Annotated in this window: 51 protein-coding genes and 1 tRNA gene (1 of these 52 running past the window's edge); 33 read left to right on the top strand and 19 right to left on the bottom strand. The window is 43.1% G+C overall.

Annotated features, from left to right (window positions below):
- Positions 1 to 675, bottom strand: partial view of a hypothetical protein gene (locus CYQ88_RS07765; protein ID WP_101840791.1) — the 5' portion only. Its footprint begins 372 nt before the window's first position; the window shows 675 of its 1047 coding nt (coding positions 1-675); its start codon is at positions 673 to 675; its stop codon lies beyond the left edge, outside the window.
- Between the two features lie 231 nt (positions 676 to 906).
- On the opposite strand from CYQ88_RS07765, the gene CYQ88_RS07760 reads away from it, so the two are divergent.
- From CYQ88_RS07760 to CYQ88_RS07735, 6 genes are read left to right on the top strand one after another with little or no spacing between them, the layout of a single operon-like run.
- Positions 907 to 1404: an SH3 domain-containing protein gene (locus CYQ88_RS07760; RefSeq protein WP_101840790.1), complete on the top strand. Its 498-nt coding sequence runs from the start codon at positions 907 to 909 to the stop codon at positions 1402 to 1404.
- Entirely contained in the window at positions 1404 to 2264 is an 861-nt protein-coding gene (locus CYQ88_RS07755) for a M48 family metalloprotease (protein WP_101840789.1), read from the top strand. Before CYQ88_RS07760 ends, CYQ88_RS07755 begins: the two co-directional genes overlap by 1 nt.
- Positions 2251 to 3612, top strand: coding sequence for an OmpP1/FadL family transporter (locus CYQ88_RS07750; protein ID WP_158236028.1), 1362 nt, complete (start codon positions 2251 to 2253; stop codon positions 3610 to 3612). The genes CYQ88_RS07755 and CYQ88_RS07750 overlap by 14 nt, the downstream gene beginning before the upstream one ends.
- A gap of 16 nt (positions 3613 to 3628) precedes the next feature.
- Positions 3629 to 4132, top strand: a complete 504-nt coding sequence (locus tag CYQ88_RS07745) for a hypothetical protein (RefSeq protein ID WP_101840787.1) — start codon at positions 3629 to 3631, stop codon at positions 4130 to 4132.
- A gap of 23 nt (positions 4133 to 4155) precedes the next feature.
- Entirely contained in the window at positions 4156 to 5550 is a 1395-nt protein-coding gene (gene traF / locus CYQ88_RS07740) for a conjugal transfer protein TraF (RefSeq protein WP_158236027.1), read from the top strand.
- A gap of 21 nt (positions 5551 to 5571) precedes the next feature.
- Entirely contained in the window at positions 5572 to 7143 is a 1572-nt protein-coding gene (locus CYQ88_RS07735; RefSeq protein WP_101840785.1) for a hypothetical protein, read from the top strand.
- 144 nt (positions 7144 to 7287) lie between these two features.
- Here the strand turns inward: CYQ88_RS07735 and CYQ88_RS07730 are convergent, their stop codons facing one another.
- From CYQ88_RS07730 to CYQ88_RS07720, 3 genes are read right to left on the bottom strand one after another with little or no spacing between them, the layout of a single operon-like run.
- Positions 7288 to 8454: a hydroxymethylglutaryl-CoA synthase gene (locus tag CYQ88_RS07730; RefSeq protein ID WP_101840784.1), complete on the bottom strand. Its 1167-nt coding sequence runs from the start codon at positions 8452 to 8454 to the stop codon at positions 7288 to 7290.
- 19 nt (positions 8455 to 8473) lie between these two features.
- Complete coding sequence (fni, locus tag CYQ88_RS07725) at positions 8474 to 9505, bottom strand: type 2 isopentenyl-diphosphate Delta-isomerase (protein WP_101840783.1); 1032 nt, start codon at positions 9503 to 9505, stop codon at positions 8474 to 8476.
- Between the two features lie 3 nt (positions 9506 to 9508).
- Positions 9509 to 10579 carry a hydroxymethylglutaryl-CoA reductase gene (locus tag CYQ88_RS07720; RefSeq protein ID WP_101840782.1) on the bottom strand — a complete coding sequence of 357 codons (1071 nt, stop codon included), beginning with the start codon at positions 10577 to 10579 and terminating at the stop codon, positions 9509 to 9511.
- Between the two features lie 84 nt (positions 10580 to 10663).
- On the opposite strand from CYQ88_RS07720, the gene CYQ88_RS07715 reads away from it, so the two are divergent.
- From CYQ88_RS07715 to CYQ88_RS07685, 7 genes are all read left to right on the top strand, one after another.
- Positions 10664 to 10945, top strand: a complete 282-nt coding sequence (locus CYQ88_RS07715; RefSeq protein ID WP_101840781.1) for a peptidylprolyl isomerase — start codon at positions 10664 to 10666, stop codon at positions 10943 to 10945.
- A gap of 84 nt (positions 10946 to 11029) precedes the next feature.
- Positions 11030 to 12727, top strand: a complete 1698-nt coding sequence (gene ggt, locus CYQ88_RS07710) for a gamma-glutamyltransferase (protein WP_101840780.1) — start codon at positions 11030 to 11032, stop codon at positions 12725 to 12727.
- A 137-nt stretch (positions 12728 to 12864) separates the two neighbouring features.
- Entirely contained in the window at positions 12865 to 13152 is a 288-nt protein-coding gene (gene gatC / locus CYQ88_RS07705) for an Asp-tRNA(Asn)/Glu-tRNA(Gln) amidotransferase subunit GatC (protein WP_101840779.1), read from the top strand.
- A gap of 19 nt (positions 13153 to 13171) precedes the next feature.
- On the top strand, positions 13172 to 14626 hold the full coding sequence (gene gatA / locus CYQ88_RS07700) for an Asp-tRNA(Asn)/Glu-tRNA(Gln) amidotransferase subunit GatA (protein ID WP_101840778.1): 1455 nt from the start codon (positions 13172 to 13174) through the stop codon (positions 14624 to 14626).
- 16 nt (positions 14627 to 14642) lie between these two features.
- Positions 14643 to 16070: an Asp-tRNA(Asn)/Glu-tRNA(Gln) amidotransferase subunit GatB gene (gatB, locus tag CYQ88_RS07695; protein WP_101840777.1), complete on the top strand. Its 1428-nt coding sequence runs from the start codon at positions 14643 to 14645 to the stop codon at positions 16068 to 16070.
- 171 nt (positions 16071 to 16241) lie between these two features.
- The gene (htpX, locus tag CYQ88_RS07690) at positions 16242 to 17138 is read left to right on the top strand and encodes a protease HtpX (RefSeq protein WP_101840776.1); all 897 of its coding nucleotides are present in this window, start codon (positions 16242 to 16244) and stop codon (positions 17136 to 17138) included.
- Positions 17139 to 17323: 185 nt separating this feature from the next.
- A complete protein-coding gene (locus CYQ88_RS07685) occupies positions 17324 to 18373 on the top strand; it encodes an immunoglobulin-like domain-containing protein (RefSeq protein WP_101840775.1) in 1050 nt (349 codons plus the stop codon).
- A 32-nt stretch (positions 18374 to 18405) separates the two neighbouring features.
- On the opposite strand, the gene CYQ88_RS07680 is transcribed toward CYQ88_RS07685, so the two are convergent.
- The 4 genes from CYQ88_RS07680 to exbB form a co-directional block, all read right to left on the bottom strand.
- Positions 18406 to 18840: a SufE family protein gene (locus CYQ88_RS07680; RefSeq protein ID WP_101840774.1), complete on the bottom strand. Its 435-nt coding sequence runs from the start codon at positions 18838 to 18840 to the stop codon at positions 18406 to 18408.
- 82 nt (positions 18841 to 18922) lie between these two features.
- Positions 18923 to 19444, bottom strand: a complete 522-nt coding sequence (locus tag CYQ88_RS07675; RefSeq protein WP_101840773.1) for an energy transducer TonB — start codon at positions 19442 to 19444, stop codon at positions 18923 to 18925.
- On the bottom strand, positions 19437 to 19823 hold the full coding sequence (locus tag CYQ88_RS07670) for a biopolymer transporter ExbD (protein ID WP_101840772.1): 387 nt from the start codon (positions 19821 to 19823) through the stop codon (positions 19437 to 19439). Before CYQ88_RS07670 ends, CYQ88_RS07675 begins: the two co-directional genes overlap by 8 nt.
- Positions 19824 to 19837: 14 nt before the next feature.
- Positions 19838 to 20272: a TonB-system energizer ExbB gene (gene exbB, locus CYQ88_RS07665; RefSeq protein WP_101840771.1), complete on the bottom strand. Its 435-nt coding sequence runs from the start codon at positions 20270 to 20272 to the stop codon at positions 19838 to 19840.
- A 183-nt stretch (positions 20273 to 20455) separates the two neighbouring features.
- On the opposite strand from exbB, the gene CYQ88_RS07660 reads away from it, so the two are divergent.
- Positions 20456 to 21460 carry an MBL fold metallo-hydrolase gene (locus tag CYQ88_RS07660; protein ID WP_101840770.1) on the top strand — a complete coding sequence of 335 codons (1005 nt, stop codon included), beginning with the start codon at positions 20456 to 20458 and terminating at the stop codon, positions 21458 to 21460.
- Between the two features lie 41 nt (positions 21461 to 21501).
- Here CYQ88_RS07660 and serB read toward each other — a convergent pair whose 3' ends face one another.
- Positions 21502 to 22335 (bottom strand): phosphoserine phosphatase SerB, encoded by an 834-nt coding sequence (serB, locus tag CYQ88_RS07655; protein WP_101840769.1) that lies wholly within the window; start codon positions 22333 to 22335, stop codon positions 21502 to 21504.
- A gap of 16 nt (positions 22336 to 22351) precedes the next feature.
- Entirely contained in the window at positions 22352 to 22744 is a 393-nt protein-coding gene (locus CYQ88_RS07650) for an RDD family protein (RefSeq protein WP_101840768.1), read from the bottom strand.
- 149 nt (positions 22745 to 22893) lie between these two features.
- On the opposite strand from CYQ88_RS07650, the gene CYQ88_RS07645 reads away from it, so the two are divergent.
- Positions 22894 to 23559: an energy-coupling factor ABC transporter permease gene (locus CYQ88_RS07645; protein WP_101840767.1), complete on the top strand. Its 666-nt coding sequence runs from the start codon at positions 22894 to 22896 to the stop codon at positions 23557 to 23559.
- 60 nt (positions 23560 to 23619) lie between these two features.
- On the opposite strand, the gene CYQ88_RS07640 is transcribed toward CYQ88_RS07645, so the two are convergent.
- Positions 23620 to 23952: a hypothetical protein gene (locus CYQ88_RS07640; protein ID WP_101840766.1), complete on the bottom strand. Its 333-nt coding sequence runs from the start codon at positions 23950 to 23952 to the stop codon at positions 23620 to 23622.
- A 339-nt stretch (positions 23953 to 24291) separates the two neighbouring features.
- On the opposite strand from CYQ88_RS07640, the gene guaB reads away from it, so the two are divergent.
- From guaB to htpG, 8 genes are all read left to right on the top strand, one after another.
- Complete coding sequence (gene guaB / locus CYQ88_RS07635; RefSeq protein WP_101840765.1) at positions 24292 to 25752, top strand: IMP dehydrogenase; 1461 nt, start codon at positions 24292 to 24294, stop codon at positions 25750 to 25752.
- A gap of 106 nt (positions 25753 to 25858) precedes the next feature.
- Positions 25859 to 27439 carry a glutamine-hydrolyzing GMP synthase gene (gene guaA / locus CYQ88_RS07630; RefSeq protein ID WP_101840764.1) on the top strand — a complete coding sequence of 527 codons (1581 nt, stop codon included), beginning with the start codon at positions 25859 to 25861 and terminating at the stop codon, positions 27437 to 27439.
- Positions 27440 to 27469: 30 nt separating this feature from the next.
- Entirely contained in the window at positions 27470 to 27976 is a 507-nt protein-coding gene (tadA, locus tag CYQ88_RS07625; RefSeq protein WP_233188841.1) for a tRNA adenosine(34) deaminase TadA, read from the top strand.
- Between the two features lie 156 nt (positions 27977 to 28132).
- Positions 28133 to 28708 (top strand): chemoreceptor glutamine deamidase CheD, encoded by a 576-nt coding sequence (gene cheD, locus CYQ88_RS07620; protein ID WP_101840763.1) that lies wholly within the window; start codon positions 28133 to 28135, stop codon positions 28706 to 28708.
- An 11-nt stretch (positions 28709 to 28719) separates the two neighbouring features.
- The gene (locus CYQ88_RS07615) at positions 28720 to 30795 is read left to right on the top strand and encodes a chemotaxis protein CheA (RefSeq protein WP_101840762.1); all 2076 of its coding nucleotides are present in this window, start codon (positions 28720 to 28722) and stop codon (positions 30793 to 30795) included.
- Between the two features lie 46 nt (positions 30796 to 30841).
- Positions 30842 to 31408: a hypothetical protein gene (locus tag CYQ88_RS07610; RefSeq protein WP_101840761.1), complete on the top strand. Its 567-nt coding sequence runs from the start codon at positions 30842 to 30844 to the stop codon at positions 31406 to 31408.
- A gap of 183 nt (positions 31409 to 31591) precedes the next feature.
- Complete coding sequence (locus CYQ88_RS07605; protein ID WP_101840810.1) at positions 31592 to 32476, top strand: hypothetical protein; 885 nt, start codon at positions 31592 to 31594, stop codon at positions 32474 to 32476.
- A 222-nt stretch (positions 32477 to 32698) separates the two neighbouring features.
- Positions 32699 to 34591: a molecular chaperone HtpG gene (gene htpG / locus CYQ88_RS07600; protein WP_101840760.1), complete on the top strand. Its 1893-nt coding sequence runs from the start codon at positions 32699 to 32701 to the stop codon at positions 34589 to 34591.
- Positions 34592 to 34675: 84 nt separating this feature from the next.
- On the opposite strand, the gene CYQ88_RS07595 is transcribed toward htpG, so the two are convergent.
- Positions 34676 to 35671, bottom strand: coding sequence for a 2-hydroxyacid dehydrogenase (locus tag CYQ88_RS07595; RefSeq protein ID WP_101840759.1), 996 nt, complete (start codon positions 35669 to 35671; stop codon positions 34676 to 34678).
- A gap of 157 nt (positions 35672 to 35828) precedes the next feature.
- On the opposite strand from CYQ88_RS07595, the gene CYQ88_RS07590 reads away from it, so the two are divergent.
- Positions 35829 to 37421: an ABC-F family ATPase gene (locus tag CYQ88_RS07590; protein ID WP_101840758.1), complete on the top strand. Its 1593-nt coding sequence runs from the start codon at positions 35829 to 35831 to the stop codon at positions 37419 to 37421.
- 29 nt (positions 37422 to 37450) lie between these two features.
- On the opposite strand, the gene CYQ88_RS07585 is transcribed toward CYQ88_RS07590, so the two are convergent.
- The 7 genes from CYQ88_RS07585 to mutS all read right to left on the bottom strand — a co-directional run bounded on the left by CYQ88_RS07585 (position 37451) and on the right by mutS (position 46377).
- Positions 37451 to 38035, bottom strand: a complete 585-nt coding sequence (locus CYQ88_RS07585; protein ID WP_101840757.1) for a DUF4136 domain-containing protein — start codon at positions 38033 to 38035, stop codon at positions 37451 to 37453.
- Positions 38035 to 38925 carry a DMT family transporter gene (locus tag CYQ88_RS07580; protein ID WP_101840756.1) on the bottom strand — a complete coding sequence of 297 codons (891 nt, stop codon included), beginning with the start codon at positions 38923 to 38925 and terminating at the stop codon, positions 38035 to 38037. The genes CYQ88_RS07585 and CYQ88_RS07580 overlap by 1 nt, the downstream gene beginning before the upstream one ends.
- 13 nt (positions 38926 to 38938) lie before the next feature.
- On the bottom strand, positions 38939 to 41143 hold the full coding sequence (locus tag CYQ88_RS07575; RefSeq protein WP_101840755.1) for a CHASE2 domain-containing protein: 2205 nt from the start codon (positions 41141 to 41143) through the stop codon (positions 38939 to 38941).
- 47 nt (positions 41144 to 41190) lie between these two features.
- A complete protein-coding gene (gene gshB, locus CYQ88_RS07570; protein WP_101840754.1) occupies positions 41191 to 42246 on the bottom strand; it encodes a glutathione synthase in 1056 nt (351 codons plus the stop codon).
- Between the two features lie 71 nt (positions 42247 to 42317).
- On the bottom strand, positions 42318 to 43181 hold the full coding sequence (locus CYQ88_RS07565; protein ID WP_101840753.1) for a DUF5718 family protein: 864 nt from the start codon (positions 43179 to 43181) through the stop codon (positions 42318 to 42320).
- A gap of 47 nt (positions 43182 to 43228) precedes the next feature.
- Entirely contained in the window at positions 43229 to 43774 is a 546-nt protein-coding gene (locus CYQ88_RS07560) for a tetratricopeptide repeat protein (protein ID WP_101840752.1), read from the bottom strand.
- The gene (mutS, locus tag CYQ88_RS07555; protein WP_101840751.1) at positions 43774 to 46377 is read right to left on the bottom strand and encodes a DNA mismatch repair protein MutS; all 2604 of its coding nucleotides are present in this window, start codon (positions 46375 to 46377) and stop codon (positions 43774 to 43776) included. The genes CYQ88_RS07560 and mutS overlap by 1 nt, the downstream gene beginning before the upstream one ends.
- A 472-nt stretch (positions 46378 to 46849) precedes the next feature.
- On the opposite strand from mutS, the gene CYQ88_RS07550 reads away from it, so the two are divergent.
- The 9 genes from CYQ88_RS07550 (at position 46850) to murJ (ending at position 57539) form a co-directional block, all read left to right on the top strand.
- The gene (locus CYQ88_RS07550; RefSeq protein WP_101840750.1) at positions 46850 to 47347 is read left to right on the top strand and encodes a CinA family protein; all 498 of its coding nucleotides are present in this window, start codon (positions 46850 to 46852) and stop codon (positions 47345 to 47347) included.
- Positions 47348 to 47527: 180 nt separating this feature from the next.
- Positions 47528 to 48562 (top strand): recombinase RecA, encoded by a 1035-nt coding sequence (recA, locus tag CYQ88_RS07545; protein ID WP_101840749.1) that lies wholly within the window; start codon positions 47528 to 47530, stop codon positions 48560 to 48562.
- 14 nt (positions 48563 to 48576) lie between these two features.
- Complete coding sequence (locus CYQ88_RS07540; RefSeq protein WP_233188840.1) at positions 48577 to 49053, top strand: regulatory protein RecX; 477 nt, start codon at positions 48577 to 48579, stop codon at positions 49051 to 49053.
- Between the two features lie 89 nt (positions 49054 to 49142).
- The gene (gene alaS / locus CYQ88_RS07535; RefSeq protein ID WP_101840747.1) at positions 49143 to 51737 is read left to right on the top strand and encodes an alanine--tRNA ligase; all 2595 of its coding nucleotides are present in this window, start codon (positions 49143 to 49145) and stop codon (positions 51735 to 51737) included.
- A 127-nt stretch (positions 51738 to 51864) separates the two neighbouring features.
- Positions 51865 to 53091 (top strand): aspartate kinase, encoded by a 1227-nt coding sequence (locus CYQ88_RS07530; protein WP_101840746.1) that lies wholly within the window; start codon positions 51865 to 51867, stop codon positions 53089 to 53091.
- 101 nt (positions 53092 to 53192) lie between these two features.
- Positions 53193 to 53284, top strand: a tRNA-Ser gene (locus CYQ88_RS07525).
- A 242-nt stretch (positions 53285 to 53526) separates the two neighbouring features.
- Positions 53527 to 55419 carry an alkaline phosphatase PhoX gene (locus CYQ88_RS07520; protein ID WP_101840745.1) on the top strand — a complete coding sequence of 631 codons (1893 nt, stop codon included), beginning with the start codon at positions 53527 to 53529 and terminating at the stop codon, positions 55417 to 55419.
- Positions 55420 to 55571: 152 nt separating this feature from the next.
- Positions 55572 to 55835: a 30S ribosomal protein S20 gene (gene rpsT / locus CYQ88_RS07515; protein WP_101840744.1), complete on the top strand. Its 264-nt coding sequence runs from the start codon at positions 55572 to 55574 to the stop codon at positions 55833 to 55835.
- Positions 55836 to 55991: 156 nt separating this feature from the next.
- Positions 55992 to 57539, top strand: coding sequence for a murein biosynthesis integral membrane protein MurJ (gene murJ, locus CYQ88_RS07510; protein ID WP_101840743.1), 1548 nt, complete (start codon positions 55992 to 55994; stop codon positions 57537 to 57539).
- Positions 57540 to 57671: the final 132 nt, after the last annotated feature.

Genomic DNA, 57671 nt, shown 5'->3' with positions numbered 1-57671 from the left:
CCCTCTCGCGTGTCCCGTTTCGCTGTCTACGCCACCCGCGCCATTGTGGTCGACTGAACGGTTTGTGCTAGCGGTTGATGGTAACCATGCTTCCCCACCTTTTGCCCAGCCTTTTTCAGTACCGTCGACCCCAATTAGGGTAATATCACCTTGATGGTGGCCTAAGTTCCCTTCTTGGCTGAAGTCGTCATCACTTAAATAGACTCGGATAACTTGAGACTGCGCCGGGATGTTTATAGGCATGGTGATTTGGTAGTAGTAAATTTCAGCAGAAATGCTTTCGTAGTCGCCGTTGGGAATGTCATCGCTATTAATGACATAGCTATCGGTACTTAAATCGATGACTTGGCTGTTTGCAAGTGTTCCCGTATCGGGTATGAGCGAATAGGTGGTTCCATTTTTGTTATTCAGGGTAATGCTCTTAAATGCCACTTTAAAGCTAGAGGGGGTAATCGCTCTCCAAACCCCTCCATCTCCGTCTGCATCTTGTCCAAGGGTGGTTTCGGCACGCGTTGACTTGGTGCTGGTTGTATCGTATTTTGCGCTTAGGATAATTTTTGCCGATTTTTGAAGCGAGGTGTTTGTGTTATCTGTAGAGTTGCTATCGCCACCACAGGCAGAAAGGAAGCTGATAAAAAGTGTGATGATCATAATGGTCGAAAATGAGACTTGCATAATGCTTCTCCTACCAGAGCGAAATAATGAATTCAAATTTATTATTTTATTTAAGGTTTGATTAAGCTGAACAGGATTATGATTAAACCTAAGTCAGAATATAGCAGAATCTTCAAGAACATGCTATTTCAACTTGAAACCAGACTCAGTGCTTTATAAACGTAATTGAATAAGCGGCCCTTTGGGGGTAATATTAAGCCTAAGTTGTTTCTTAATAATAGGGATGTAGTTATGAAAAACCGTCCAGTAAAGTATTTTCTTTCTTTATTGCTCAGTAGTATGGTGTTGATTCCGTTTGCAGCGCAGGCTGAGCCACAGTATATCTCCAGCAACAAAGCTAAAATTTTAAAAGAGCCTGATTTTCAGGCTGAGATGGTAGCAGAGCTGGTTAAGGGCGATCAAGTTAAGGTGCTTGATCAAAAAGGTGTTTGGTTAAATGTATCATTTGCCCAAAAGAAAGGTTGGGTCTCAAAATTTTTGGTGAAAGAGACGCCACCAAATGATCGCATAACCGTTTTGCCCGGCGACACTGAGACTGAGCTCAAAGACGTTAGGCGTCGTGCCTCTGCTATTACTACGGCGGCGGCGGCAAGAGGCTTAGCGGCAACTGCTCGGGCAGAAGCAGGGGATGTTGTGGTTAATATGGAAGGGGTGCGCTATATGGAATCATTTAGTGTAACCAGTCAGGAGCTAGAGCAATTTAGTCAACCCCTTGAAGGAGGTTTGTGATGAATTCAACATGGCGAGTGAGTGACTCAAAGCTGCTAAAAGCAGGCCTGGTTGTTTTAGGCATGACGGTGATGTCAAGTGGTATGTCACAACCAGAAGGTAACTTCCATAAGCGATTGTTTGCAACGATTCCTGATGCGCCTTATACCGAAGACGATATTGCGACGGAAATATTGTTTGGTCGTGAATTGGCGAGTAAGGTCTTAGGGAAATACCCTCCCGTTAAAAATGATCAGTTAAATGCATACGTGAATAAGGTTGGGCAAGTTGTTGCACAAATGAGTGAGCGTTCAGAGTTGAAATATCGTTTTATTGTTTTGGATACCGATATTATCAATGCCTTTGCAGCTCCTGGGGGGTATATTTTTATCACAAAAGGCGCTTTAAATAATATTGAAGATGAGTCCGAATTGGCAGCCATTTTGGCACATGAGATTGGGCACGTTGAGTTGCGTCATTATGTTAAGAAGGTTAAGTTAAGGAGCGCTAAGGGGAATGCTGAAGATAGCTTAGGTGCAGTCCTATCTGGTGGTGGGCGCGCTGCAACTCAAGCTTTTAATGAGGCTTTGGATGAGACAATGGAAATCCTCTTTAATAAAGGGTTGCAGTCTAAAAAGGACGAGTTTGAGGCAGATCGAACAAGTGTTTTTCTTCTCGCAAATGCTGGCTATGACCCAACTGCGTTGATGCGTTACTTTAATCGGATTGAAAAAAATCAGTCAGAACAGGTGCAGATTTTATCTGAGACCCATCCGCCTTTGACTGAGCGCATTAATGAAATGGACACTTTAATTGAACAAAATGGCTTATCAAATATCAACCTGGCCAAGTTACAGGAGCGTTTCAATGAATATCACTAATTCAAAATTAAAAAAATCAATTTTTATTGCCATTTCTGGCGCGGTGATCTCGACTGCTTCATTTGCCGATGAATATCATTATAAGGATATTCTAGTGGGAGATCGTTCTGCAGGGATGGGAGGTGCCTATACCGCGATCGCGGATGATGCGTCGGGTTTGTACTACAACCCCGCCGGTGTGGTTTATGCAAGCAGTCCTAAAATTTCTGGTTCGGTGAATGCTTATAACTACAAAACAACCGAGTACAGTAATATTAATAGCAGTAATCACAAATGGACACGAAGTTCTTCGGGGATGGTGGCCAATTACTTTGGTGCGACACAGCCTTTGGGTGATGATAGTACGGTTGGGTTTTCAATTGCCATACCAAACTATGACTTAGAAGATCAAAGTGATCAATTTACCAACTTTACGCCTAGCACTAAAGCACAAAGTTTGGGAATGACAACAATCGATAATCAACAAATTGATTTTAACAACCAGGATACAACGACTTTAGCAGGGGTTTCTTATGCAACTGCCGTCAATAAGGACGTTTCAATCGGATTGACGCTTTATGGCTATATGCGTAAAAAAGAACTGACCAATTGGCAGTATGTTAAAGCAACGGGTGTCATTCCTGCTGGCCAGACGAATGCTGGGCAGAATGCATTACTTGACGGAACCTATTACCAAAAAATTCAGACCGAAGAATTTGGTTTTCAACCACGTTTAGGGGTTATGTGGGCTCCGGCACCGAAAGTTTCTGTGGGGTTAATGGCTCAGACCACTTTTATGGTTAGTCAGAATCCAGAAAGTCGTGAAAATTCAACTTATAACTTATGTACAGAGAGTGCAACCGTTGCCGGTGATTATAGTAATTGTTCAACCTATAACAATCAGCTGGACCCACTGGATTTAGGACAGGCAACATCTTCAGCATTACAAAAAAACCCTGACAATCAGTTGCCTGTTGAACTGAATTTAGGGGTGGCCTATTTTGCAACGGATGCGTTGCTTTATTCCGCTGACTTTGGATATGCTTCTAAAACCGATGTCTATGAAGCTACTTGGAATCTAGCAGGGGGCGTCGAGTATTTCTTGAATCCGACTTGGGCGCTTAGAGGCGGGGTTTATACCAATAATGCGAATACTAACAGTGATGTCGCAACCTATAAGCAAGACCACGTCAATTTAATTGGTGGCGCTTTGTCTTTGTCTCGTTATACCAAAGGGTCGAATATAACGGTTGGTATTAATTATTCACAAGGTTCAGGTCAAGCTGACCTATTTAATTCATCGACCCGTGTTCAGAATGTTTCAGTTAATAGTATGAATCTGTTTATTTCAACAGCAGCTTCGTTTTAACATTGGAGAAAGTCAAATGAAAAATAAAAAACGTTTAGCTGTAATCGGGTTCTCAGGAATCTTAATGATGGCGGGGTGTTCATCTTCTCCTGAAAAAAAGGTGAACCTCGATCCTGTTGCTGTTTCCCAGCCAGGGGATTCGAGGCTGAGTTGCGATCAACTGAAACCTAAGTTGTTAATTATCGAAAAAGATGTACAAGAATTGTTTGAAATTAAAGAAGAGCGTCAAAAACGTATTTTTGGTATTCAAGCAATAGTTGATATGGTCTTGGCGTTTTTGTCTGGTAGTGCATCCGCCAATAATCATATTGATGGTTCCACTTTGGATGGGTTTACTCAGCCAGAATTGAAACGAATTCAAAGTCTTGCGGATCGTCATCACTTCTTACTAGATAATGCTAAAAATAAAAATTGTACATTCGCACCCCAAATGGAAAAAAACATGGCAAAATATAAAAAAATGAATTCAATGCCTATGCCTGAGGAGGGACAATCCTATCGTCAGCGCATGACCCCTTAACTGCTTATAAGAGGATGGAACCTATGCGATTAAATAAGTTGACGCTCGCAACACTGTTGGTTATATCAAGCTCTGCCAGTTTGGCAGCATCAAAGCCTCTCCTGACGGGGTCAAATTTAGGGTATGGGGAGGCCAGTAATAATCATACGATTTTTTCTAGTACGGCTAATCCCGCTTGGATAGGTGGGAATTTACATGTCGAGAATAATTTTGGTATGGGGCTGTCCGGCGGGTTTAGGTTTCAGCAGGCAGGATTTGGTGAACTCAATGATCAGTACGTTAATAATATTAAGCCAATTTTAACAAGTTTCAATAGCTCAACACAATCTGCAGTGGTACAAGCAACCGAACTCGAGCAAGAGCTGGTTTCGATGATTACTAAAGTTCGTGATGACTTCTCATTTCAATTGGATGCTCAAGGAAACCTTCCCCTAGTATTTACGCATAATAAGCTAGGGGGATTTGGGGTTGAAATGACATTTGCAACCTCAGGAACGGGTGCGCTTTTAAGTGATGACCGTCCAGTGACATTCGATCCTAGCCAGTTAGTTGCAACGGGATCGGGCAATTCTTTTACCGATAATGATTTGGTTAATGCCTTGGATGTCAAAACTGGGATTTATCTTAAGACCGCTGTCTCTACGGAAGTCGCTTTAACTTACGGAGATCAGTTTTATCAAAATGATAGTGGGCATTTGGCCGTCGGCTTCAGAGCCAAAATGATTCAAGCCAGTTTGGTCAAATCAGTCAACTCCTTTAAAAAATACCTTACCCAAACTGCTAATAATGAAGATATTACCATTGCTTCGGATTTAAGTGATCACAGTGATCTTAATCAAAATGAAAATGCTTTTGGTTTAGATATCGGGGCTCAATGGTTTGCTGAAAACTGGATGGCTGGGTTAATGGTACAAAATATTAACACTCCAAAATTCAATTATAATGAATTGGGTGCCGGAACAACCAATCAAGCCTATACAGAAAAATATTTTTCAAACCAATATGCTCTAAGTGAATCCGTTGAATTAACGCCTCAGGCGCGGATTGAAGGGGCTTATTACAGTAAAAATCGTCATTGGTCGCTAGCTGGTTCAGCCGACTTAAATGACGCTTCGAATTTATTAAATCAAAAACAACAATGGATGTCGGTGAGTGCTTCCTATGCAACCGATGCCGCTGGTGATGAATGGTATTATGCGTTAGTGCCAGACTTTAGAATCAGTTATCATTCGAACCTAGCCGGTGATAAACGTAAGTTCTATGCGCCAGGTTTGTCCTGGGGACCATTAAATCTAGATATTGCCTTTGAAGAAATGAGTGATTTATCAAAATTAAGCAATCTAAGTTCTGCAACAGACGAAACCATAGATCTTCCAAAAATGGTGCAATTTAACTTAGGCTTAGAGTTTTATTTCTAACAAAGGATTGAGGAGCTAGTCATGAAGAAAATATCAAATAGTTTATTTCAAAAATCACTTATTGCTACCTCGGTTTCTGCTTTATTGGTGGCTATAGCGAGTTGTGGTGGAGGCAGTAGTGATAAGGGATCTGTTTCTACGGTACAAATGTCTGGGGCCGTTGTTGATGACTATGTCGCATTTGCTACGGTGTATGTTGATGTAAATAAAAACGGCCAATATGATTCTGAGTTCGAACCTAGTGCCTTTACGGATAAGGATGGGTATTTTTCAGTTGCGAAAGATGGAACAAATTACTGCGAAAATCCTTCCTCGCGAAATTGTTTACAGGGTGATGCGGCTTTAAAAGATGGTGGTGTTATCCGGGTTGAAACTGGGCGGGATTTACTAACAACTCAAGTCTATAATGCGGCGATGAGCTTATTATTGGATAACAATACTAGTGGCTTAAAAGTGACTGCTATTTCAACCTTGAATCAAGAAATTGAAAACTTGTCAGATGCAGATATACCAAATGGGTTGACTAAGGCTGAGTTTAAAGCCAAATTCAATGAATTTTTAGGAAGCTTTTTGGGTAGTCAAACTCGTGCGGTTGGTGATGCACCAGATCCAAATCTAATTGACCCATTTGATGCCAATGTCGGGAATAAGGCACGAGCATTTAAGATGAGTATTCACTTTCATAAGCTTGCAGAAGCTGTTGCTCAATCTTTTGTCGATGCAAATTCTGGGACTAAATTGAAGGATTTCTTGCCGGCAACGTATCGTGCATTATTATTAAATGCGGACTTTACCAGTGGTGCCGATCCACTATCTGCAATTTCAACCAAAGCTTCATCCATTTTTAGTTTCGTTGCAACGCAAACATCGAAAACGAATCCATTTAAGGCCAATGAGATCACTGAGCTTAATAAGTATTTAAATTGTGTGTTAGCGGTTTCAGGTGATAGTTACACAGATAATGTTTCGGGTTGTGCAGTCAGCCCTGCAGCAGCACCTGCATTGGCAGAGTTAAAGAAAAGCTTATTTAGTGCTGAGGTAGCTAAAAGCGTAGCATTAGATGCAAATGCTGCAGATCGCCTTAAAAATGCCCTTGCTATTAGAACAAATAATACTTTTGATTATACAGCTAGAGACTATACAACGACTTTAGTCAGTGCAACCAATAGTGCCAGCGGAGCATTTAATGCAAATATTGGTGCAACTAAAGCATTTGATGCGTTTAGTGGTAAACATTTAAAGATGTCTAATGATACTAATGGTTTCCGATTTTATTTTCAGGCTGACGGGAATGTATCAGCTTGTCAAAAAGAAGGTACTCAATATAACTTGATTAAAGGAAGTTTCTCACAAGATCAGGTACAGACATTTGTTGCTTATATTAGTGTTCTGGGTAGTACTTACACCCTAAAAAATCTTGATCCAGCTGGCGTTACAGAGTGTAGTGGTGCAACAACATCTTGTATTGCTGCATCTTACAAGTCCCTGGAAACCAATGAGTATATTCAAGAATATTTTGCAGATTCATTTGAACTAGTAGAGACAACAACCGCGGTTCCAACAACGACTGAGCAATGTAAGTCGGTGTTCTAGTCTGGATTAGAGTAATTCACTATTGAAAGCCACAATCTTTTAGATTGTGGTTTTTTTTTGAATAGAGTTATTGAGATTTAGGTCAAAAGGGTACTGTTCACCAAATGAAAAGGAATAAGGTTTAGGTTTTATTTTTTGATTGGCTTAAGAAGTCTTTACGTAGTGGCGAATGTCGTTTTGGATGTCCATTAAACGGTATGGGCCAAGATTGTTTTTGCTAAAGACGATATTGTTTTGGCCAAACGTATCTGTATGATAGAACTCTAAATAGGTTTGATAATCTAAAGCTTTTCGACTTGCAATTTGTTGTTGGTGGCTTGTTGTCATCAAGTGTTGTTGATAATTGGGTTGGATGAGTCCGCTAAAAAATTCTGCAACACAGCCAGACCCATAACTAAAAAAGCCAAAACGTTTATTACTTAGGTCTTGAACGGCATTGTCCAAAAAAGAACAAAATCCAATAAATAGAGATGCACTATAGCTGTTTCCAACTAAACGATTATAGACTTGACCTGGTTGGGTTTGTGATTTAAATAAGGCTTCTGAAACAGGGGTTCCGACTTTTTTAACTAAGGTTTTGTGAGCCTTTTCTGTCATTCTTGAAAATGGGATGTGGTAACAAAACGCATCAATGTCACTGAATTTACGTCCAGTTGATTCCGTAAAATGTTCCCATGCTTGCTTCAAACTATTTAAATAGACTTTAGTTGAATACTTTCCATCGACTAATGCGGTACTTCGATGGTTAGGTCTCCAGAAATCCATGACATCTTCAGTGTAGTAACCCGAACCCGGTTCAATTGCTAATATTCGAGGGTCTTTCGTCACCAGCATCGCAACCGCACCACAACCTTGCGTTGCTTCTCCAGAAGAGTCAATGTCATATTTAGCGATATCTGCAGCAATGACTAAAATGGTCTCATTAGGGTTGGCTCTCACCATGCTTGTTGCCATTTGCAGGGCGGCAGTACCGGCATAACAAGCATGTTTAAATTCAACAACACGACAACGATTTGGAAGCTCTAGTAATCCATGTAGGAATGCGCCGGCTGATTTTGATTGATCAACGCCTGATTCAGTTGCAAATAAGACGGCTGTAATGGTGTTTTTATCAATCTTATCAAGAATAGGTGCTGCTGCTTTTGCTGACAAAGTGATAATGTCTTCATCTGGTGGGGCAATAGACATCTTTTCTTGACCGATACCAATTAAGTATTTATTAGGATCAGTGCCTTTTTCCTGCGCATAGGTTTCCAGGTCCAAATAGTAATTGGAAGTTGCAAAATGAATTAAGTCGATTCCCACTTTCATCTAATAAAACAGTCTTCTGTTACGATACGATCAGCGCATCGTTTAAAAATAAATCCGCCAAAGTTGGCGCGCCAAGTAAGAATTGCGCTGTCCGAAATTCTTGATGTAATTGTTGTATTTTCTCATAGGTTGCCGCCGAAGATTCCAGGGCGGGTTTTAATAAAGGTGCAGCTAAGCCACAAATTTGGCCGCCTATTATAACCGATTTAACCATATCGATGCCATTGCGAATACCGCCGCTAGCAATAAAGTTTGCTTGATCCTGGAAGGGGCGCGCTGCCATTAGTGCTTCAGGCGTGGTTAATCCCCAGTCTTGAAAAAGGACGCCGAGTGATTTTTCTGAAGTAGAACTGCTTCTATTGGCTTCGATTCTGCTCCAGGAGGTGCCGCCACGCCCAGCGATATCAAACCATTTAATGCCAGCATTCAACCCCAGCTGAATATCCGTTGCTGAGAGTCCACATCCCACTTCCTTTAAAATGACAGGAACCGATAGCTCGCTGGCTAGTTGCTCAATTTTATCGGTTAATCTCGCAAAGTTAGTATCACCTTCCGGTTGAATTACTTCCTGTAGTGGGTTGAGATGAAGGAAAAGGGCATCAGCTTCTAAAGTATCAATCATGAGCTTTGCCTGATCAAACCCAAAGCCGTAATTGAGCTGAACAGCACCCATATTTGCGATTAAAGGAATGTTTGGCGCATAGCGTCTTAATTGGAAGCTCTGGAGTGCTTCCTGATCCTCAACTAGAGTGCGTTGTGATCCGACCGCCATCGCGACTTGGCTGGCTTCAGCTGCTTCTGCAAGGTGGCGATTGGTTTGTGCTAATTGCTGGGTGGCGCCACCCGTCATAGACGAAATGAGCATGGGGAAGGCTAGCGGCCTTGACAAAAATTGTGTTTGACTATCAATTTCAGCAAAATCACATTCAGGCAAGGCACGATGAGTCAGTTTGATTTTATCAAAGCCAGATTGATTGCGTTCAATGAGATCATCTTTAAGAATCCAATCAATATGATCTTGTTTGCGTTGTGTGATTGGGGCGTGGCTCATCTTCTAGACGGAATGTTTTTGTCGCTCAAGGCGAAGGTGGGCATTCATGAGCTCACCAGGGTTGGTTTGAGCTGCTAACAGCGATAATTCTCCGCAAAGCGCCGTGGCACCCGCAATACAAGCTAGGCGACGCGCATTTTCACCAGGCCTGGCAGATGTTTGAGTGCAATTAAGCTGTTTAAGGTTTTGCAGTACAAAATCAAGACCTTTCCCATTACCAACCGTACCGACGATTAAATTCGGTAAGGTTGTTGAAAAATAAAGGTCTCCATCCGGAGTGAGTTCAATATGATTAATGGCTTGAGAGCCTTCAACGATATTGGCAGCATCTTGACCGGTTGCCAAGTAGAATGCTAATAACATATTGGCGACATGGGCATTGGCCGTTCTTAGACCTCCAGAAATAATGCTGCCCAGCAGATCTTTTTTGATATGTAAGTCAATTATCGCTTCAGGAGTTGTTTTAAGGAAACGTTTCACCAGTTTGCGGGGAAGGGTGGTTTCGCAAACAATATTCTTGCCGCGTCCTAAAATACCATTAACAGCAGACACTTTTTTATCGGTACAGTAGTTGCCCGAAATGGAAACATAGGTTAATTCGGGGTGTTGCTGCAAAATCCAAGGGATTAATTGGTCGGCCGCATTAGTAACCATATTGTGACCCGAGGCATCACCTGTATTAAATTCAAGCCTAAGATACACTAATTTCCCGACTATCTGGCTATGAATGTCCAGTAATTTAGCATAGTGGCTTGATTGAGAGACCACTTGTTGTAATTGAGCTTGACTCGCTTTAAGTTGCTGGCATTTTTGATGCGCAATATGAGCATTCGGTGCTTCCAGCAGAATTGACCGTGTCATGCGTTCATCGATAACAGTTACACGAATACCGCCTGCATGATGCGTCACGCGGGCACCACGGTCCACAGAAGGCCACAAAGGGGTTTCATACGTTGCTAACGGAACCAGGATATGGTCGTCTTCAACATCTCCAATGAGTTTTAGGGGACCAACGGACCGCATTGGAATGCTGGCAAAGGCTGTTGGGTTTGAAGTGGATGATTCATTTTTCATATTCGGGTATTATATGCGAACTCAATATAAATTTGATTGAAAAGTGACTGTCATTGAATGGCAAAATAGATAAAGGAAAGCAATATGGCATTAGCAAGTGCAAGACATATTTTAGTTGCCACTGAAGAAGAAGCTTTGGCATTAAAAGAACAAATTGAAGCGGGTGAAGAGTTTGCACAGGTTGCAAAGGATCATTCACAATGCCCATCCGGTGCGAATGGCGGCGAATTAGGTCAGTTTGGGCCAGGGATGATGGTGCCAGAATTTGATAAAGTTTGCTTTTCGGCTGATGTAGGCTCATTGGAAGGACCAATCAAAACTCAATTTGGTTATCACTTGGTTGAGGTCACTGATCGTAGCGAATAAGCGAGGGTTTATTTCGGTGCCAAGTGAACACAAACTTGACCAGGCCTGGTCGAATTTGGCTATGTTGATAGATAAGGAGTGGCGATGCGCATAATCTATGTTACTTTTATTGTCTTGATGGCAAGCCAGTTTACTGGTGTGCAAGCTGCGAATAAGCAAGCCGCAGTTGCGATGCCGGATCAGTATAGTGCCGAAGTGGCTCAACACGTTTTGGCTTCCGGTGGCCACGCTGTAGATGCGACAGTAGCGGCGGCGTTTGTATTAGCCGTCACCTACCCTGAGGCTGGCAATTTGGGCGGTGGTGGTTTTATGACGCTAGTCGACAAGTCGCTACCTTATTTTTTGGATTATCGTGAAAAAGCGCCGCAGAAAGCCCATCGTGAATTATATCTGGATGCCAAAAAGCAACCTATTCCTTATCGATCTTTGATCGGTCATCAGGCATCCGGTGTTCCTGGAACCGTTATGGGAATGTGGCAAGCACATCAAAAATTTGGTCGCTTACCTTGGGCGGACTTACTCAGGCCAGCCATTAATTTGGCTGAAAAAGGCTTTAAAATTCCGGCTGATTTGGTTAAAAAAGCCAATTGGTATCAATCCTATTTGTCGAAAAAATCGGATAAGCCTCTGAACTTTAAGAGGTATTTTGGTGGGCTTAAATCTGGTGAGTTATTTGTTCAATCTGAGCTGGCTGATACGTTAAAGCGGATTGCAAAATCGGGCCCTTTTGATTTTTATTTTGGTAAAACAGCTGAGTTGATTTTGGCAGAAATGCAAGCGCATAATGGTCTTATCTCTAAACAAGATTTGACCCGTTATGAAGCGAAGTGGCGACAGCCCATCGTTGCGACTTGGCGTGGTAGGCAGGTTATTTCTGCACCACCGCCAAGCTCGGGCGGAGTGGCTTTGGTTCAACTATTAAAAATGAGTCAGATTTTACAGAATGACTTTCAGGAAGCTGTGATTAATGGGGAAAAGGCCGACTTTCCAGAAGCAGCAATTCGAGCGCACTTCTATGCCGAATTATCAAAAAGAGTCTATGCGGATCGCTCAGAGTATCTAGGTGACCCAGATTTTGTTAAAGTACCTGTATCCATTCTTACATCGGACGCTTATAGTTTAAAAAGAGTCGAATCCGTGAGTCTTGAAACGATTTCAGAGACGGAAGACATCCGCCCAGGCCTGGCAGAGTCGCATGATACCACGCACTTTTCAATTGTGGATGGCGATGGCAATGCCGTCTCGAATACCTATACCTTGAATATGCCGTTTGGGAATGGCGTTGTAGTGACCGGGGCGGGATTTTTGATGAATAATGAAATGGACGACTTTAGTACTAAACCTGGAGTGCCCAATCTGTTTGGTGTGATTGGCGGGGAGGCAAATGAAATTGCTCCCGAAAAGCGGATGCTCTCTTCTATGTCTCCCTCTGTTGTGATGAAGGATCAACAGGTTGAAATCGTGGTTGGAACACCAGGCGGTAGTTCGATTATCACGTCGGTGTTTCAAACACTGGTGAATCTTGTGGAACGGGATATGTCGCCGCAGCAGGCCGTGGACGCAACGCGAGTTCACCACCAATTATGGCCAAAAAACTTGATTCAATATAATCCGGAGCTTGAGGCGTCAACCAAGGATGCTCTGACCATTATGGGATATCAACTTAAGCGCAGTTCCTACTTGGGGGATGTGCAGTTAATTACGAAACAGTATGGCCTGTTACAGGCCGCATCAGATAGTCGAGGGCGTGGCGTTGCTAGGGTTTTTGAGGTTTCAAAATAAGCAACCAGAATAATGATGAAAGCAAAGCGTTCGGCTAAGCGTTGATAAAGTAATAAGGGGTGAGTCGTCATTGACGATTTGCATGTTAAGCGTCATTTTACAAAAATTTTAAACAGTTAATTTCGGAGAGAAATATAGTGTCTTTAGAGAAAAACCAAGTGGATGCGATAGCTCAGTTGGCGGGTCTTTCAGTGGATGCCACTGAAAGTGAACAGCTAACAGAAAAATTGTCCAATGTGTTGGGGATTTTTCAGCAAATGCAAGCGATAGATACCGATGGTATTGAGCCCATGGCGCACCCACTCGATCAGGTACAGCGGTTAAGAGAAGACCGAGTAACTGAAACCAATCATCGTGAAGCCTATCAATCAATTGCACCTGCTGCAGAAAATGGACTCTACCTTGTTCCCCAAGTGATTGACTAAGCTAAAGAGACTTTATTAAATGCATACGTTATCAGTAAAAGAAATGAGCGAAAAGCTCCAAAAGCGTGAAATCACCAGTGTGGATTTGACGCAACATTATTTAAATCGAATCAGTCAATATGATCCTGCATTAAATGCCTATGTAACGGTAACGCCTGAGTTGGCATTAGAGATGGCAAAACAGGCTGATGCTTTATTGGATGCCGGAAAAGGCCATGCGTTGACCGGTATTCCAATTGCACATAAGGATATTTTTTGTAGTTTGGGGGTAAAAACCACTTGTGGTTCTAAAATGTTGGACAATTTTATTTCCCCTTATGATGCAAAAGTCGTTGAGGCGACCCGTGAATTGGCCATGCCGATTTTAGGCAAAACCAATATGGATGAGTTCGCGATGGGGTCTTCTTCTGAGAGTAGTTATTATGGAGCGACCTTAAATCCCTGGGATCACCAGGCTGTCCCAGGCGGGTCTTCTGGCGGTGCGGCAGCGGTGATTGCAGCGGGGCTAGCCCCCTTGGCAACTGGTTCGGATACAGGAGGGTCTATTCGACAACCGGCTTCTTTTTGTGGGATTACCGGCATTAAGCCGACCTATGGCACGGTTTCTCGTTACGGTATGATTGCTTATGCATCAAGCTTTGATCAAGGCGGCGCTATGACGAGATCAGCAGAAGAAGCCGCTTGGTTACTGCAAGTGATGGCAGGATTTGATGAGCGGGATTCGACCTGCTTGGAGCAGGAAGTGCCTGATTATTCACAGCAATTAGGTCAATCCGTAAAAGGTTTGAGAATTGGTGTGCCGGCTGAGTATTTTGAATCAGGCTTGGATGCCAGTGTTGAAAAGGTTGTGCGCGATGCTTTGGCTGCGTATGAAGCCTTAGGCGCAGAATTAATTCCGGTCAGTTTACCAAACAAGGATTTGGCAGTTCCAGCGTATTATGTATTAGCACCCGCTGAAGCTTCTTCAAATTTATCTCGATTTGATGGGGTCCGTTATGGATATCGTTGTGAGAATCCGCATGATTTAGAAGACCTTTATCATCGTTCCCGATCGGAAGGCTTTGGAGCGGAAGTGAAGCGTCGGATTATGGTTGGTGCTTATGTGTTATCAGCGGGGTATTATGATGCCTATTATCTCAAGGCGCAAAAATTGCGTCGTATGGTTCGAGATGACTTCACAAAAGCGTTTGAAAGCTGTGATGTGATTATGGGGCCAGTTGCACCAACCCCAGCTTTTAATATTGGTGAAAAATCAGATGATCCTGTCAGTATGTATTTGGCGGATTTATATACCATTCCTGTCAATTTAGCAGGCTTGCCAGCGATGTCTGTACCGGCAGGTTTTGCGGAAGGTCGTCCTGTCGGGTTGCACTTGATTGGCCCATACCACAGCGAGGCTGCTTTGCTGAATATTGCACATCAGTATCAGCAAGTGACCGACTGGCATTGTCAGATGCCAGCAACCTATGAATAACGGAGACAGGAATAATATGACTTGGGAAGTTGTGATCGGGTTAGAGATTCATGCTCAATTAACCACAAAGACAAAGATTTTTTCAGGCTCGCCGATTGCCTATGGTGCAGAGCCTAATACGCAAGCGAATTTATTGGACTTGGGCATGCCAGGGCAATTGCCAGTATTGAATAAGGCTGTGATCCCAAAGGCCATCAAATTTGGTTTGGCCATTGGTGCCGAAATTGGTCGCCGTTCAATTTTTGACCGTAAAAACTATTTTTATCCAGACTTACCGAAAGGCTATCAGACATCACAGTTCAGTTTTCCGATTGTCGATAAAGGCGGTGTGGTTGAAATTGAGGTCGATGGTGACACCAAGAAAATTGGTGTGACACGAGCCCATTTGGAGGAGGATGCCGGTAAATCTTTGCATGATGCTTTTCCTGGGCAAACGGGGATCGATTTAAACCGTGCTGGAACCCCTTTGTTGGAAATTGTTTCCGAGCCGGATATGCGTTCCGCTAAAGAGGCGGTTGCTTATGCGAAAAAAGTACATGAATTGGTGCAATATTTAGGCATTTGCGATGGCAATATGCAGGAAGGCTCATTCCGGGTTGACTCGAATGTTTCTATTCACAAGCCAGGCACGCCTTTTGGGACGAGGGCGGAGTTGAAAAACATCAACTCATTTAAGTTTATTGAGCAGGCCATTGAAATTGAAATTGACCGTCAGATTGAGATTTTGGAATCCGGTGGCAAAGTGGTTCAAGAAACCCGTCTGTATGATGCTGATAAAAACGAAACCCGTTCCATGCGCGAAAAAGAAGAAGCTAACGATTATCGCTATTTCCCTTGTCCGGACCTTTTGCCTGTCGTCGTAACTCAAGCGGACATTGACGCGATTCAAGCCGAAATGCCAGAGTTACCAGATGCCAAAAGAGCACGCTTTGTCGCTGAGTTTGAATTATCGGATTATGATGCAACCTTGCTAGCCAGCTCGCGCGCGATGGCCGATTATTTTGAGGCGGTTGTCGCTTTAACCAAGCAGCCAAAGATTTCAGCAAACTGGGTAATGGGCGAATTGTCGAAATCGTTGAACCAGCATGATTTGACTATCTCAGAATCTCCAGTGACGGCAGCACAGTTAGCTGGACTGATTAATCGTATTCAGGATAATACCATCTCCGGCAAAATGGCTAAGCAAGTCTTTGATGCAATGTGGTCAGGCGAAGGAGATGCGGATACGGTTATTGCAGAAAAAGGACTGAAGCAAATCACGGATGTCGGTGCGATTGAAGCAATGATTGATCAGGTATTGGCTGATAACGCTAAGCAGGTTGAGGCATATCGAAACGGTCAAGAGAAGATGTTTGGTTTCTTTGTCGGACAGGTAATGAAAGCATCCAAAGGGCAAGCGAATCCTGCGCAGGTGAATCAGTTATTGAAGCAAAAGTTACAATAGACTTGAAACTCTGCTGAATGGCTCCAAAAAGTGACCAGGCCTGGTTATACTGGCCTGAGTTAGATTGATTAAAAAAAGACTTGAAAGTCTATAGAAAAACCTTATATTACTTATTAACAATTGTTATTATGATAACAAGGTTTAAAAATAATTCAATGGAGAGTTAAGTTAATGAAACGTATCGGTTTATTCTTGTTAACAAACATTGCGGTGTTGGCTGTGGCCATGCTGATGATGAATTTGTTAGGGGTCGGCAATTATATGCAGGGCACCAATCTCGATTTAGGCAATTTATTTGCCTTTGCCGCGATATTTGGCTTTGCAGGTTCCTTTGTATCTTTGGCAATGTCGAAATGGTTGGCAAAAATGTCAGTCGGTGCTCAGGTGATTACTCAGCCAAGAAATGCTGACGAGCAATGGCTGATGGATACGGTGAGTCGTCAATCTGAAAAGGCCGGTATTAAAATGCCAGAAGTAGCCATTTACGATTCGCCAGAGCCAAATGCGTTTGCAACGGGGATGACCAAGAATTCATCTTTGGTCGCGGTGTCAACAGGTTTGTTGCGTAGTATGCGTCAAAATGAAGTCGAAGCGGTATTGGCTCATGAAGTAGCGCACGTTGCGAATGGCGATATGGTGACCATGGCTCTGCTCCAAGGGGTCTTAAATACGTTTGTGATTTTCTTTGCGAAAATTGTTGCTTACGTTGTGGATCGCGTTGTGCTCAAAAATGAAGAAGAAGGCCATAGTTGGACTTTTATCATCGTTGATATTGTGGCACAAATTCTATTTGGTATTTTGGCCAGTATCGTTGCGATGTGGTTCTCACGCCGTCGTGAATTCCATGCCGATAATGGTGGCGCCTACTTGGCGGGAAGAGAAAATATGATCGCGGCATTACAACGTTTGCAAACAATGCAGCCAGGTGAGTTACCAGACCAAATGGCCGCGTTTGGGATTTCAGCGAAGAAATCAAGCTTTGGTGATTTATTCCGTTCACATCCTCCGTTGGAGGATCGTATTGCTGCCCTACGAGCCACGACTGAAGATCAATTAAAAATTGCTTAATCTTCCGTTGTAATCGTGGTTTTTACGAAGCCCCCAATTTGGGGGCTTTTTTGTATTTGAGTATTTATATTTTTGGAAATGGTTCGACAATCAGTTGGTTGTTGTTTATGGTCTTAAGTACAATAGCCATGTTGGCATTGTATTTGTTATGCTTTATTTCTTAATGGTGGTTAGGGTATTTATTCATGAATGATTTTGTTGCACAGGTATTAAGAATTGAAGGCATTGCTCAAGTGGTTCATTTGAGTAAACGAACTGTGAAAAAACTTTATGAAGCTGACTACCTAACGAAATATGAGGTCTTGGTGTTAGCGGACCATGCGACCGTGGTGCTGGCAATGAATAATGGCCATCATTTTTTATTGGATCAGACCAGTCCGTTTATGAGTCAATACCACAGTGTTTTTATCGAAGATTTAGTCGCCGCCTCTTCCGAACATGTCGATGTTAATCCCGCGCCGAAAGAACCGATTTCAGATGAGATCGCAAAGCTGTTAGAAGAAAGTTATATTTCGTCAAATATAAAAGCCTCTTTAGATGGTTGGGTCAGCTCATCAGTGGAGCCAGGCCTGGTTGTTTCTCGGAATGAAATTGAAAGTGAACCTTTGATCGACTTTAGAGGCCTGACGCAGCCAATTCCTTTTGAAGACCCTAAAATGGAAATTCCGACTCAAGCGGTACTTGGTCAGGTAGCCTTAACCTTGTCTGGGCTTGAAGAAGTCTCAGAAGGCGGTGTGGCTAATTATACGTTAAGCTTATCTGAACCGCCGGTTACGACGCTGACGGTGGTCTTGTCTGTTGGCAATATTGAAACGAATGAACAAGATTATGATGCACCGACCCTTTCTGTAATTTTTTCCCCTAACCAAATGACAGCCAATTTTGGTATAGAAGTGCAGCTTGATAAGGTGGTTGAAGGTGATGAGCGCTTTCAGGTCGCTGTTGTGCAGGCACATGGTGGCGGGTTTGAGCAAACGCTGCAGTTGCCAGAGCCGATGCAAACGCGTATCAATGGTGAAGGGGCCGCCACCAGTCGTTCAATGTTGCCAGAAATTGTCGAGTCGGAAACTGTAGACGCTTATTTTAGTTATATTCAAGATTCTCAAGAAGGGGGGGCTCGATTGATGTTAACCACTTTTAGTACCGTTCAAGAAGCTGAAACGGTCCATTTTCTCGTGAATGAAATGACTAAGAATGAATGGTTAGAAGAAGACCTTACCCTAATGGAACAGTAAGAATTAGCCAGCCCTGGTTATTTTCTCCAGTCTTATACGAGTCTGGATTGGGCTTCGGCTTGAATGCGTTTAATCATGTGGTAGAGTCCCGTTGAACGATTAGGGGAAAGGTGCTGAAGTAATCCAATCTCGGCTAAAAAATCTAAAGGAGCATCGATAATTTCTTGTGGTGTCCGTCCATTATAAATTCTTAATAACAGTGCAATCAGCCCAGAAACGATGGCGGCATCAGACATGGCCCGCATATAAAGCCGACCTTCTTTTTCAGTGATCTGAATCCATACTTGTGATTGGCAGCCATGAATGCGATTAGCTTCCGTTTTGGCATTGTCCTCCATTTTGGGTAATTGTTTACCCATATCAATTAAATACTTATAACGATCCTTCCAATTTTCAAAATGGGTAAAACGTTTGGTCAAGTCCGCTTGGACTTCGCTTAATGTTGGTAAGGTCGTATCTGTATTCATAAAAAATACTCGTTGAATGAAATGAGGGGGGTATTTTAACAAAATCCAATCATTCGCAGGACGTTGCTTTTGGATTTCATCGCTATCTTAAAATATAGTTAATGGGAACTTGAATTCGAATGGGTTTTTTCGGCATTTCCGATGGAAAGGGCAGGTACTGATAGTCCATGCTTTTTCGAATGATATCCAGAGCGGCTTCATTTAGTAAGCGATAGTTGCTGGCGTCAATAAGCTGTAATTGTTGAATCTGACCGTTGGGTTGAAGGGTGAATTGCAAAATGACATTCCCTTGCTGTAAGCGACGTTTTGCCATGCGCGGGTAATTTTTTTGCGCCAAACGGCTAAGGTGTTGTGCAAGCCTTTGGGTGTATTGCACTTCAGCTTCTGCTGCTGCCAGTGCCGCAGCCTGTTGAGCGCGCTGCTGTTCAATATCCGGCTCTGGTTTAGGCTCTGGCAATTCATTAAACATGGCTGCAGTCACTGCTACTTTCGTTAAAGGAGGTGATAAAGCATGTGATTGGGTATTCAGCAACATGACACTTGTTGAAATCAAGGTGATATAGAGTAATACAGTAATTAGGAAGGCTTGGGTGCCATTACGCATTGTGCTTCCGCGTTAGAATATTGAGTTGGTTGAGTTGGTATTTTTTTAGCAGATCAATTAGCTTGGTAAAAGGACCAAATTTGGCTTTTTGATCGACTCTAAGTTCTATCGGTTGGTCTGAGTCGGCTTGTTGGAGTTGCTGTGCCAAATCCTCAAAGCTAATTGGTTGATCATTTAAAAAATATTGGTTACTGGCATTGATGGCGAGTCTTAAACTTAAGGACTCTGGCGGCGTATAGGTTTCGGTCTGTTGCGTTTCAGGGAGTTCAATATTGAGTTTGTCTTGAACGATAAAGCTGGCAGAGGTCAGGACAATTGCCAGCAAAACCAACATGACGTCGATCATCGGGATAACATTAATTTGATCAAATCGTTTCATGGGTGTGTTACTAGTTAGTTTTCAGGCTGTGAGCGCAATGCAAGGTAGCGTAGCTCAATCACTTCCGTTTGGCGAACCAAACCATTATAGATAATAATGCAAGGGATCGCTAAAGCAATTCCGCCTGCAGTGGCTTTTAACGCCAAGGCGAGTCCCATCATAATTTGACCCGTTTCGATTTGATTGTTGAGCCCCAGTTCATAAAAGGTGATAAGTATACCTAGCACCGTCCCAAGTAACCCGACATAAGGCGCATTGGAGCCAATGCTGGCAATGGTTGTCAGATTATGAGTCGTTGCAATTCTGAGTGATTCGATCGAGTCATAGTCACTTAACGTGAGTCGCGAAAAAAACAATTTTCGCTCAATGGCAAGCCAGACCATGATAAAACTCATAATGCCTAATATGCCAAAAATACTGATGTCTAGATAGGTTTTTAGAAAATCCATTGCCGTTTGCCAGAGTGTAAGGTTACAAGAAGCAATATTGTATAAGACTGGTGATATGAAAGATTAAAAAATCGTGAATATTAAGATAAATAATCTCAATATTGATTTGGGCTAAAGTGCTTGCTGTTACAAAAGAGGTGTATATAATTAAAGTCTTATATTTTATGGATTGAGGAATTAGGTATGCATTCAATGAAGCGACGGGCATTTTTAAAATCAGCTTTCGGCGTCAGCGCTGGTATGGTGGGCTTATCAGCTTTATCTCCCCTGTACGCAAGTGATCTGGATGAATTTAAAGGTCCGAAAGTTCCTGATATTGACGCGGTAAAAGTTTCAGAGCATTGTTACTATGTTCCGGCATTAGGAGCTCATCCATCCCCTGAGAATTTTGGGATGTTTAGTAATCCCGGCTTTGTCGTGACGGATGAAGGTGTCGTGGTGATCGATACTGGTAGTTCAACTCAAATTGGTGAGATGGTACTCCGTCAAATTAAAAAGGTAACATCCTTGCCCGTGGTGAAGGTGATTAATACCCATTATCATGGTGATCATTGGTTAGGCAATCATGCATTTGTTGCCGCAAATCCGGATGTGTCACTTTACTGCCATCCAAGTTGCGAAAAAGTTTTGAAAAATGGCCAAGATAAGTTTTGGTTCGACTTTATGCAAACCAATACCGATAACAAGATTACAGGAACGGTCATTACGTTGGCAGACCAACACTTGAATGGTGGAGAGGTCTTTAAGCTGGGCGGTGTTGAGTTCAAAGTACATCACTTTGGTAAAGTCCATACTGAATCGGATATTGCCATCGAGGTTGTCACGGATAAAACGATGTATATGGGTGATATGGTCATGCGTCGAGTTGCGAATATGGCTGATGGCTCTTACCGTGGTTCAATTAAAGCACTGTCTGCAATTGAGAAAATGCCAATCGATCACTTTATTCCTATGCACGGACGCCATGAAGATGTTCAATTGATTAAGGATGGTCGTCAATTTGTAGAAACGCTTTATACCAAGGCGGGTGAATATTATGAAGAAGGTTTGTCTGACTTTGAGATGAAACCTAAAATCATGGCGGAGCCTTTTATGAAAAAAGTGGCTAGTCAATGGCCTGGATATGAATCGACAATCGGTAAGTTTATCGTGGTTGCCATTCAGGAATATGAAATGAGTCTCTTTTAGCCGATAGATGGGTTGATATGAAATAGGTTTAAGCTGGTGCCTTAGTCACCAGCGATAAAATCAAGCACCTTATCCAAGCCGCCAAAGTTAATGCTAACATCTGCCTGCTTTTGGACTGCTGGTTTTGCATGGTAGGCAATGCTTAGACCCGCTTCTTTCATCATTAATAAATCGTTGGCACCATCGCCAATGGCAATGGTTTGGTCGAGCGTAATATCGAGCTTTTCACATAGCTGTTTTAAAAAGGCCGCTTTGGCTTCCGCCCCCACAATATTTCCGAGCACTTTACCGGTTAATAAGTCATTATTTTCTTCTAGCACATTGGCTAGAGTGAAATCGATATTGAGCTGTTTTTGCAGACGTTCTGTGAAAAAGGTAAAGCCACCGGAGACCAATGCAAACGCAATGTGTTGATCTTTTAAGCCTTGTAGCCAGACTTCGGCCCCTGGATTTAAAAATAAGCGCTCGTCAAAGACGGTTTGTAGGGCTTGGGTATTCAGACCTTCCAGTAGCGCAACTCTTTGTGTTAGAGAACTTTCAAAATCACATTCTCCACGCATAGCGGCTTCGGTAATGGCTGCCACTTGTGGTTTTAAGTTCATCATATCTGCAATTTCATCAACACATTCAATGCCGATTAGGGTTGAATCCATGTCACTGATAACGAGCTGAATATTGTTGCCATTAAATCCTGCTGGGAGCGGATTGATATCAATGCCAATTTTTTGAGAAAGTGCTTGTGTTGTTTTTGCGCAATAGTCATTCACCCGAATACGGTAATGATTGTTGACTTTTTCAGGTGTGCCTAATGATCTAGTAATTTGTTTGCTTTGCTCGTACGTTAAGCCATTTTCGTGAATAATCAGTGTTGTCATTAAGCTGGATCCTTTTTTAAGTCGCCACTATTTTAGTCTTTGAAATACGATCCTGCAAAGTTTGTTTGACTGGCGGAATAAAGAGTCCTATCCACCCAATAGTAAATAGCAATATACCGCTAAGAAACCGCAAATTAGCTTGGTAACGATTCATGAGATGATCACTATTCGTCAACAGGCGTAGATGCCAAACGCGTAGCCCAGGGGTCTGGCCATTCAGAGTCCAGAAGTAGCTAAGATAAAAATAGGTTATTGCCAATAAGTATGTTTGGAATGCCAGTAACTTGACTGGGTCCTGCTCAAATCCTGAGCCTTGCCAAAGTACAAATGGAATGGCGCTGACAAACCAAAGGGCAATCAGTAGCAATGCATCATAAAAGAATGCAAATAGTATCTTGAATGAGAGCATGTCGTCACTTCTTTGTTTTTAAAAGAGGAATGATAATCGATTTAGGGGCATATTTTCGGTTAATATAATCGAAAGTTATTGCCATTTTGTGACAAGGTCCACTAATGTTAGGCGTGTCAGCAAAGGTGTGAAAGCGAAAAAGGGGCTTTATGAATTTACATGATAGCGGACTATCTTTAGTCTGGTCGTTACTGGGGTTTGGACTTTATTTGCCCGTTCTTGTCTGGGCGTTAAAAACCGCGCCTTGGCACAAGATATCCGATAAGCCATCCCAGCATGTTTTTTTAGGCGCAACGGTCATTGTATTCTTGACGTGGAATTCAGTCGCCTCCATCGGTCCAGGGTTAGGGTTTCATCTATTATTAGCCGCACTGGTGACCTTAATGTTTGGTGCGCAATTTGCCCTGATGTCACTGAGTATTGCGTTATTGGGTATTTCGATATTGGGGAGTGCCGGTTGGATGGCGTTTGGTCTTAATGCACTCATCATGGCGGTCATTCCGGTGTTGGTTGTTTGGCGAATTGCCGTTTGGTCGTATCAGGCGCTCGAACGGAATTTTTTTGTTTTTATTTTATTGAATGGGTTTCTCGCGGCCAGTATCAGTGTGATTGCCGCCTCAGCCGTTGCGGCTCTGGTTATGGCTCAAAGTGGACTTTATACACTGGAGGTGTTGGAAAGATCCTTTATTCCCTATATTCCATTGATTGCCATTCCAGAAGGGTTTGTTAATGGCGTTTTGATCTTGGCTTTGGTAATCATGAAGCCACAATGGGTGAGTTGCTTTACCGATGAGCAATATTTGAAGGGAAAATAGCTCAAAAAAAACCGCCAGGCCTGGCGGTCTTTTGATCAATCAAACCCAGTTGAAAAGGGGTTATTTTATCCAACCAGGTTTAATGGTTTTTCCTTCTTCGTACTGCATCAATTCAGCCTTGGCAATTTTGAGTGCTTCTTTAGCATGGAACATGGCAGTTGAATCATCATTTTTGGCTTTGGCCGCTTTTGCCAAAGCAAGGTGGTGCTCAACATAGGGTTGTTTCATTTTCTTTTGCTTGAATACGTGATGATGGCTTTTAGCCGAGTCATGAAGCTTTGTGGCTTCTGAAACCGTCGTGTCGTAAGCAGACATTTTGACGGGAGCATTGTTGGCGCAAGCTGTAATTGAAAGGGTCGCTGCAACGGCAGAGATAACAAGTAAATTTTTCATTATGGATAATCCTCCAGGATAAAGTTGAAGCTGTATTTTTAAGTGTGTAGCTCAATCTTTGATTTTAACCGATACTGAATAAAAAACAAAAATACTACGTTTAAGTAGCTTTTTTTTGGAAATATTCAATGGAATGTATAACTTATTAAGTTTACCCAGGCGCTGTCAATCCTTATAATGTACACTATTCTGTTAAAAAACTTATTTCGGTGAAAATTTTTCGTTAAAAAAATAGATAACCATTTGAATTTAAAGAAAAAAGAATTTTTTGGCATCGATTAGCCTATACGAGCAAAAAATTCTAATTGACCTATAAAATTAATATAAAGGATTACCACTATGCGCATCTTGCAGGAAGCTTTAACATTTGACGACGTTTTGTTAGTGCCCGCCCACTCTAATGTTTTACCTTCTGATGTGTCATTAAAAACACGTCTTAGCCGAAATATTGAGTTGAATATTCCGTTTGTTTCGGCAGCCATGGATACTGTAACCGAAGCAAGGTTAGCTATTTCAATGGCGCAAGAAGGTGGTATTGGGATTGTTCATAAAAACATGACCATTGAAGAACAGGCGCATGTTGTCACCAAAGTCAAAAAATATGAGCATGGTGTTATTTTGGATCCCGTCACGGTATCGGTTGAAGATAAGGTTCAAGATGTATTAGATAAAACGCGTTCACATCGAGTTTCTTCTGCACCTGTTATGGATGGTGATGAATTGGTTGGCATCGTTACCAGCCGAGACTTAAGATATCTTGTGGATTTATCTCAACCCGTTTCACAAATCATGACACCAAAGGAGCGTTTGGTGACGGTTAAAGAAAAAGTGAAACGTGATGAAGTTTTAGAATTGTTGCATGAACATCGTTTAGAGCGTTTGTTGGTGGTAAATGATGATTTCAAATTAAAAGGGATGATTACCGTTAAAGATATGGAAAAATCTTCCGAGCACCCTTATGCATCCAAAGACTCGAATGGACGCTTGAGAGTTGGCGCTGCAGTGGGAACGGGGCCTGAAACATTTGATCGTGTTGCCGCCTTGGTCAAAGCAGGTGTTGATGTGATTATTGTTGATACGGCTCATGGTCACTCTCAAGGCGTTCTCGATAAAGTGAAGTGGGTTAAAGAGACTTATCCACAAATTGATGTAGTGGGGGGGAATATTGCAACTGCCGAAGCCGCATTGGACCTTGTCGAAATGGGTGCAGATGCGGTTAAAGTGGGGATTGGACCAGGTTCTATTTGTACCACTCGCATCGTTTCGGGGGTCGGTGTGCCTCAATTGAGCGCTGTCTCTAATGTTGCCAAAGCTCTAGTGGGCACCGGGGTTCCGCTTATTGCGGATGGCGGTATCCGTTTTTCGGGGGATGTTGCCAAAGCATTGGTTGCGGGTGCCTCTTCAGTTATGCTGGGTAGTATGTTTGCAGGAACCGAAGAATCACCTGGTGAAGTCGAATATTATCAAGGGCGTGCTTATAAGTCTTATCGTGGTATGGGTTCTTTAGGTGCCATGTCACAAAAGCAAGGGTCTTCTGATCGATATTTTCAGTCATCCAATGCAGCTGACAAGCTTGTCCCTGAAGGAATTGAAGGTCGTGTTGCTTACAAAGGGCCTTTGGCGCCGATTATTCACCAATTGGTCGGAGGTATTCGCTCAAGTATGGGGTATACCGGCTGTAAAGATATCGCCGAGTTTAACTCTAAACCACAATTTGTGCGGGTATCTGGTGCCGGTATGGCCGAAAGTCATGTTCATGATGTGCAAATTACCAAGGAAGCCCCGAACTATCGAGTTTAAGATCGCTTAAATATCGAAGGTGTTCTTTTAACCCTAAATTTACCCAGGCCTGGTCATTATTGGCTGTCCTGGGTTGCCTTAATTGACCTCTTTTTGGAAAGTATTTATGTCACACCCAAACATTCATGAACATCGTATTTTAATTTTAGATTTTGGTTCTCAGTACACACAGTTGATTGCGCGTCGTATTCGAGAAATTGGCGTGTATTGTGAGGTTGAGCCTTGGGATGCGGATGTAGAGGCGCTGATAGAGTTTGGCGCTAGAGGGATTATTTTATCCGGTGGTCCAGAAACCGTAACCGGTGATGATGCTCCGGTCGCGGCCACTGAATTATTTGAGCTTGGCGTGCCGATACTAGGTATTTGCTATGGTATGCAAACCATGGCAGAGCAGTTAGGTGGCAAAGTTGTGCATGCAAAAGAGCATGAGTATGGTTATGCACAAGTCAGGGCGCATGGACATACCCAGTTTTTAAACGACATTGAAGATCATGTGACCTCTGAGGGGCATGGTATGTTGGATGTATGGATGTCTCATGGTGATCGTGTTGAATCCCTACCTACAGGGTTTAAACTGATGGCGTCTACGCCCAACTGCCCGGTTGCGGGTATGGCAAATGAAGAAAAACAGTTTTATGGAATTCAGTTCCACCCAGAGGTCACACATACCACGCAAGGCCACCGTATGATCGAACGATTTATCGTCGATATTTGTGGGTGTGAAAAACTATGGACCACGCAAAATATTATTGAAGACAGTGTGGCGCGAATTCAACAGCAAGTCGGTAGTGATGATGTCTTGCTTGGACTTTCAGGCGGGGTTGACTCTTCGGTCGTGGCAGCTTTGTTGCATAAAGCGATTGGCAAGCAGTTGACCTGTGTCTTTGTTGACCATGGCCTATTGAGACACCAGGAAGGCGATCAAGTCATGGCGATGTTTGCCGAAAATATGGGCATCAAAGTCATTCGTGTTGATGCGGAACAAACCTTTATGGAAGCCCTAGAAGGGGAAGCCGATCCTGAGAAAAAACGTAAAATCATTGGCCATGCGTTTATTGAGGTTTTCGATGAAGAAGCGTCAAAATTAACCAATGTGAAATGGTTGGCGCAGGGTACGATATACCCAGATGTCATTGAGTCTGCCGGCGCTAAAACCGGGAAAGCCAAAGTAATTAAATCCCATCATAATGTGGGGGGGTTGCCAGAAGAGATGAAGCTAGACCTATTAGAACCCTTGCGAGAACTCTTTAAAGATGAGGTTCGTAAACTTGGTGTGGCACTTGGGTTACCGACCGATATGGTTTACCGACACCCATTTCCTGGTCCCGGGTTGGGCGTCAGGATTTTAGGTGAGGTTAAAAAAGAATATGCTGACATTTTGCGCTTAGCTGATCATATCTTTATTGAAGAGTTACGTGCGGCTGATTTATACGATAAAACATCACAGGCCTTTACTGTATTCCTACCCGTCAAATCAGTTGGTGTGGTGGGTGATGCGCGTCGCTATGATTATGTGGTGGCCTTAAGAGCTGTTGAAACAATCGATTTTATGACAGCTCGTTGGGCGCACCTTCCTTATGATTTCTTGGAAAGAGTTTCTAATCGAATTATTAATGAAATTCCGCGCATTACCCGAGTGACCTATGATATTTCCAGTAAGCCGCCTGCAACGATTGAGTGGGAATAACTCTAGACGAGCTTCACAAGAGGTGATCGCATGGAGATGAGCTTCCCATTAGCGGGGGCAACTCAAGCAGAACAGGATTTATTCTGGATGCAGCGTGCTTTTCGATTGGCACAAAAAGCAGAGTCAGAAGGGGAAGTGCCAGTCGGAGCGGTGATTGTCGCAGATGGCATGTGTGTGGCAGAGGGTTGGAATCAGACCATTCAGAACCATGATCCGACTGCGCATGCTGAAATGGTTGCGTTGCGAGCAGCAGGCCAAGCGATACAAAATTATCGATTGGGCGGGGTTACCCTATATGTAACTCTTGAGCCTTGTCCTATGTGTGCCAGTGCTATGGTTCATGCCAGAGTAAAACGTCTTGTGATTGCGACGAGAGACCCAAGAACGGGTGCGGCAGGATCTGTCTTTAATTTGGTCCAGGAGCCTCGTCTGAATCACTTTGTTGAGGTGGAGTATGGCGTATTGGAACAGGAAGCTTGTCATCAACTTAAACAATTTTTTAAACAAAAACGCGCCCAAAGAAAAAACAAGAGTTAAACAAAAACTTGCCACTGCTCGTAATAAATGCGACTATTTCTTTATGAATAAAAAACACAAGTTTTATTGTTGTTTTTATAATAATAAGTGCAAACCTGAACCGTAATCTAATTGGCTTGGTTAGTTTAAGTTTTAATATTAGGCTTTAATAAAAATATGCAAAAAAGTGTGGATCCAGCAGAAGGTATTACAACCTATAAAATCTTGCCGGGAGAATTCTATGTTACCAATGCCAATGAGCGGATTGAAACGGTTTTAGGATCCTGTATATCGGCTTGTGTTAGAGATCCTGTCACTGGTGTGGGTGGAATGAACCATTTTATGTTGCCCATGGATAAGAATGCCATCGGCGCATCCGAATTGTCGGATGCAAACCGATACGGTAACTATGCAATGGAAAACTTAGTCAATGCCTTGTTATCAGCAGGTGCAAAACGAGAGCGCCTCGAATTTAAACTTTTTGGTGGCGGACGGATTATGAGTTCAAGTACCAATATTGGTTGGTACAATATTGGGTTTGCATTCGACTATATTTATACGGAAGGCTTTAAAATTGTTTCTCAAGATATCGGGGATGTGTATCCGAGGAAAATTTTATATTATCCTAATTCTGGCCGGGTTCGGGTTAGGCGCTTAAATGCGATGCACAATCAATCTTTGGCTGCTGAAGAAAGCCGTTACATTAACAATATTGGATCTAAGCCTGTAGAGGGCGACGTAGAACTTTTCTGAGGACAGTATTTATGGACATGATGGAAACTTTTCGCCAAACGTATCTTGAAGAGAGTTTTGAGGGGCTGGATATAATGGAAGCGGGATTGCTGGATTTGGTTCCTGGCACACCCGATACCGACAAAATTAATGAGATTTTTCGGGCAGCACACTCTATTAAAGGCGGGAGTGGAACTTTCGGCTTTAATGAAATTATTGATTTTACCCATGTCCTCGAAACCTTATTAGATGAAATGCGCGATGGTCGTCGAGACGTCACTCAAGAAGCGACGGACACTATGTTACAGGCCGTTGATGTCTTGAGGGATATGATGACGCGTTTGCAGAATCATGAAGAAATTGATGAAGCAAGAGCCTCAGAAGTGCAAAAGGACATGGAACGTATTCTGAATGGAGGAAGTCAGCAGGCAGAAGCTCCTGCGGCTGAAACCCAGGATAATAGTGCATCATCAGCAATAGGGCGGCAATGGAAGATTGAGATTGTTCCTGAATCTGATTTATTACAGACCGGTAATGAACCCATACGCATTTTCAGAGAATTAGAAACGCTAGGTGACCTGAAGGTTGAGGTGGATGATTCACAGCTACCTGACGTTGAATCCTTAAATCCAGAGAATCTATATTTAAAATGGCACTTAACTCTGACTGGCGACAATATTGAAGAAGCTGATGTGAAAGAAGTCTTTGAATGGATTGATGGTGATGGTGCTGAAGTTAAAATTACATCAGAGGCATCGAAACCAGCCGAGACGGTTGTGTCTGAGGCACCTGTGGTCGCACAAGAGGCACCCAAGGCAGCAGCCTCTCCCAAAAAGGTCGCTACAAAACCGGCCGCTGCGACAGCTAAAGCGGCTCACAAACCCGCACCAAAGCAAGATAGCTCTATCCGTGTTGATTTAAGCAAAATTGACCAATTGGTTAATTTGGTTGGAGAACTAGTGATAACGCAGTCCATGTTAAGTCAGTTTGGTGATCAGGCTGAACAGGGAGATCAGAGCTTGGATTCTATGGAGTGGGTGGATAAGTTAAAAGAAGGGCTTACCCACTTAGAACGTCATACACGCGACTTGCAGGAAAGCGTAATGAATATTCGTATGTTGCCTGTGAGCTTTGCGTTTAATCGGATGCCTAGAATTGTCCATGACGTTAGTCAGAAGTTAGGAAAGTCCATCGAATTGGTTATGGAAGGTGAAAATACTGAACTAGACAAAACCATGCTAGAAGCCTTAACAGATCCATTGGTTCACATAGTACGGAACTCGATTGACCACGGCGTCGAATCACCAGATGTTCGTCTCGCGGCGGGCAAGCCCGAGACAGGGACGGTTAAGATGGCCGCCTTCCATCAAGGTGGTAATATTCTGATCCAGATTACCGATGATGGTGCTGGAATTGATGCCGCTAGAATTGAACAGAAGGCAATTGAAAAAGGAGTGATTGAGCCGGATCACAACTTGACGGAAGAAGAAATTGTCGACCTGATATTTAATCCTGGATTTTCAACTGCCGAAGTGGTAAGTGATGTTTCTGGTCGCGGCGTTGGGATGGACGTTGTTCGTCGAAATATCAGAGGCTTGGGTGGCTCGGTTGAAGTCAAAACGGAAATTGGCGTTGGCAGTGTGTTTACCATTCGCTTGCCGTTGACGTTAGCCATTTTGGATGGACAGCTTGCAAAAGTGGGTGCTGAAACCTATGTCTTCCCGCTGGTGTCGATTGTTGAATCGATCCAGGTTGATAAGTCTTTAATCAAAGGAATTGCTGGTCAAACGGAATTGTATAAACTGCGCGATAGTTATATTCCGGTAATTCGGTTACATCAGAAAATGGGTATTAAAGATGCTCGTACGGATTTATCGGAAGGACTGTTGGTGGTCGTTGAAGAAGGCGGCAAGCGTGCAGGTATTTTTGTCGATGATTTGCTTGGACAACAGCAGGTCGTTATTAAAAGTTTAGAAAACAACTTTATGAAAATCAGTGGTGTTGCCGGTGCAACAATACTGGGTGATGGGACGGTTTCTCTCATTTTGGATGTTATGGAAACCTTGGCGACTCATAAAGGTGGCGGTTTGCATTCGCATGCAGCCTAAGCTTAGGTTTGGTATAGCTTGCTAATAAGTTTAATTTGAGGGATTTATGTCATTTGCATTAGGTGCTAAGGAAGTACAAGAAACCATTATGGTTTTAAACCTATCGGTTGCTCAAATTGAGTTAACGATAACAGATGGTGATAATTCGGTTAATGCCTTAATTGACTCATTTGAGTTTATGTCAAAGCATATTGAAAGTATTGAGGTCTCGAGTAAAAAAATTGCTGAGATGTCAAATGATGTAGAGGGCATTGCTGAGCATAACGCTTCATTGTTGGTACAAACCAATGACTTAGCACAAAAAATGCAACAAGCCATTATCGCATTCCAGTTTTATGACAAGTTAAGTCAGCGACTCAATCATGTTTCCAATGGCTTGTCAGGTCTATCAGAAATTGTTTCTCATGAAATGCATGCCAAGGACCAAGCTCAGTGGGAGGCCTTTAAGGCTGAAGTTCGTAAAGGGACGACCATGCGAGAGGAAGAAGAGTTATTTGAACTGATTTTCGATGAGCAGATGCATGCCAAAGATGCGATTGAGTTAATGAAAGTCAGAATGCGAGACAGAATGAAGTCTGAAGAAGTTGAAGAAGAGGAAATTGAGCTTTTTTAACCGTTTCCTATTTGATTAGAATATTTGAGAAAGCGCCTTTTTAGGCGTTTTTTTTGTTTTTGTTGAGGGTTTTTACCCAAAAGTGGCTATATTTAATTTAAGCATAAAAAAAATGAATTTTTAATTTAAAGAAAAATTGATGATTATAGAGACTCTTACAACAATATGATGGTAATAAATACGATGATTTTAAAATTTTCGCGTTGGGTAACAGTGACTTACTTTATCTTGATGGCTTCAGTCGCAGTTGCAGCAGACTATAAGCCGTTTATCTTAGGGTCGGTTTCTCAGGCATCTGTTTCTGAGGTGGCGAATGAAACACAAGCAAGTTTACAAGCCAATGGATATGAAGTGGTCGGTTCTTATCAACCGAATGCTGATACTCAGGTGATGGTGGTAACGCATCCCGCGCTTAAGAAAATAGCGAGTTTATCCAAGCATGGTGGTTTTGGTGCGATGCAACGCATCGCAGTGGTTAATCGAGCGGGTCAAACCGAAGTGACTTACACCAATCCAACCTATTTATGGAATGTATATCGAATGGAAGGCGATATCAGTGGTGTTCAGCAAACAATGGAAAAAGCTTTAGGAAATCAGAAAACATTTGGCTCTGAATCGGGTTTAAGTGCAGATGCGTTACGAGAGTATCATTATAAGTTTTTAATGCCCTATTTTGATGACGTTGATGAATTGGCTGAATTTGAGGGTTATGACGCAGCGGTCAATGCAGTAGAAACCGGGTTGGCAGCCAAAAAAGGTGGGACTTCAATGGTCTATCGAATTGACTTGCCAGGCAAAGAGGAGACCGTATTTGGGGTTGCTTTTAGTCAAGGGGAAGGGCGTGGCGCGAATATCCTAGATCAGATTGATCAAACAGGATCGTCTCATGCCGCACACCTTCCATACGAGCTGTTAGTCACAGGGTCTAGCGTCATTGCCCTGAATGCGAAATTCCGCATTGCCATCAATTGGCCCAGTTTGTCAATGATGGGTTCGGGCAGTTTTATGTCGATTGCTGATGCCCCAGATGAAATCAAAAATGCATTACAGGCAGTGGTTACGCCATAACGATTTTAAGCCATGACAGTAGAAAAGCACTCTTTATTGAGTGCTTTTTTATTTGTGCAAAGAAAAAAATGATAATTGGCTTGAAAAATTCATAACTGACCCTATTAAGTTGCCATCCAAAAGTAACCCAATTATTCAGTTCGATGTCTGTGCATTAATGAACGGCTTTAATGTACTAAAACACTTACGATTATTAATTAGATATAAGGAGTCAGTATCCAAATGAGTCATACCGAAACCCATGCTTTTCAAACAGAAGTGAATCAATTACTAAAATTGATGATTCATGCGTTGTACAGTAATAAAGAAATCTTTTTAAGAGAGCTCGTTTCGAACGCTTCTGATGCGTTGGATAAACTACGTTTTGAATCGGTATCTAATGATGCCTTGTCTGAAGGTGAAACGGAATTAGCGGTCGTTGTCGGATTTGATAAGGATGCCAAAACCATTACCATTGCCGATAATGGCATCGGGATGACCCGTGATGAAGTGGTTGAAAATATCGGGACGATTGCAAACTCGGGTACCAAGAAATTTTTAGAAAACATGACAGGTGACCAAGCGAAAGACAGTCATTTAATCGGTCAGTTTGGAGTTGGATTCTATTCCTCTTTCATTGTGGCCGATAAGGTGGTTCTAACTACGCGTAAAGCCGGAGATGAAAAGGCAGCTGCAACCCGCTGGGAATCAGCAGGCGAAGGAGAATACACCTTAGAAACGGTTGAAAAAGAGACCAAAGGTACCGAAATTGTATTGCATTTAAAAGAAGATATGGATGAATTTCTGGATGACTTCCGACTTAAAAATATCATCACCACCTATTCTGACCATATCAACTTCCCAATCAAAATGTGGCAAGCAAAACAAGATGATGAGGGTAAAGAAACCGAAGAAAAGACCTTAGAGCAGGTCAATAAAGCGACCGCACTGTGGACTCAGCCAAAATCTGAATTATCGGATGAAGATTATAATAACTTCTATCAAACGCTTTCCCATGACTTTGAAGCGCCGTTAGCGCATATTCATAACAAGGTAGAAGGAACATTAGAATATACCTCTTTACTTTATATCCCGAAAAAAGCGCCGTTTGATTTGTATGACCGTGATCGTCGTTATGGTTTGAAGTTGTATGTAAAGCGCGTGTTTATTATGGATGATGCTGAACACCTCATGCCAACCTATTTACGCTTTATTCGTGGCGTGATCGATTCTAATGACCTGCCGTTGAATGTCTCGCGTGAAATTCTACAAAGTAATCGCGTGGTAGATAAAATTCGTTCGGCTTCGGTTAAGCGAGTATTGGATCAGTTGACCAAGTTTGCTAAAGAAGAAGATCAGACCAATTACAATCAATTTTGGGATCAGTTTGGGAATGTCATTAAGGAAGGGGTGATAGAGGATTTTGCCAATAAAGATAAGATTGCCAATTTATTGCGCTTCTCAAGCACCGATGAGTCTTCTACCGCAGAACAGCGTGTCAGTCTTCAGCAGTATGTTGACCGAATGACAGAAGACCAAGAGGCCATTTACTTTATTACGGCCGATACCTATGCCGCAGCGAAGGGCAGTCCGCATTTAGAAATGTTCCGTAAAAAAGGCATAGAAGTTTTATTGTTAACGGATCGTATTGATGAATGGTTGGTGTCTCATCTAACAGAATTTGATGGTAAGTCATTGAAGTCGGTTACCGCAGCAGATTTGAAAGAGTTTGAAGAAGAAGCGGAAAAAGAACTAACTGAAGAAGATAAAAAGGCTCGTGAGGCCTTAACTGAAAAAGTGAAAAAGGCGCTGGAAGATCAGGTTTCTGATGTGAAGGTGACCCATCGCTTGACCGATTCTCCTGCATGTGTGGTTTCGGCAGACGGAGATATGTCAGCTCATATGGCTCGGATGATGGAGCAAATGGGACAGGCCATTCCAAAACAAAAGCCGGTGTTAGAGCTTAACCCAGAACACAGCCTTGTCAAAAAGCTGGATAGTTTGGCCGATGATGGCAAGGTAAAAGAGTGGTCTTTGTTCTTACTAGAACAAGCACAACTTGCTGAAGGGGATGCGCTGGAAAACCCAGCGGAATTCATTAAGCGTATGAATGCGTTGCTGAGCGATGTGATTTAACTTCTATCGTTATGCAATTCAATTAAATGCAAGCCTCAATATAACTTGCTTATATTGGGGCTTTTTTGTCTTCGCATTTCACGGCTATTCACATTGAACACAATTTTCTCTCAGTAGTGTCCCTTCTGCAAAGCGTGTGAGATTTTGAAAAGTGGTATCTGCAATATGATCCAGCGCTTCTTGGGTGAAAAATGCTTGATGGGCGGTAATCAAAACGTTTGGAAAGGTCACTAATCGTTCAAAGATATCATCTTGAATAATTTCTTCGGAGTGATCTTCAAAAAACAAATGTTCTTCTTGTTCATAGACATCAATGCCTAAATAGCCAATGTGAGATGACTTTAAACCGTTAATTAATGCTTGTGCGTCCATCAAGGCACCACGACTGGTATTAATGAGCATCACTCCTGACTTCATTCTAGCCAGAGAGGATTCATTGATGAGGTGATGGGTTTCCGGAAGGAGTGGCACATGTAGCGTAATGATGTCGCTTTGTTGATAGAGGATATCCAAGTCAACATAATCGGCATAGGGTTCAATTGCGGTATTGGGGAAGGGGTCATAAGCCAGTACCTTAAGACCTAAACCATATAAAATCCGAGCCATTTCCTGACCAATGCGCCCGGTGCCAATAATTCCAGCGGTTTTATCAAACATATCAAATCCCAACAGCCCTTCTAACGTGAAGTTACTGTCACGGACGCGATTATAGGCTCGATAGGTTTTGCGGTTTAGGCTCATCATTAGCGCTAAAGCATGTTCCGCAACCGCCATTGGAGAATAGGCTGGCACTCTTAAAACCGTGAGGCCGAAATCCTTGACGGCCTCATGATCGACATTATTAAACCCCGCGCAGCGCAAGGCGATCAGTTTAACGCCCAGATTAGCGATTTGCGTAATCACTGCTCGATTCAATTGATCATTTACAAAAACACAGATGGCTTCAAATCCTTGCGCTAAGGGTGCTGTTTTTTCGCTGAGATGCACATCAAAAAAAGTCAGCTCCAGATTAGCAGGGCAGTCATGAGACTCAAATAGCCGTTTATCTGTTTTGGTGGTGCTAAAGAAAGCCACTTTCATGGTGTTAATCCTATATTGGGTAGAAGAGGTTGTTAAAAATAACCAGGCCTGGCTGTTTTTTTGATCAATTTATGCCACAATAGCGCACCCATCTCAAGGGCTTTGATAATTAAAGCCATTTTAATGAGATTGTCACTGACTATTTAAGGATTTTGTTTTGATTTCTACCGCAAATATTACCATGCAATTTGGCGAAAAGCCGCTCTTTGAAAATATAAATATCAAGTTCGGTGACGGAAACCGTTATGGACTCATTGGTGCCAATGGCTGTGGTAAATCAACTTTCATGAAAATTCTTGGCAGCGATTTAGAGCCCACAGCTGGACAAGTCATGCTAGATCCAGATGAGAAATTGGGTAAGTTGAAACAAGACCAGTTTGCTTATGAAGCCTATTCTGTGGTGGATACCGTGATTATGGGTGATGAAGCGCTTTGGGAAATTAAACAAGAGCGAGATCGCATTTATAGCCTAGCCGAAATGAGCGAAGAAGACGGCTTGAAGGTCGCTGACTTAGAAGTCGCATTTGGTGAAATGGATGGTTATACCGCGGAATCTCGAGCGGGTGAATTATTGCTGGGGTTAGAAATTCCGGTGGAACAACACTTTGGATTAATGTCAGAGATTGCACCTGGTTGGAAACTCCGGGTGCTATTAGCTCAAGCGTTGTTTGCAGATCCAGACATTTTATTGCTAGACGAGCCGACAAACAACTTGGATATTAACACCATTCGTTGGCTGGAAGGCGTATTGAACGAACGCAAAAGCACGATGATGATTATTTCCCATGATCGCCATTTTTTAAATGCGGTTTGTACTCATATGGCAGATTTGGATTATGGTGAACTACGAGTTTACCCCGGAAACTATGATGAGTATATGTTTGCGTCTACCCAAGCGCGTGAACAGTTATTGGCCGACAATGCCAAAAAGAAAGCACAAATTAATGAGTTAAAAAGTTTTGTCAGTCGATTTTCAGCCAACGCATCTAAAGCAAAACAGGCGACTTCACGTCAAAAACAAATTGATAAAATCGAGCTGTCTGAAGTGAAGCCTTCGAGCCGAGTCAATCCGTTTATCCGTTTTGAACAGGATAAGAAATTATTTAGACTGGCTTTGGAAGTGCAACACCTTAGTAAATCCTATGATGACTTAACCGTCTTTAAAGACCTAGACCTGATGCTCGAAGCCGGTGAAAAATTAGCCGTTCTTGGGGCGAATGGTATCGGGAAAACCACACTGTTAAAAACGTTAGTCGGCGATGTTAAGGCGGATTCTGGAAAAGTGAAGTGGTCAGAAAATACTGAAATCGGCTATTATGCCCAGGATCACGCTCATGACTTTTCAGAGGACATGACCTTGCTGGACTGGATGAGTCAATGGAAGGCTCCGACAGACGATGAACAAGTGGTTCGAGGTATTTTAGGGAAGATGCTATTCTCCCAAAAAGACATTAACAAGTCGGTTAAGGTACTTTCAGGGGGGGAACAAGGTCGAATGTTGTTTGGTAAACTGATGCTGCAAAATCCCAATATTTTGTTGATGGACGAACCGACCAACCATTTGGATATGGAATCCATTGAATCATTAAACCAAGCGCTAGAAGCTTATGAAGGAACGGTTATTTTTGTATCACACGACCGAGAGTTTGTTTCTTCGTTAGCCTCTCAGTTGCTGGTTATGACGGCCGATGGCGTCACACACTATCGTGGTGACTATGAATCCTATTTACAGGAACAACAGCTTTCCTAAACATCGGTTATTTCAGTATCTAGCGCTTTTTAAGGTTGGACGGCTTCGGGAGGGTATTGTTCCAATAGTTTTTTGACCACCTCTTGAATTGTTTTCGTCATTTCTTCTGGCGCGGTATGTTGTTCAACATACCGCGTACTAATCCCTCGCCAGACCAGTTTTTTCTGATCATTGAATAGGTCAATGACCAACTTTCCTTCGTCATAATAGTCTCCATCCGGATGTGTTTGGAATCCAAATCCGCCGAAGCTACCATGACTACCAAATCCAAATGTTGTTGTAACTTGATTGGAGCGAGGTTTTGTAATCGTTTCAATGTGGTACGTTACATAGCCAGTCGGGTTTTGGTCGACAAAGGTTATGTGCTTTCCTCTGAGCTCTTTCGAAATGGCTTGGGTAATACGTTTAGCAATCAGTGGGTTTTGGGATGCAAAAGTCGCCGCCTTCGGCTCAACCTGGTCGGCTTCTTCAAGCCATTGAACCGTTTGGAGGGCTTTGAAGTCGGCAGTCTTATCATAATCTTGACTGACTTGAATGCTGCTACAACCCGTGAGTCCGTATAGGGTTCCCAAGATAATGAATGGAAAAACGAACCGATTCAATTGCGAAAACATTAATGACTCCTTGCACTTTTTTGGGTAATAAAAATACTGCCGATCAAAATGGGGATGGCGCCTAATATTTGAGTCCAAGTGGGAGACTCAGCTAAATAGAGGTAGGCTAATCCCAAGGTCATCAAGGGAGAAAACGCATAGAGCGCATTCACCTTGGTGATGGGAAGTCGGTGAAGCGATTCCACCCATAATATTTTAGACACAACAAACACCATTGCGCCAGTTAAAAATAACCACAGGGCTTGTGATTGTATCTCGCTCCAGCTGGGTTCAGCTTCAAATAAGTGTGCGAGTAGGTATAAAAACGGCAAAGCAATCAGGCTTCGAACCATCAAAATGGTTTCGCTCGATACATCGACACGAGCACGTTTTTGATAGTGATTGGCAAAGGGCGCAATCACGGCGGCTAATAATGCAAGCCCATCGCCAAGTCGGACAGTCAGTTGATTTGGAAACAAAATTATGACGGCACCCAGTGTCATTAGGATCACGCCAATGAGATGTTGTCGATCCAACTGCTCTCCCGGATTTCGTCCTAGGAAAAGATAACTAAACAGGACTTGTAAAAATAAAATAATCGCAACGTGGCTGGGGGATGTTGTTTGTAAAGCGAGAAAGATCAGACTAAACAATGTCGTGATAAATAAGCTAGTCAGCGCTAAATTTTTATAGGCATGCGTTCTCGATAATTCGGATAGTTTCCGTCGAAAAACTACCCAAAAAACCAGGATCGTGGCTGCGATGGCCAGGCTGTAAAAATAAGCATGCAGGCTGCCCAGCACTGAAACGGTAAAAAAGGCAAAGATGGGAAAGTGCGCTTCGATAATCGATAAAGCAAGCGTATAAACTTCCCCTCTGAATTGAATCTGCTTCGCCGTTGGTAAGGGCATGTTTTAGACTCTTTTATTTGGTGGTTAGAGTAAATACGCCATCCCATATTTCAGGGGGAGGGGTTTTAAGATATGCTTGGCAGCGCTGGTCGTATACCGCTTTAAAATGGGCAAAGGGGTCATCCGGTAACTGTTGGAATATTTGGCTGGCCAAATAAAAGTCCTTGGCATGATACGCATTAAATGCCTGCTGGCAGGTTTCGGCAATTTTAAAGGCATCATCGATATCAGGGTCGTCAATGTCCGCTAAAGGCAAGTAGATTTTAACCGGTTTGTTTTTGCCTTTTACCTTGACTTGGTCGATTAGGGCGCAGGGTATTTGCTGACTAATCTCTTGTTGTGTAAATTCAGAAATCAGCATTTTTAAACCATACTGCTTGGTTAATCCTTCTAAGCGTGAGCCTAAATTAACCGCATCGCCAATAACCGTATAATCGAGTTTTTGACTGGAACCAATATTCCCTAAAATAACTGACCCTGTATTACCGCCGACCCCAATTTGAATATTGGGTAAGCCTTTTTCAGTGAGTTCTTGGTTCACTTGGTAGACTTTTCGTGCCATGTGAATCATGGCACGTGTCGCATGTAAAGCATGATCGGGATCAGGGAGCGGTGCTCCCCAGAATGCCATTGTCGCATCTCCGATGAATTTATCCATGGTGCCTTTAAAATCAAATGTGACCTGGGTCATGGCGTCTAGGTGAATATTGAGTAGCGTGACCACTTCCCCTGGCGATAAGGATTCGGATATGGTGGTAAAGCCACGAATGTCAGAAAATACCACCGTCATTTCTTCCTCTTTACCCACTTCGGCTTGAATTTGGTCTTGATAGTTATCCAGTACGATGTTCAATGCAGAAGGGGAGACGTATTGCGACAACATATTGCGCACCCGTCGTTTTTCACGCCCTTCTGTTGCCGATAGATAACCACTGATCATTAACCACGTAGTTAAGATACTGGTTAATAAAGGCGTTAAATCCCAATTTTGGGCAAAGCTCTCTTGCGCCCAAATACCACACATCACAACGATACTGGCTAATAAAAAAGGATAGAAAGTTTGCAGTAAAATCGCATCTTGATAAATGGCCAGTCGCATCGTGATGATGGCTAATAGGAAGATTAATACGAATACCCAAGACGCGGGTACTTGATATACAAATTCTTGATTGAGTAAGTTACTGGTAATGGATGCATGCAGGAAAACCCCTGGCCATCGACTTTCCAATGGGGTAGTTTTCATATCTTCTAACCCAACTGCGCTGGTGCCAATAAAGACGATTTTATCAGCAAATTTTTCAGGGCTAAGAAGTCTCGGGTCGGTATAAAGGGCTTCCAGATTCCCTTTGCGTAATTGGTCGATAGAGGCCAGTACGCTACCAATCGAATAGGTGGTAAAGTGTTTGTAAAAATTCACTTCATAAAAGCCATTTCGATCTAAAGGGACTTTAAGCCCCCCAAATTGAATCATAGGTGGCTTGGATGTCTGCTCAACTCGATTGATTCCTAAGCTTTCCATTAAGGGCGCTACCGAAAGGACAGGGTAAAAATCTCCCATAAAATCGCGAAATAACCGAGTACGACGATAAACCCCATCAGCATCGGGCGAAAACTCGACCACGCCAATATTTCGTGCGTTTTCGTAGAGCCCTGTGAAAGGAATATAACGGGTATTATTTTGACTTTGCTTTAAGCCGATTGTTTTTGGAATAGCAAATCGCTCCTTAAACACTTTCGGTAAAGGGCGGTTGGGTGTTGGATTGGATGGATCATGTAATAGTTGAATGGCATGGGTTGCAATGCCAGATTCAGCCGTTGAGTCGATAAAGGCTAGATCATGTTCTGATTGTGCCTTTTGTTGATTCAGCTCGCGCTCGGTAAACAGAATATCGAATGCCACACTTTGTGCGCCACCCATTGTCATGAATTCTAGAACATCGGCCCAAACCGATCTGGGCCAAGGCCAGCGGCCAACGATCGGCTCTAAAGTGGATAAAGACGCTTCATCCACCAATAAGACTACCACTTCTGGGTTTGCGTTGGAATCGCCTCGTATCAGCTTCGTTTTGGCGTCATCAATTTGCCATTCTAGGGTATTGAACCCCCCTAGCAGAAAAATGCCAGATACCAAGAGACTGGCAGTGAGTGCCAAAAGGGTACCATGAAACAATCGGCGTTGTGACTTAGTCAGAACAATGGGAATGCCAAGAATTTTCATCGTTTTATCATCAAATAAGGCCAGGCCTGGTTGTTTTAGGGTTGAATCTAATCATCTTTGCTTAAAAATTCGGCCTGCCTAAATTCGCTGATCCGCTTCAACAAAAACTCTAGCTCAGCATGTTTTTCTTCTTTTTCATTGACTTTTTCTTCCAGAAAATCGACGACATTCTTGTGCAACTTCAATTTATTTAATGCGTTAATGTTGGTAATGCCGCCTGGATTTAACACATTCACCTCTAGGATTTTGTCGCCAATCATATCGACACCGACAAAATCGAGCCCATCCGCGGCCAATTTGGGACCAATTTTCCGGCAAATAGCCATTTGAGAGTCCGTCATTGTATACTTGTGCGCGGTGCCACCAATTTGGATATTGGCTCTCACATCGCCTTCTGGCGGTTTGCGATTATAGGCGCCAATAAATTTACCATTCAGCATCATCACTCGAACATCACCATGCTCTGCACCCTCAATGTATTCTTGAACAATGACATAGCTCTTGTCCTGACTGTCGATATAAAAGTCGAGGATGGAGTTAATGCTGGTTTGTGCATATTTTTCTAAGACAATCACGCCATGACCACCAGAGGCATTCAGCGGTTTTAGAATCACCTTGTCGCCCGGCATATCATCAATCCGCTGACGGATATAGTTCTTGCTTTTGGAGACATGGGTAATCGGCAAAAAGTGATTGTTTGGGTCGTTAAAGGTGGTGGTATAAAGTTTGTTGTTGGCTTTACGCATGCCATCGACATCATTGACGATGACCACTTCGTTTTTAACGGAATCTAAGAAGTTAAACACCATTGGATCAATTGGTGGATCTTTTCGGAACAAAATGCAATCCAGCCCATGTAAGGGCATCATCACTTCTTCAAACTTAACTTTTTTATAGAATTGTAAAATATTGTCAGGAACCTTTTCCATCGGCAAAATGCGTTTCACATAGCCATAGGTCACATTGTTACGTACGGTTAAGTTGCTCGGGTAAAGAATGCAAATTTTGTGACTGCGTTCTAGGCATTCTTTAATAATTCTTAGGGTTGAATTTTTTGCCGGGGTAATGGCATCCCAGTCTTCAAAAATAATGCCGATATTCATGCGCTTCACCTTGTCCAAAAATGGTTTAATTTCGAATTTTGACGGCTTTAAGATTAAAAGTAAACCCTTATTTACGAGGAACTGTCAACTTGACTGACGGTTTGGATTAGGCCAACGGCATCGGCATCCGGCAAAGTTAAATGAGATGCTTGGAATTGAGCCATTAATTCTTGTGTTGTGATCTGGTTGGGATTGTAAATAAACACCCCAATTTGATCATTTGGCGCTAGATAGGTTTTTTCTCCCAGTGCGGTATAGCGGGTGGCCCCTAAACTAATAATAAGTTGTTTGGGGAAGTTGGCTTTGGAGATTAGGTTGGCTAGATTTTCTAACGGCCCCAGGTCAGTTTGGGTGTTAAAGGTTTCACATATCCAAGTCACTAGCGGCTGATAAAAGTAACTATAGCTCCGTACTTCACTATCCACGCCATAGGCCTTGATTGTATTATGACGTTTTAAATAAGAAGCGATTTGAAAATGATCCAATTCGCTATCCGCATCAAACTGGTTTAATTCAATCCATTGTTTTGCAACCCCAGTTGAATTAGGCCCCCAGTTTTTTTTCTGACTGATTTTGGTCGCATTGGGGCGGCGAATAGAGCAATCATTAAAGGCGGTGAAGGCCACAGGGGTTAAGTCAGCAATATGATGTCCTTCATAATGCACATCAAACAGCATACACAGTTCGGGCTCCATTTGCACATTAATGGGGTTGGAGAAGTCCGCTTGCAACTGGCTATGAGATAATGGATAAGTGCCTAAAAAAGAAGCATGATTTGGAATGTAAATCGGAAAGATTCCTTTCGGTGCATGCGCTTCTTTAGTGGGAATATTGACAAAATCTGCATCTTCGCCTGCTTGGCCAAGGTGTTCGGCAAAATTTCCTGCAATTCCAAAAACAGGTAGCTTTTTCAGTTGTGATTCCGACAGTTGCATTCAGTCTCCTTAATTCTGTGTTTCAGTCCCGTTGGAAAAGTATGCCGCTAATTTAAAAAGCTTTGTAATTGGCGACGGTAGTGATTGACGAGCTGAGGATGGTCGTTTTGTAGTAATGTAAATATATCGAGTAGCAATTTCTGGGCACGGTTATTATGATCGTTTTTATCGATTTGTATCGATTCTAGCAAACATTTTAATGCGGGTTCAATTTGATGGTGAAGCATCAGATAAGCGGCCAGTTGGTAAAGTGACTCAAGATGATGAGGATCTTGTTGTAGCTTGGCGACTAACTCAGCCTGCTCTGGCGCATCCATCACAATTCGGCTGAATTGAAAAAGCGCGGCTAAAGATCTGGCTTCACCACTGGCTTGGTCAGCTTCTGGAAGTTGAGTCAATAGCTGCTCTGCTTCCTGCAAATGACCCGATTGAAACGTGAGCTGTGCTAACCCTAAAACCAAACTGATCTCATTTGGGTGTTGCTGAAGAGCTTGTTTAAGCAATTGCAGCGCTCCCTCTGAATCCCCTTCATTAAATAAAGCGTGGGCTTGTTGCTTGGTTTCATCGATTGATAATGGAGCTGAAGAGTTCATTATGAATTGGCCTTTAAAGTATCCGTGAGTTCGTAAAGCGTTTGTAACGCCTGTTTTGGGGTTAGGTCATCCACTGACAAATCTCGAAGTGTTTGTAAACAGGTCTGTTCAGAAGGAGTTATTGCAGGCGCTGAAAATAAGTCAAACTGTTGAACCGTTTTGGTTTCAGGGGCTGGGGTTTGCTGTTGAGATACCGACTGGTTTTCTAAACGCTGTAAATGTTGTTTTGCTGCGTTAATAACATTGGATGGAACCCCTGCCAAGGCGGCCACTTGAAGTCCGTAGCTCTGAGAGGCAGGCCCTTCATTCACTTGGTGCATAAACACAATTTTATCTTGATGTTCCAAAGCGGAAAGATGAACATTAACGGTGTTTTTAAATTGCTCTGCAAGGGCGGTCAGTTCAAAGTAATGCGTCGCAAATAAACAATAGCCTTGAATGTGGGTTGCCATTTGTTCAGCAATGGCCCAAGCCAGTGCAAGGCCATCAAAGGTTGAGGTGCCTCGACCGATTTCATCCATTAATATGAGTGAATGGGGGGTGGCATGGTGCAGTATATGAGCTGTCTCAGTCATTTCCACCATAAAAGTTGAACGACCGGACGTTAAATCATCAGATGCGCCAATTCGAGTGAAAATACGGTCGATTGGACCGATTTGTGCCGTTTCTGCTGGAACATAGCTGCCCATATGTGCCATGAGCACAATTAATGCCGTTTGTCGCATATAGGTTGATTTACCACCCATATTAGGACCAGTAATGATTTGTAAGCGTCTTTGATCTGAAAAACAACTGTCATTGGCAATAAAAGGCTGATCCGATAAGGCTTCAACCGTTAGGTGTCGTCCTTGTCGTATGTCAATCTCAGGTGTCGTCGTTAATTGTGGGCGTGTTAAGTTTAGGGTTAAAGCCTGTTGTGCCAAACTGACCAATACATCGGTTTCAGCCAGTGCGGCAGCCGTAGCTTGTAATTGACTGAGCTGAGCGTTTAGGGTTTCAAGCAGCGCTTGATACAATAATTTTTCTCTTGCCAGTGCTTTTTCATTAGCGCTGAGTACCTTATCTTCAAAGGTTTTTAACTCAGGCGTAATATAGCGTTCTTGTGCCTTTAAGGTCTGGCGGCGAACATAGTCGGCTGGGACTTTGTCAGATTGCAGCTTACTGACCTCAATATAATAACCATGCACACGGTTATAGCCGACTTTTAAAGTACTAATGCCTGTGCGGTCTTTTTCACGTGCTTCTAAAGCTAATAAATAGTCTCCAGCTTCATTTTTTAGGTTTCGCAATTCATCGAGTTCTGGATCATAGCCTTCTGCAAACACGCCGCCATCGCGAATCATCATGGGAGGATTTTCAACCAAAGCTTGAGAGAGTTGTGTGGTCAATTGCGGATAGGTAGCCAGCCTAGTGGCAAGTTGTTGCCATTTTTCAGTCTGTTGGTTTTGCAAAAGCGTTTGCAACTCGGGAAGTTGGGCTAATGATCGCCCCAGAACAAATATATCTCGGGGGCGAGCGGAATAGAGCGAAACGCGACTTAGAATACGCTCAAGGTCACCAATGGGTTTTAGACTTTTGCGAAAGTCGGCGGCACTCTGCTCTGTTAAAATCGATTCAATGGCATCCAAGCGATTATTCAATAACTGTTGGTCACGTAGTGGCTGGTTTAGCCAACGGTTCATCAAACGACTGCCCATCGCGGTAATGGCATTGTCTAAAATAGAGAAGAGAGTGTGCTCTTTGCCGCCACTCAGATTGGTATCTAGCTCTAAATTCCGTCGGCTGTTGGCATCAATGACTAAGGCATCATCGGGTTGATAGGTTTGTAAATGATTGACATGGGTCAATGCATTTTGCAACATCGCAGTGGCATAGTGCAAAATGACACCCGCTGCGCGAATTACTGGCGGAAAATGTTCACAGCCAAATGCCATTAAATCTTGTGTGTTGAAATGGTCAGTTAAGCGCTGGCGACAACTGTCTGCATCAAAGTGCCAGCTCGGATAATTGACCAGGCCTGGGTGATTTTGCACCGACTCGGGCAAAGATTGTTTGAACAAAGCATCATCCGGCAAGATGATTTCAACGGGTCTTAAGCGTTCAATTTCACTAATCAGTTGCTCTGAGTCAGCCAGCAAAGTCGCTTCAAATCGTCCACTGGAAACCTCCAGAAATGCTAGGCCAAAACCATTGCCGTTCGGTGCAATGGTTGCTAATAGGTTGTCGCGTTTGTCATCTAATAACGCCTCTTCTACTAGAGTGCCCGGCGTAATCACCCGAACGACTTTCCGTTCAACGGGTCCTTTGGTGGTTGCTGGATCGCCAATTTGTTCACAAATTGCAACGGACTCACCGAGCTTGACAAGTTTGGCTAAGTAGCCCTCGGCAGAATGGTGCGGGATGCCCGCCATCGGAATCGGTTCTCCACCTGATTTTCCGCGAGCGGTTAGGGTGATGTCGAGCAGGTTCGAGGCTTTCACCGCGTCGTCAAAAAATAACTCATAGAAATCTCCCATCCGATAAAAAACCAGTTGCTGAGGGTATTCTGCCTTAACGGCGAGATATTGTTGCATCATCGGGGTGTGTTTAGCGGTATCGGTCATTGTTTTATGGTGTTTGCTTGTGGTTAAATTTTTGGATGCGGGTTTAATACAAGTTTTTCATTGTTTGCGTTTGACGGCAAAATTGTGAATAGCGTTAATTCTAACAAAAAACCGTTGTTAACAATGGCCGATGCGATGAATAAATGCCAATAAGATCGGGTCTTTGTCGTTGACGATTGTGAGCAATTCCTTTAACCGACTTGAAAAAGAGTATGATATTTATCTGGTTGCGTTAAAGAATATTTGGGGAAAGATCTCACAATGGAAGCAAGTCTGTTTATTTTGTTTTGGTAGGTGTCTTGTCGTGCGGCGTGGGTGCTCAGGCACTAATTTAATTGAAACAACGATTATGAATTGACGAGAACGGGTTTGGATTGTTTTGGGCTGTTATTAGTTCCGAAAAAAAGGTATGCTAATTCTTTTAGGTGTCTTGTGCACGAACAGGATATTGGGTGTTAAGGAGTTTGGGGGCATGGAGATCTCTTCTGATTTGGATAGTTTGGTGTCTGAGGTTGCATCGGCATTAAAACAAAATAATAAGATGGTAGTAACTGCAGAGTCTTGTACTGGCGGGATGATTGCGGAAGTGTTGACCTGCTTGCCCGGCAGTACAGCCTGGTTTGACCGTGCTTATATTACTTATAGTTATGAGTCGAAAATTGAGATGCTAGGGGTTCATCAAACGACGCTTCAGCGGAATGGTGCGGTCAGTCGAGCTTGTGTTGAGGAAATGGTGATCGGAGCGCTTCAATCTTCGCATGCAAGTATGAGTGTTGCTTGTTCGGGGATTGCAGGGCCGAGCGGTGGTACTGAAGATAAGCCGGTCGGTACCGTTTGGATGTCCTGGGCTTTGCAAGGTCATAGTAACTTGGTTTCCAAGTGTTATCATTTTGATGGTGATCGTGATGCGGTTAGGCAGCAGTGTACGATAGAAGCTTTGAAGGGGATCCTTGCGATTTTAAATGATTAACCATTAAAAAAGATGTCAAAATGCCCTAAGTGTGGGATAATTGTCGGCTAAAAAACGAAACCCTTTGCGTTTGTTTTTGTTCAAAAAGCGTTCATTTGAATAAACAAAGCAAGGGTTTTTTAATGACCTTTTTAAAGGGGTTGTGGATGTACACAAAACCAAACAGGAACGGTGATCGAAATGGATGAGAATAAAAGAAAAGCACTAGATGCAGCCTTAGGACAAATTGAAAAGCAATTTGGCAAAGGGTCAATTATGCGGATGGGCGATCAAGGCGCTGTGCGCGATATCGCGGCTGTTTCGACTGGTTCTCTGGGATTGGATATTGCGTTAGGAATCGGCGGTTTACCGCGGGGGCGTGTCGTTGAAATTTATGGTCCCGAATCTTCAGGGAAAACCACCTTGACGTTACACGTGATTGCCGAAATGCAGAAGTTGGGTGGTACGGCAGCATTCGTAGATGCGGAACATGCGCTTGATCCACAATACGCCCAAAAATTAGGGGTTGATGTTGATAATCTATTGGTTTCTCAGCCTGATACGGGTGAGCAAGCTTTAGAAATTACCGATTCTTTGGTGCGTTCTGGTGCAGTTGATATTGTGGTGGTTGACTCGGTTGCTGCCTTAACGCCAAAAGCTGAAATAGAAGGCGATATGGGTGATTCTCATATGGGCCTACAAGCGCGCCTAATGTCTCAAGCATTACGTAAGTTAACCGGTAATATTAAACGGACTAACACCTTAGTCATCTTCATTAACCAAATTCGTATGAAAATTGGGGTGATGTTTGGTAACCCAGAAACCACGACCGGCGGGAATGCGTTGAAATTCTACGCCTCGGTTCGATTAGATATTCGTCGCATTGGTTCGATTAAGAAAGGCGATGAAATTCTAGGGAATGAAACGCGTGTGAAAGTTGTTAAGAATAAAGTTGCACCGCCGTTCAAGCAGGTTGAATTTGATATCTTGTATGGTGAAGGGATTTCACGTCAGGGTGAAGTGATTGACTTAGGGGTAAAAGAAAAGCTGATTGATAAAGCGGGCGCTTGGTATAGTTATCAAGGTCAGAAGATTGGTCAAGGTAAAGATAATGTCCGTCAGTTCTTGAAGGATAACCCTGAGATATATGAAACCCTACAGACCCAAATTAAAGAAAAATTATTGCCCGTTAAAAATGATCAGATTGATCCAGAAACAGGCGAAGTCCTAGCGTAATGGTTTGAGTGAAGATGCTCGATGAACTGCAAGCCGATTTAGGTCAACAGCTAGAAAATCGAGCCGTTTCTTTATTGGCGGTCAGAGAGCATGGGCGTAAAGAACTGAGATATAAGTTGCTGCAGAAGTGTCCAGAGGCTCAAGATCAACCAGGCCTGGTTGATTCTGTGTTGGATGCATTAGCGCAAAAGGGTTGGCTTTCAGATGATCGATTTATTGAGCAATATGTTCGTCAAGCCTGTGAAAAAGGGCAGGGGCCTTACAAGATTCGTCAAGCCTTGCAACAACGTAGTGATGTTAATGAATTGATAGAAAGCTACTTGGCAATGGATGATCAGGATTGGGCAGACATAGCCAGAGCAAGTCTTGTTAAAAAATATGGTGATGCACAGCAACCCGGTCAAGCCAAGGAACAAGCCAGGCGCATGCGCTTCTTACAGTCGCGTGGGTTTAGTCAGTCTCAGATATGGAAAGCATTTAAGTCTTCATAAGAGAATTAAATTTACCGAGTTGTCATTGAAAGAATTTAACGATGCCCATTTAGGGTTTTTAGTCAGTTTATAGAGTTTAGGAAAAAAATATGACCAGCGCAGAACTCAGAAAAGCGTTTATAGACTTTTTTGTAAAGCAAGGCCACACAGCAGTTCATTCTAGCCCCGTTGTACCTGCAAATGATCCCACCTTATTGTTTACTAATGCGGGAATGGTGCAATTTAAAGAAACCTTTTTAGGGCAAGAAAAACGTGATTATGTGCGTGCCACCAGTGTTCAGCGCTGTATTCGTGCCGGCGGAAAGCATAACGATTTAGAAAATGTTGGCTATACCGCGCGTCACCATACTTTTTTCGAAATGTTAGGTAACTTCAGTTTTGGCGATTACTTTAAGCGTGAGGCCATTCAGTATGCCTGGGAATTTCTAACCAAAGAATTAAACCTCCCAGCAGAAAAGCTTTGGGTGACCGTATTTGAAGAAGATAAAGAAGCCGAAGATATTTGGTTAAAAGAGATGGGTGTCAGTGCCGATCGCTTTTCTCGTTGTGGCGCCAAAGACAATTTCTGGTCTATGGGTGATACCGGGCCTTGTGGCCCTTGTTCCGAAATCTTCTATGATCATGGGGAGTCTGTCGCGGGTGGGCCTCCGGGGTCTCCTGAAGAAGATGGCGATCGGTATATAGAAATTTGGAATCTGGTCTTTATGCAGTTCGACCGTTCCGATGATGGTACCTTAACGCCTTTACCAAAACCGTCAGTCGATACGGGGATGGGCTTAGAGCGTCTTGCGGCGGTTATGCAGCATCAGCACAATAATTACGACATTGATCTTTTCCAAGCCATTGTCAAAAAGGCATCTGAGCTAACGGGTGAAAAGAACCTGACCAACAGTTCACTTCGTGTTATTGCAGACCATATTCGATCTTGTGCGTTTATGATTGTTGATGGCGTCTTACCAGCCAATGACGGCCGTGGCTATGTGTTACGCCGTATTATTCGCCGGGCCATTCGTCATGGTTATAAATTAGGCCAAACTGAATTGTTTTTCCATCAGCTGGTGGATGTTTTGGTTCAGCAAATGGGTGATGCTTATCCCGAGTTGGTTCAAGAGCAATCGAATGTTGAACGTGTTTTAAAACAGGAAGAAAAACGTTTTGCCGAAACCTTGGAAAATGGCATGCGAATCTTAGAAGACGCATTTTCGCAATTGGCCGGAACGGTGGTTAGTGGGGAAGTGGCTTTTAAACTGTATGATACCTATGGCTTTCCATTCGATTTGACCGCCGATGTCGCTAGAGAACGCAATTTAACGGTTGATGAAGCGGGCTTCGCAAAGGAAATGGAAGCGCAAAGAGCACGAGCCAGATCCGCAAGTAACTTTGCCACTCAAGGAAGTTTAAAGGTTGATTTTAGCGTCCCAACACAGTTTGTTGGCTATGATCAGGATGCCGCTTCTGCAGAAATTCAGGCGATATTTGTCGAGGGTCAGCAGGTTGAGTCAATATCAGAAGGTACGCAAGCAATTGTGGTGTTAAACGAAACCCCTTTTTATGCCGAATCAGGTGGCCAAGTTGGAGACCAGGGCAGTCTAACGGAAGGTATGAACAGCTTTCATGTCGATAATTGCCAAAAGCAAGGCGCGACTTTTTTACATATTGGTAAGGTTACTGCGGGCGCTTTGGCAGTGGGGCAGACAATACAAGCACATATTGATGTCAAGGCAAGGCGGGCTTCCGAACGCAACCATTCAGCAACCCATTTATTGCATGCGGCTTTAAGAACGGTACTCGGCACTCATGTTGGTCAGAAAGGTTCATTGGTCGAACCTGACCGCCTACGTTTTGACTTCTCACATTTTGAACCGATTTCTGCTGAGACCTGTTTGAAAATTGAACAGTTGGTCAATCAGCAAATTATGAAAAATGCGCCGGTTGACATGGCTGAGATGGATATTGAAGCTGCGAAGTCGAAAGGGGCGATGGCGCTGTTCGGTGAAAAATATGGTGATGTGGTTCGCGTGGTTGAGTTGGGTGATTTTTCCATTGAACTTTGCGGTGGAACCCATGTGAATTCAGCCGGAGAAATCGGGCCTTTCCGAATTTTATCTGAAAGTGGCATTGCTTCAGGCGTTCGACGCATCGAGGCAGTGACAGGTGAAGCGGCATGGGAAGCAATTTATGAATCTGAACAACGTTTGTTGGAAGTGGCTACCCAGTTAAAAGCGGATAAGTCGCAAGTGGTGACAAAATTGTCGCAACTGGTCTCTGAGAGCAAAGATTTTGAAAAACAACTCAAGCAGTTGCAATCTAAAATGGCGGCTTCACAAGGCGATGACCTGGCGAATTCTGCTGTCGAGGTGAATGGCGTGAAGGTATTAGCAGCTCAGTTAGAAGGGGCTGATGTGAATACCTTGCGAGAAACTCTGGATAAACTGAAAGATAAGCTGGAGCCAGCCGCGGTTGTATTGGCCGCAGTGGATGGTGAGAAGGTTACTTTGGTTGCGGGTGTCAGCAAAGCGGTCACCAATAAGATTAAAGCTGGGCAGCTGGTCAATCATGTCGCTCAGCAAGTGGGTGGAAAAGGCGGCGGTCGACCCGATATGGCTCAGGCGGGGGGGAAAGACCCTGAAAAATTGCCAGAGGCATTAGCTTCTGTCCAGGCCTGGGTGGAAGCATTAGACTAAATTCCAGACTCTTGGTCGTGAGGGGGAGTGTATCCCAAACCGCAGTAACTCCAGTTTGGGGGCTGCGGTTTTTTAAGTTTATGGCTGTTTAAAAATCAGCCGATTTGTGGAGAAGGCAAAAAAAACAATGGCTCTAATTGTTCAAAAATATGGCGGCACTTCGGTTGGAAATGTTGAACGTATTCAAAATGTGGCGGACAAAGTCAGCCAATTTGTTGCAGACGGGCATCAAGTCGTCGTAGCTGTGTCTGCGATGAGTGGTGAAACCAATCGGTTAACGGCATTGGCGCAAGAAATGCAGACGCAACCTTCCAAGCGCGAAATGGACGTATTGTTAACCACGGGTGAACAGGTCACGATTGCGTTATTAAGTATGGCATTACAAGAAAAAGGCATGGATGCCATTTCCTATACCGGTTGGCAGGTGCCGATTCAAACCAATGAGGTTCACTCTAAAGCGCGAATTGAGAAGATTGATGCGGAGAAAATTACTTTGCAACTCAACCAAGGAAAAGTTGTGGTGGTTGCGGGTTTCCAAGGCGTGTCGCCGGATGGTGATATTACTACGTTAGGACGCGGTGGCTCCGATACCACGGCGGTTGCTTTGGCAGCGACACTAAAGGCGGATGAATGTCAGATATATACTGATGTCGATGGGGTTTATACCACTGACCCGCGTGTCGTGCCCGAAGCCAGACGGTTAGATGTCGTGACCTTTGATGAAATGTTGGAATTAGCCAGTTTAGGCGCAAAGGTTTTACAAATTCGCTCTGTGGAATTTGCCAGTAAATACAAAGTGCCTTTACGGGTGCTTTCATCAATGAAAGAAGGAGGCGGTACATTACTGATCTCCGAAGAAGATTTTGAGGAATTGGATATGGAAAAGCCGTTAATTTCAGGAATTGCATTCAGTCGGGATGAAGCTAAACTGATGGTATTGGGTGTACCCGATAAGCCAGGGGTCGCATTTCAAATACTTGGACCGGTTTCGGATGCCAATATTGAGATTGACATGATTATCCAAAACCAAGGCGTTGATGGAACAACCGACTTTACCTTTACCGTCGCCCGAGGCGATTTGGCGGCTGCTCAAGCCATTTTGGAAAAAACAGTCCAAGAATTAGGCGCGCGTGAAGTGATTTGTGACGATACCATTGTTAAGATTTCGATGGTGGGTGTAGGCATGAAATCGCACTCAGGGATTGCTAGTAAAATGTTTAAGGTGTTGGCGGATAACAATATCAATATTCAAATGATTGGTACCACCGAAATCAAAATTTCAGTTGTGATTGAAGAATCCCTGCTGGAAACCGCTGTACAGGCATTGCACCAAGCATTTGACCTGGATCAGTAAAAAACATTTAAAGGCGCGTAAAAGGGTGGTTCCATCTCTTTACAACCTTTCGGTTTCAAGGTATCATACGCGCCACAATCAAAGCTTTAGATATTGATTTAGGTGAAGTGGCCGAGAGGCTGAAGGCGCTCCCCTGCTAAGGGAGTATAGGGTTTATCCCCTATCGAGGGTTCGAATCCCTCCTTCACCGCCATTACATTCAAAAGCCAGACAGAAATGTCTGGCTTTTTTTATCTCTTCAATATATGAATTCACTGCTTACCTGAGTGAATTTAGTTCTCACGTTCATCTCTATCGCAATTCATTTTAACCACATTCTTTGCTAAATTTTGACCAGGCCTGGGTGTTTTTGCGATTAATGCCATTGCAATAAAAGCTTCGTATTTCAGGCAACTATTTTTGGTAACTTAGCAGCACCTCATTAGTTGAAAGGAAATGAATATTGTGAAGACCCATCAATTTTTGATTGCCAGTGTGGTTGGATTAGTGACTGCCTGGCCGAGTTTCTTGTACGCGAATAATTTGCAATTTGAATCAGTGTCAACTCCTAAAACAGCTTCTAAGGCAGAGTCAACACTACAGGTTGCACCTAAAATCCAGGTAGGAAATGAGACACAGTCACTCAGTTATCGTCGTTTACTTCGAGTCGGAGAAAGGGATGCTTCCGGTGAGATTTTTGGTGCGATTAAAGATCGAACTGGAAAGGTGTTGAAAAATGAAGATGGTACGCCGTTATTATGCAATGGAACCCAACCATCGGCTAAAGGATCTGGGTTGGATCATGTTTCCATTTTGCAACGAAATGGGCGACTGTTTGCCATTTTTCAATTCGAATGCGGCATCGGCGCTTTGTACAAAGCAGAGTTGCTACAGTCTGAAAACGGTGAACTGTCAGTTAAGCCAGGTTCGCTAGCATATATTTCACAAGATGATTACTTTGGTGGTTGGGTGCATTGTGCGGGTTCGACAACGCCATGGCAGTCACATTTGGGGTCAGAAGAATATGAACCAGATGCGAGGTATGCCTTGTCGGATAATGGCTATGGTGCTGAACTGATTGAGAAGTACTGGCGTACACCAACTGGACAGGTGTTTCCGAGTCCCTATTACTATGGTTGGATGCCTGAGGTTAGGATGACTAATGAAGGTAAAGTTGTTTATCAAAAGCACTATGCTATGGGACGCTTTTCTCATGAACTCGGATTAGTGATGCCTGATCAGCGGACCGTTTATCTGACTGATGATGGCGGTCGTGTTGGTTTATTTATGTTTGTGGCAGATAAACCACGAGACTTGAGTCTAGGCTATTTGTACGCAGCAAAGTGGCAACAAGTTTCAGGAAGCAATGGTGGGCAGGCAAATCTGTCTTGGATTAGCATGGGGCATGTGAGCAATACAAATATTGATCGGTTGTTGAACCCTGATGACCAGGTTAATACCCATGATGCGATTCAATTTGAAGATATCTTTGATAAAGCCATATTGAATCAACCCCAGGCGGAATGTGATAAGTCTGGCGGTCGGTTTATTGATGCGACTGGGACTTGTTTGAAACTGAAAGACCTTACCGGCGATGGCAAGGTTTTGGAGGAGGATATTGCGCTTGCATCACGGTTGGAAACACGTCGAATGGCTGATTATTTAGGCGCGACCGTCGAGTTTAAAAAAGAAGAGGGGTTGGCACTTAATAGGAAGGCTAATCAACTCTATATCTCGATGTCTGTGGCGACAGGTATGATGGCAGATAATAAAGGCGATATACAGTTGGATAATCATGGAATACCTTGTGGGGTGGTTTATCAGCTAGAGATGGGGAAGCATCCTTTAATTGATTCGGAATATGTGGGTCAAACTATGTCGGCAATCTTAACTGGGCGTTCTAAGTTATACACAACGAAGGGCGAAGAGTCCGATTATGCCGGTAATGAGTGTGATATTAATCAAATTGCAGAACCGGACAATCTTGCCTTTATTGAGGAATCGGGTGTTTTACTCGTTGGAGAAGACACCAATAAAGGGCATTTAAATGATGCGGTTTGGGCATATCAAATCAATCAAAGACGATTATCACGCATTGCCACTATGCCTTATGCTGCAGAATCTACTTCGCCGGATTGGATAAGAATTGGTAATTTTGGTTATATCTCGTTAACGATTCAGCATCCGTTTAGTGAGAAAGAGTTTTCAAAAGATAAAGCAGATTTAAATCAAAATGATTTGGTAACGGATTCTTATGCGGGGGATGCGACCAAACAGATTCAGCAGGGAAATGGGGTCTCTGAAGTTGGATATATTGGTCCCATTCAACTAAAAAAATCACTGGACTAAGTGCTTGACATGGATAGGTGAATTGTGGATAATCGCGTAATCCTTTCAAACGTTTAGATACTTTAGGAAGATTTAGCCCTTTCTTAATGAGTGTCGATGGTCGATGCGTATCGACAAAAAAACTATTGAAATCAAATTTTTGGAGTATTTAAATGGCAAATTCAGCACAAGCAACAAAAAGAGCTAGGCAAGCCGAGAAAAGTCGTCAACATAACGCTAGTATGCGTTCTGAAATGCGTACCACTGTAAAAAAAGTAATGACTGCGATTGATTCTGGTGATCAGGCAGCGGCTAATGCTGCTTTTAAAGATGCACAATCAAGCTTAGATGGTATGGCTCGTAAAGGCATTATTGCAAAAAACAAAGCGGCGCGTAGTAAGAGCCGTATTAATGCTCGTATCAAAGCAATGGCTTAATTATTCAATTAACATTGACTTTGTTATGTGATAAAAACCAGGCTTGCCTGGTTTTTTTATGTCTAGCGTATTGGCCAGTGTCAGTAAGAAACCATGATCTATCCTAGATTAGTCGGTAAAATACCTTCATATTTTGATTAACTAAAGATCCTTCTTTTGAAAACCATATTGAAAGCAACAGCAACTGTCGGTAGTATGACGATGATTTCCCGAGTACTAGGGTTTATTCGGGATATGGTCATAGCACGATATTTTGGCGCTTCTGCCGGTGCGGATGCATTTTTTGTTGCTTTTAAAATCCCCAACTTTTTTCGGCGCTTATTTGCAGAAGGCGCTTTCTCTCAAGCTTTTGTTCCTGTTTTAGCAGACTACAAAGAAAAGGGCGGGCGAGCAGCTGTTAAGCAGCTTGTTGATGCCATCCTAACGCGTCTTGGTGGAATCTTGTTGTTGTTAACTGCATTCGGGGTCTTCGGCTCTACTCTGTGGATGTGGGTGTTTGCCCCTGGGTTTGTCGATGATCCTGAGAAATTCCAATTAGCGGCGGATATGCTGTCGATTACCTTTCCCTATCTATTATTGATTTCATTGGTGGCTTTTTCATCTGCTATTTTAAATACATATAATCAGTTTGCCGTACCTGCTTTTACGCCAGTTTTTTTGAATTTGGTATTGATTTCATTCGCAATTTGGGTGTCACCTTTACTAGATGTCCCCGTGATGGCTCTCGCGTGGGGTGTGTTGGTTGCTGGGGTGGTTCAGTTATTGTTTCATCTTCCTTTTTTAAAACGATTGGGACTGTTACCAAGGCCTTCTTTACAGCCAAATGAAGGTGTGTCTGAGGTTAAGCGCTTAATGTTGCCTGCACTTTTCGGTGTATCAGTGGCACAAATTAACTTACTGGTTGATACCGTGTTGGCTTCTTTTTTGGTTACGGGGTCAGTGTCATGGTTGTATTATTCAGATCGACTAATGGAGTTCCCATTAGGCGTATTTGGTGTTGCCTTGGCAACGGTGGTGTTACCAGGATTATCGAAAAAAGCATCGCTTAAGGATTGGAAAGGGTTTGAGGCTGATATTGATTTTGCCTTAAGGCTGGTTTTGATTATCGGTGTGCCTGCGACATTAGGTTTATTGCTATTAGCTGAGCCATTGATTATCAGCTTATTTTATTACGGAGCCTTTACCGAACAAGATGTCTCTATGTCTGGGATGAGTTTAATGGCCTATTCATTCGGGTTATTGGGCTTTATTTTGGTCAAGATTTTAGCTCCAGCATTTTATGCTCGTAAGGATATGAAAACCCCAGTTAAAATTGCTGTTGCTGCATTGCTGACAAATGTAGTGATGAACCTAGCCTTAATTGGCCCCTTTGCGCATGTGGGCCTGGCGATGGCAACGACACTGTCTGCCTTTATGAATGCGGGATTATTGTATTGGTCTTTGGTGAAGCAGCAGGTTTTTAAGCCTTTAGCCGGTTGGGGTAAGTTGTGGCTTCAGGTTAGCGCTGCCAATATTGTTTTGATTAGTTTTGTCTTCTTTTTACGACCAGAAACCAGTGAATGGTTAGCGTTTAGCGCGGGAATGCGGCTAACTTGGCTATTAGGGTTGGTTATGGCAGCAATTGTTATTTATGGCTTGGTGCTATGGTTATTGGGAATACGTTCAAAAAAGGTTTTACCCTCACATTCTTCTGTCTCAAAGTAGCCAGGCCTGGCTGACTTTAACAAATTTATGCACTAATCATCGGCGATAGAATCTTTTTATAAGTATGTTTATGCTTATTGGTCGCCATTACGTATTGATATTTCAAAAGATAATCATAATAACCATTAATAT

This window comes from Hydrogenovibrio sp. SC-1 (assembly GCF_002848135.1).
Classification (GTDB): domain Bacteria; phylum Pseudomonadota; class Gammaproteobacteria; order Thiomicrospirales; family Thiomicrospiraceae; genus Hydrogenovibrio.
The sequence above is the reverse complement of the archived record's forward strand: the minus strand, read 5'-3'. Positions and strand labels throughout refer to the sequence as shown.

What these genes read in the sequence shown, in the direction of transcription:
- CYQ88_RS07760 (WP_101840790.1), top strand. Translation starts at nt 907, where the DNA reads ATGAAAAACCGTCCAGTAAAGTATTTTCTTTCTTTATTGCTCAGTAGT.
- CYQ88_RS07755 (WP_101840789.1), top strand. Translation starts at nt 1,404, where the DNA reads ATGAATTCAACATGGCGAGTGAGTGACTCAAAGCTGCTAAAAGCAGGC.
- CYQ88_RS07750 (WP_158236028.1), top strand. Translation starts at nt 2,251, where the DNA reads ATGAATATCACTAATTCAAAATTAAAAAAATCAATTTTTATTGCCATT.
- CYQ88_RS07745 (WP_101840787.1), top strand. Translation starts at nt 3,629, where the DNA reads ATGAAAAATAAAAAACGTTTAGCTGTAATCGGGTTCTCAGGAATCTTA.
- traF (WP_158236027.1), top strand. Translation starts at nt 4,156, where the DNA reads ATGCGATTAAATAAGTTGACGCTCGCAACACTGTTGGTTATATCAAGC.
- CYQ88_RS07735 (WP_101840785.1), top strand. Translation starts at nt 5,572, where the DNA reads ATGAAGAAAATATCAAATAGTTTATTTCAAAAATCACTTATTGCTACC.
- CYQ88_RS07730 (WP_101840784.1), bottom strand. Translation starts at nt 8,454, where the DNA reads ATGAAAGTGGGAATCGACTTAATTCATTTTGCAACTTCCAATTACTAT.
- fni (WP_101840783.1), bottom strand. Translation starts at nt 9,505, where the DNA reads ATGAGCCACGCCCCAATCACACAACGCAAACAAGATCATATTGATTGG.
- CYQ88_RS07720 (WP_101840782.1), bottom strand. Translation starts at nt 10,579, where the DNA reads ATGAAAAATGAATCATCCACTTCAAACCCAACAGCCTTTGCCAGCATT.
- CYQ88_RS07715 (WP_101840781.1), top strand. Translation starts at nt 10,664, where the DNA reads ATGGCATTAGCAAGTGCAAGACATATTTTAGTTGCCACTGAAGAAGAA.
- ggt (WP_101840780.1), top strand. Translation starts at nt 11,030, where the DNA reads ATGCGCATAATCTATGTTACTTTTATTGTCTTGATGGCAAGCCAGTTT.
- gatA (WP_101840778.1), top strand. Translation starts at nt 13,172, where the DNA reads ATGCATACGTTATCAGTAAAAGAAATGAGCGAAAAGCTCCAAAAGCGT.
- gatB (WP_101840777.1), top strand. Translation starts at nt 14,643, where the DNA reads ATGACTTGGGAAGTTGTGATCGGGTTAGAGATTCATGCTCAATTAACC.
- htpX (WP_101840776.1), top strand. Translation starts at nt 16,242, where the DNA reads ATGAAACGTATCGGTTTATTCTTGTTAACAAACATTGCGGTGTTGGCT.
- CYQ88_RS07685 (WP_101840775.1), top strand. Translation starts at nt 17,324, where the DNA reads ATGAATGATTTTGTTGCACAGGTATTAAGAATTGAAGGCATTGCTCAA.
- CYQ88_RS07680 (WP_101840774.1), bottom strand. Translation starts at nt 18,840, where the DNA reads ATGAATACAGATACGACCTTACCAACATTAAGCGAAGTCCAAGCGGAC.
- CYQ88_RS07675 (WP_101840773.1), bottom strand. Translation starts at nt 19,444, where the DNA reads ATGCGTAATGGCACCCAAGCCTTCCTAATTACTGTATTACTCTATATC.
- CYQ88_RS07670 (WP_101840772.1), bottom strand. Translation starts at nt 19,823, where the DNA reads ATGAAACGATTTGATCAAATTAATGTTATCCCGATGATCGACGTCATG.
- exbB (WP_101840771.1), bottom strand. Translation starts at nt 20,272, where the DNA reads ATGGATTTTCTAAAAACCTATCTAGACATCAGTATTTTTGGCATATTA.
- CYQ88_RS07660 (WP_101840770.1), top strand. Translation starts at nt 20,456, where the DNA reads ATGCATTCAATGAAGCGACGGGCATTTTTAAAATCAGCTTTCGGCGTC.
- serB (WP_101840769.1), bottom strand. Translation starts at nt 22,335, where the DNA reads ATGACAACACTGATTATTCACGAAAATGGCTTAACGTACGAGCAAAGC.
- CYQ88_RS07650 (WP_101840768.1), bottom strand. Translation starts at nt 22,744, where the DNA reads ATGCTCTCATTCAAGATACTATTTGCATTCTTTTATGATGCATTGCTA.
- CYQ88_RS07645 (WP_101840767.1), top strand. Translation starts at nt 22,894, where the DNA reads ATGAATTTACATGATAGCGGACTATCTTTAGTCTGGTCGTTACTGGGG.
- CYQ88_RS07640 (WP_101840766.1), bottom strand. Translation starts at nt 23,952, where the DNA reads ATGAAAAATTTACTTGTTATCTCTGCCGTTGCAGCGACCCTTTCAATT.
- guaB (WP_101840765.1), top strand. Translation starts at nt 24,292, where the DNA reads ATGCGCATCTTGCAGGAAGCTTTAACATTTGACGACGTTTTGTTAGTG.
- guaA (WP_101840764.1), top strand. Translation starts at nt 25,859, where the DNA reads ATGTCACACCCAAACATTCATGAACATCGTATTTTAATTTTAGATTTT.
- tadA (WP_233188841.1), top strand. Translation starts at nt 27,470, where the DNA reads ATGGAGATGAGCTTCCCATTAGCGGGGGCAACTCAAGCAGAACAGGAT.
- cheD (WP_101840763.1), top strand. Translation starts at nt 28,133, where the DNA reads ATGCAAAAAAGTGTGGATCCAGCAGAAGGTATTACAACCTATAAAATC.
- CYQ88_RS07615 (WP_101840762.1), top strand. Translation starts at nt 28,720, where the DNA reads ATGGACATGATGGAAACTTTTCGCCAAACGTATCTTGAAGAGAGTTTT.
- CYQ88_RS07610 (WP_101840761.1), top strand. Translation starts at nt 30,842, where the DNA reads ATGTCATTTGCATTAGGTGCTAAGGAAGTACAAGAAACCATTATGGTT.
- CYQ88_RS07605 (WP_101840810.1), top strand. Translation starts at nt 31,592, where the DNA reads ATGATTTTAAAATTTTCGCGTTGGGTAACAGTGACTTACTTTATCTTG.
- htpG (WP_101840760.1), top strand. Translation starts at nt 32,699, where the DNA reads ATGAGTCATACCGAAACCCATGCTTTTCAAACAGAAGTGAATCAATTA.
- CYQ88_RS07595 (WP_101840759.1), bottom strand. Translation starts at nt 35,671, where the DNA reads ATGAAAGTGGCTTTCTTTAGCACCACCAAAACAGATAAACGGCTATTT.
- CYQ88_RS07585 (WP_101840757.1), bottom strand. Translation starts at nt 38,035, where the DNA reads ATGTTTTCGCAATTGAATCGGTTCGTTTTTCCATTCATTATCTTGGGA.
- CYQ88_RS07580 (WP_101840756.1), bottom strand. Translation starts at nt 38,925, where the DNA reads ATGCCCTTACCAACGGCGAAGCAGATTCAATTCAGAGGGGAAGTTTAT.
- CYQ88_RS07575 (WP_101840755.1), bottom strand. Translation starts at nt 41,143, where the DNA reads ATGAAAATTCTTGGCATTCCCATTGTTCTGACTAAGTCACAACGCCGA.
- gshB (WP_101840754.1), bottom strand. Translation starts at nt 42,246, where the DNA reads ATGAATATCGGCATTATTTTTGAAGACTGGGATGCCATTACCCCGGCA.
- CYQ88_RS07565 (WP_101840753.1), bottom strand. Translation starts at nt 43,181, where the DNA reads ATGCAACTGTCGGAATCACAACTGAAAAAGCTACCTGTTTTTGGAATT.
- CYQ88_RS07560 (WP_101840752.1), bottom strand. Translation starts at nt 43,774, where the DNA reads ATGAACTCTTCAGCTCCATTATCAATCGATGAAACCAAGCAACAAGCC.
- mutS (WP_101840751.1), bottom strand. Translation starts at nt 46,377, where the DNA reads ATGACCGATACCGCTAAACACACCCCGATGATGCAACAATATCTCGCC.
- CYQ88_RS07550 (WP_101840750.1), top strand. Translation starts at nt 46,850, where the DNA reads ATGGAGATCTCTTCTGATTTGGATAGTTTGGTGTCTGAGGTTGCATCG.
- recA (WP_101840749.1), top strand. Translation starts at nt 47,528, where the DNA reads ATGGATGAGAATAAAAGAAAAGCACTAGATGCAGCCTTAGGACAAATT.
- CYQ88_RS07540 (WP_233188840.1), top strand. Translation starts at nt 48,577, where the DNA reads ATGCTCGATGAACTGCAAGCCGATTTAGGTCAACAGCTAGAAAATCGA.
- alaS (WP_101840747.1), top strand. Translation starts at nt 49,143, where the DNA reads ATGACCAGCGCAGAACTCAGAAAAGCGTTTATAGACTTTTTTGTAAAG.
- CYQ88_RS07530 (WP_101840746.1), top strand. Translation starts at nt 51,865, where the DNA reads ATGGCTCTAATTGTTCAAAAATATGGCGGCACTTCGGTTGGAAATGTT.
- CYQ88_RS07520 (WP_101840745.1), top strand. Translation starts at nt 53,527, where the DNA reads ATGAATATTGTGAAGACCCATCAATTTTTGATTGCCAGTGTGGTTGGA.
- rpsT (WP_101840744.1), top strand. Translation starts at nt 55,572, where the DNA reads ATGGCAAATTCAGCACAAGCAACAAAAAGAGCTAGGCAAGCCGAGAAA.